Origin of the sequence: Vibrio sp. 10N.286.55.E10, assembly GCF_002872555.1 — a bacterium.
GTDB classification, from domain to species: Bacteria; Pseudomonadota; Gammaproteobacteria; order Enterobacterales; family Vibrionaceae; genus Vibrio; species Vibrio crassostreae.
In genome coordinates, this window is sequence record NZ_MCSD01000003.1 from 57672 (window position 1) to 115342 (window position 57671).

Below are 57671 nucleotides of genomic sequence, written 5' to 3' on the forward strand. Positions count from 1 at the left end.
TCGGACCCTCTTCGCTAAGGTGTGGAATGAACTCATCCGAGAAATAAAACTCGCTATCACTGGCTTGTCTTGCCGTTCGAGTAATTTCTTTTTGCTTGGGATTTCTTTTTGGCTGCTGGACTATGGTATCCTGTTGCAACTTTTTAACGCCCTTTACTGCATCGTTGAACAGGGCGAAATCGTCATCGAAGTCGGTGTCTTTTTTGCTCATCAGGTTATGAATTCTAATTAGAAACGTAATTAGCAGTATTGTAGCGCTTTTCGGAGACAATTTTGGATAAGATTTTTGTAGAAGAAGCGGTATCAGAACTACACACGCTTCAAGATGTGATTCGTTGGACTGTTAGCCGCTTTAACGCAGCGGGCCTATTTTATGGTCACGGCACTGATAACGCGTGGGATGAGGCAGTACAACTTATCTTACCTACTCTTTATCTGCCGATTGATGTTCCTTCGCATGTGATGAACTCTCGTCTAACGAGTAGCGAGCGTCTGCGTATTGTTGAGCGCGTAATCAAGCGTATTAATGATCGTACACCAACAGCTTACCTAACCAACAAAGCTTGGTTCTGTGGTCTTGAGTTCTTCGTTGATGAGCGCGTTCTTGTGCCTCGTTCTCCAATTGGTGAGCTGATTGAAGCTCAGTTCCAACCTTGGTTAACTGAAGAGCCAACTCGCATCATGGATATGTGTACGGGCAGTGGTTGTATTGCTATTGCATGTGCTCACGCATTCCCTGACGCTGAAGTAGATGCGATTGATATCTCTACAGACGCACTGCAAGTTGCAGAACAGAACGTTCAAGATCACGGCATGGAGCAGCAAGTGTTCCCAATCCGTTCAGATCTTTTCCGTGATCTGCCAAAAGAGAAATACAACCTGATCGTATCGAACCCGCCTTATGTGGATGAAGAAGATATGAACAGCCTGCCAGATGAGTTTACTCATGAGCCAGAACTTGGCCTAGCTGCGGGTACAGATGGTCTGAAATTGGTTCGTCGCATCTTAGCTAACGCACCAGATTACCTAACTGATGACGGTATTCTTATCTGTGAAGTGGGTAACTCAATGGTTCACATGATGGATCAGTACCCAGAGATTCCATTCACTTGGATTGAATTCTCTAACGGTGGCCACGGCGTATTCATGATCACTCGTGAGCAGCTTGTTGCTTGCGCCGATGAGTTCTCTATCTACAAAGACTAGGTTGTGTCGGCTATTGAGTTTTTGACCCGATCATCGGGTTGTAAGCTTAGAGACTGAAATCTAGTAAGACGTTCGATTTGAAACGTTTTTATTTAAACGCCGTGCAGCAATGCATGGCGTTTTTTATTGCCTAGATTAAGGATGTTTGTATTTATATCGAAGACGTTCAGCTCAATATTTAGTTGATTAATATGATAGGTTATTAGATATTGATGCTTAATGTTTGGTCGTTTTAGTGAGTTAAGGAGAATTCACGATGAGCTTAGATACATGGATTTATTACTTATTAGCGGTGCTGATCTTAACGGCATCACCAGGCCCAAGCTCTTTGTTGTGCATGACTAAAGGCGTGCAATCAGGCTTTAAATTATCGATATTTACCGCGCTGGGCAGCTTAACTGCGATTACTGGCATTCTAACCCTATCGTTTACCGGCTTAGGGGTGATCATTGCGTCGTCTGAAGTGGTGTTTAACGTTATTAAATGGACCGGTGCCGCTTACCTAATCTACCTTGGTTGGAAGTCTCTGCGTTCCAGTCAGCAAGATTATGACAAGCTATCTAGTCAACAAGCCGATTCTAAATCTGTTAAAGAAAGCGCTGCGCAACATTACCTAAGTGGCTTTATTGTTGGCGCGAGTAACCCCAAAGCTATCCTGTTTTTTACCGCACTTTTCCCTCAATTTATTGACCCGTCGATCGCTCTGCTTCCCCAGTTTACCGTGTTTGCTTTAACCTTTGCTGTGATGGAGTTGTCTTGGCTATTGGTGTACGCGTATTTAGGTGCGAAGTCGTCAAACTGGCTATTTGCGAAGGGCAGAGCTAAGGTCTTCAATCGTGTTACAGGGGGCGTGTTTATTGGTGCAGGCGCGCTGCTTTCGACGACAAGCCGAGCATAACTTTTTTATTTATCAAAGGGCTGAATAGTTACAGAAAATTCTTAATGCTGTCATAAAAGGTTAATATTAATGTGCTTGCCGCTTTTGGTGAAAAGCCGATATATTGTAGTTACACCATCACGTTCTCAAGGAGAGACATATGCAGCATCAAGAAATGATTCAACACAGTAATTTTGGCGTAATCAGTCGTACTTGGATTTTCTCTACCCTTTCTCTTCTGGGTATTCTTGCTCTAATGTAGCCTATTTTTCGGCTCTATATTTTCAGTTTTTATTATGAATACACTTTTCAAAAAGTCTTCAAAGTCAGAACTCTTACTCTCGTAAATGTGGCTCTTCTCATCAGTCTAGCCACTTAGCTTTTTCCCTTCGTAAAACAGCTAAGCAATCTTCTCTAACAAGTTCATCACGTAACCTCATCTGAAGTTGTTATCAAACTGTGATAATCTTAAATCATCTTTTATCTACAGTGTACCGCTCATGTCTCTCTGGGATTCTATTTCATTTAACAATCGATTTACGGCATTACCTCGACTGTTCTATACCCCAATTCAACCTACACCGCTAAACAATGTTCAATGGCTTGCATGGAATCATAACCTTGCGGATGAACTCGGTTTTCCGTCATTTGATGACGCCTCCGAAGAGCTGCTTGAGACGTTATCTGGCAATGTTGAACCTGAGCCGTTTTCGCCTGTAGCAATGAAATACGCAGGCCACCAGTTTGGCTCTTATAATCCCGACTTAGGTGATGGAAGAGGGCTACTTTTGGCACAAGTTGTCGCTAAAAGCGGTGAAACGTTCGACTTACACCTTAAAGGTGCAGGCAAAACGCCATATTCACGTATGGGCGATGGCCGTGCGGTTATTCGTTCAACGGTTCGTGAGTATCTGTGTAGCGAAGCAATGGCAGGGCTTAATATCCAAACCACACGTGCATTAGCCATGATGACCAGTGACACGCCGGTTTACCGAGAGAAACAAGAATGGGGCGCATTACTGGTGCGTGCTGCAGAATCTCACATTCGATTTGGCCACTTTGAACATCTTTTTTATACCAATCAGTTAGCTGAGCATAAGTTGTTGGCTGATAAAGTCATCGAATGGCACTTCCCAGAGTGTCTTGAAGAAGAAAAGCCATACGCAGCCATGTTTAATCAAATTGTCGATCGTACCGCGGAGATGATTGCGTTGTGGCAAGCAAATGGTTTTGCTCACGGCGTGATGAATACGGATAACATGTCAATCATCGGACAAACCTTCGATTACGGCCCGTTCGCTTTCCTTGATGAATATGACCCTCGTTTGATCTGTAACCATTCGGATTACCAAGGTCGTTACGCGTTCAATCAACAACCTAGAATTGGTATGTGGAATTTATCTGCATTGGCACACTCGTTGTCACCGTTGATAGAGAGGGCTGACTTAGAAGCGGCACTTGAACAATACGAACCGCAAATGAATGGTTACTTTAGTCAGCTGATGCGTCGTAAGTTGGGGCTACTTTCGAAACAAGAAGGTGACAGCCGCTTGTTTGAATCTATGTTCGAGTTAATGTCGCAAAACAAAGTTGATTATCCAAGGTTCTTTAGAACGTTGTCGAACTTGGACACCTTGCCACCACAGGAGGTGATTGATTTAGTTATCGATCGTGATGCTGCGAAGCTGTGGGTGGATAACTACTTGCAACGTTGTGAACTTGAGGAGTGTTCAGTTGTAGAGCGCTGCGAAAAGATGAGGCAGGTAAACCCGAAATACATCCTCAGAAACTACCTAGCTCAGCTTGCAATAGATAAAGCAGAGCGTGGTGATAGCAGTGATATTGACGCATTAATGGTGGTGTTGGCCGATCCTTATGCGGAACACCCTGACTACGAACATCTTGCCGCGTTACCACCAGAGTGGGGTAAAGCGATGGAGATCAGCTGCTCGTCTTAAATCGGCTTATCAATGCAATACCAACAGATAGCGGTCGCTTAGTTGTGATCTCTATCTGTTTGTTCTTCTAATTTTATCAACATATCAATAATCAAATACTCGACCTGCCTATACACTATGTGAATAAGTTGTAAATTTAATAGGTTTGGGCGATGCCAACAAATACTCGAATTCTCGTGGTGGATGATGATCAAGAAATCCGCGAGCTGCTGGAAGAGTACCTGACAAAATCGGGTTTCGATGTCTCTTCTGTAGGAGACGGTGTTGAACTAGAAACTCACCTGCAAAACCAAGGTTACCCGGATCTGATTCTGCTTGATGTGATGCTGCCCGGTGACGATGGCTTTACCTTGTGTCAACGTGTCCGTAAGCAATCGAATGTGCCTATTATCATGCTGACTGCGGTGTCGGATGAAACCGACCAGATTATCGGGTTGGAAATTGGTGCCGATGATTATATTGCCAAGCCGTTTAGTCCACGTCAGTTAATGGCGCGTATCAAAGCGTTATTGCGCCGTGTTCAAGTGGTGGATGACAAGCCGAGTGATGCACTGCCAAAGCAGATTATTTTTGGTGATTGGACGCTTGATACGCTCGCACATCGAATTTCCCACAATGAACACTCAGAAGAGATGGACTTGTCGGGCAGTGACTTTTCTCTGTTGATGCTGTTCTTAACTCGTCCTAACGAAGTTCTCGACCGTGACACCATCTCTTTCGCTACCAGAGGCCGCGAAGCGTTGCCTTTTGAACGAGGCATTGATGTGCAGCTTAGTCGTCTGAGAAGCCGATTGGGCGACAGCGGCAAATACCCTCACTACATCAAAACCATGCGTGGCAATGGCTATATTCTCGCTGTGCCTGTTCAGTATGAGCACTGAGCATGATCTAATGTTTATTAAGTAATGCTAATGAAGTATCTCGTATGAAATGGTTAAGTCGATTAAAACCAAATTCCTTGGTCGCAAGAACCTTGTTGTTGACTCTGTTAGCGGTGGTGATTGCTCAAGGTATCGCAACCTCTATTTGGTATAGCGAATCTAAACATAAAGAACTGGAAGGGATTCGCTCAGCCTCATCTAGCATGGCGAACATGTTTGCTTCAACGGTGACTTTCTTTCAGTCTTTACCCGTCAAATATCGCCACATCGTGTTAGACCAAATTCGAAATATGGGTGGCACGCGATTTTTTGTCTCTTTCAATAAAGAGGCTTTGATTGTTGAATCGATCCCCGATACTCGCTTAAAAACCGCCTCGATTGAAGCGATAGAAAGTGTTTTGAGTAGCAAGCTCAATAAAGTGGAATCAGTCCGTGTTGATTTCTCTCGCCCTGAACATCTCCGTTTGCTTAAAAATGACATATATTTAAGCGATCTCCCGCGATCGTGGGCACATCATACTTTAACGTTGGAACCTCTTAATCCACCTATTTTGGTCGTTCAGATAGAGCTAGCCAGTCACGAATGGGTGTATATTGCCGCACTGTTACCAGCTCCCTATGTAAAACTTGATGACACCATTCTTGGTCGTGAACAGGTGATCTTCTTGCTCTCTTCAACGCTGATTCTATTGGTGTTGACCTACTTAATGATTCGCCGCCAAGTGCGCCCGCTTAAAAAGCTAGCAAGGGCAGCCAACGAAATGAGCATGGATATTCAGCAGCCTCCACTTAACGAAGAAGGTGCGACAGAACTGGTTACCGCAACCCGAGCCTTCAACCGCATGCAGCAGCGGATTCGCCGTTATGTTGCCGACCGTGAGCACCTTTTCTCTGCTATTTCTCATGATTTAAAGACACCAATAACACGTCTTAGATTGCGGGCTGAATTGTTGGAGAGTGAAGTAAAGAAAGACAAATTCAATAAAGACTTGGATGAGCTGGAGATGATGGTCAAAGGTGCATTACAAGCGGTTAGAGATACTGACCTTCACGAAAACAACGCTATTATCGACCTCAATGAGATGATGCTCTCTGTGATTGAATTGCACAACCAACATCAAACCTTGGTTGAGTTTGAGCCCACTGTGGTTGAACCGCTAGTCGCCAAACCTTTAGCGATTAAACGCGTGCTCACCAATCTTATCGACAATGCTGTGAAATATGGACAATCCGCCGAAGTCGATATCAGCAGTGATTCAGTGTGGGTCATTGTGACGATTCAGGATCACGGTAAAGGTATCCCTGAAGACAAGTTAGAGTTGGTTTTTGAACCCTACTTTAGGCTGGCAACCGACGACCAAGGACACGGTTTAGGACTCGGGATCTGCCGAAATATCCTGCACGGACACGGCGGAGATCTCATTATTCGCAACTCCTCTCAAGGTGGCTTAGAAGCCAAAGTCTATATACCAAGAGGCTTAGAAGTATAATGTAACAATTGTGTTACATAGGGCTTACCTTTTGTTTCAATCTTATAAATCAGAATAAGTAGACTCTTTATTGAACCGGACGTCGAGTCCCCTAAACATGGAAGATTATAATGAAAATCAATAAAACCCTACTTACTCTATCTCTTCTTGCTGCCTCAACATTTTCTCAAGCTGGTGAAGTGGAAGTGCTTCACTGGTGGACTGCCGGTGGCGAAGCGAAATCCGCGGCGGTACTGAAAGAGATGATTGAAGAACAAGGCCATACGTGGAAAGACTTTGCTGTTGCTGGTGGCGGCGGTGAAAGTGCGATGACTGTTTTGAAAACTCGAGCAGTATCGGGCAATCCACCTTCTGCAGCGCAGATTAAAGGTCATGATATTCAGGAGTGGGGGGGTTTAGGTTTTCTAACGTCTCTCGATGCGACTGCTAAACAAGAACAATGGGATGAACTACTACCTGAAGTAGTGACTAAAGTGATGAAGTGGGATGGCGAATATGTGGCAGTTCCTGTCAACGTTCACCGTGTTAACTGGCTTTGGGCTAACCCTGTTGTTTTAGAAAAATCAGGTGTTACGGTTCCAACTACGTTAGATGAGTTCTTTGTTGCTGCAGACAAGATTAAAGCGGCTGGTTTCATTCCATTGGCTCATGGTGGTCAGCCTTGGCAAGACGCGACGGTATTCGAAGCCGTGGCACTTGATGTACTAGGCAGTGAAGACTACAACAAAGCGTTCGTTGATCTTGATATGGACGTGTTATCTGGCGACAAAATGGTGGAAGTGTTTACCAAGTTCAAAAAGATGCGTGATTACATCGACAGCAACTCTCCAGGTCGTGATTGGAACGTCGCAACTTCAATGGTTATCAATGGCGAAGCCGCGATGCAAATCATGGGTGACTGGGCGAAAGGTGAATTTACTGCGGCAGGCAAAGTGCCGGGTAAAGATTACATCTGTGCACCAGCACCGGGCACTGATGGCCAGTTTACTTTCAATATCGATAGCTTTGCGTTCTTTGAGTTAAGCGACAAAGAAAACCAAAAGGCGCAGCAAGACCTAGCGAAAACCATTCTTACCAAAGATTTCCAAGAAGTCTTCAACCTTAACAAAGGTTCTATCCCCGTACGTCTAGATATGGACATGTCTAAATTCGACCAATGTGCGTTGGATTCAATGGCTACCTTCAAAGCGAGTGCTGAATCGGGCGATCTTGTTCCGAGTATGGCTCACGGCCTAGCGACAACAAGCTACGCTCAAGGCGCTATTTATGACGTGGTGACCAACTTCTTCAACGAGAAAGATGCCGATCCGAAACAAGCGGCAGCTAAGTTAGCAAAAGCAGTGAAAGCGGCTATCTAATCTAACTTGGTCTAACACCAAACCCCCAGGGTGGGTAGGCTCGTAGGGAGCCTATCTACTCTTCACTCCCAATTCTGATATGCGTGATGCTGATGTGGTGCCGAGAGGCAAGCCATTGGCTCGATTGTGCAACAAGGATAAGTTATGGAGCATGTTTTGACTGAGTCGACTCCAAAACCCACAAGGAGCCAGCCTGCACCGAAACCGAGTTTTGCTGACAGGTTGCAACATTGGTTACCTAAAATAGTACTGGCGCCGACCGCGTTAGTGACCGTGGTGTGTATCTACGGCTACATTTTTTGGACGGCAGCGTTGTCGTTCACCAACTCTCGATTTTTGCCGAGCTTTAACTTCGTTGGTTTAACCCAATATGAAAAGCTGATGGATAACGATCGCTGGATCACCTCAATCACCAACCTCGGTGTGTTTGGTTTTCTATTTATGGCGATTGCAATCTTACTTGGTGTTGGTTTAGCGGTATTGCTTGACCAGAATATCCGTCAAGAAGGGGCGATTCGTACCATCTATCTCTACCCAATGGCGTTGTCATTCATTGTGACTGGTACTGCGTGGAAATGGATTCTTAATCCGGGTCTTGGCATTGAAAAGCTAATGCAAGACTGGGGATTTACTGACTTCAAATTTGATTGGCTAGTCGACTCTGAAATGTCGGTCTATACCTTGGTTATCGCGGCACTTTGGCAGTCTTCAGGGTTTGTGATGGCGATGTTCTTAGCGGGTTTGCGCGGTATCGATTCTTCAATCATCAAAGCGGCGCAAATCGATGGGGCAAGCTTACCTACCATCTATATCAAAATCATTCTGCCTTGCTTGCGCCCTGTGGTTTTCAGTGCGGTGATCATTACGTCGCACATTGCGATTAAGAGCTTCGACCTTGTGACCGCAATGACGGCTGGTGGCCCCGGTTATTCATCGGATCTTCCTGCACTATTCATGTATGCACACTCCTTTACTCGCGGTCAAATCGGCCTTGGTGCTGCCAGCGCCATGATGATGCTTGCTGGTATCTTAGCGATTCTCGTGCCTTATCTTTACTCTGAACTTAGGGAGAAAAAGTCATGATGAATAACATCAATTTTGCTCGAATCTTTATTTATTCAGCACTGCTTTTCTTCTGCTTGGTGTATCTAATGCCATTGTTTGTCATGGCGCTGACCTCATTCAAAACTCTGCCAGACATCAAGGCAGGTAACTTGATGAGCTTACCGAAAGAGTGGGTGTTTGATGCTTGGTATAAAGCGTGGGACACCGCCTGTACGGGCGTGAAATGTGAAGGCATCAAAGGCTACTTCTGGAACTCGTTCCAAATGGTGATTCCTGCGGTTGCGATTTCAACATTGCTCGGTGCATTCAATGGTTATGTAGTGACGAAATGGCAATTTAGAGGTTCAAACCTGTTCTTTAGCTTGTTGTTGTTTGGTTGCTTCATCCCATTTCAAGTGGTGTTGTTACCAATGGCAACCATGCTCGGCAAGATGGGGCTAGCGAACACAACTATCGGCTTGGTGATTGTGCACGTTATCTATGGCATGGCGTTTACCACACTGTTTTTCCGTAACTTCTACATCTCGATTCCTGATGAATTGATCAAAGCGGCAAAACTTGATGGTGCAGGTTTCTTTACGATTTTCTTCAAGATCTTATTACCGATCTCAACGCCAATCATCATGGTGACGGTGATCTGGCAATTCACCGCAATTTGGAACGATTTTTTGTTCGGGGTGGTGTATTCGGGCTCAGAGACTCAGCCTATCACCGTGGCATTAAACAACCTAGTCAACACCAGTACGGGTGTTAAAGAATATAACGTCGACATGGCTGCCGCGATCATCGCCGCACTGCCAACGTTGTTGGTGTATGTCTTCGCAGGAAAATATTTTGTTCGTGGCCTAACGGCAGGATCAGTAAAAGGATAATTACCCATGGCAACATTAGATTTAAAACAGATCCGTAAAACTTATCGCAACGCGGACAACGAAACGTTAAAGGGCATCGACATTAGTATCGATTCGGGGGAATTTTTGATACTTGTCGGCCCTTCGGGGTGTGGAAAATCCACCCTAATGAACACCATTGCTGGGCTAGAAAATATTAGCTCGGGTGAGATTGTAATTGATGGTGTAGACGTGGCGCAGGTTGAACCTAAAGACCGCGATATTGCGATGGTGTTTCAGTCGTACGCGCTTTACCCAAACATGACGGTACGCGGTAATATCGCCTTCGGTTTGAAGATTCGCAAGATGCCACAAGACGAGATTGATGCAGAGGTAAACCGAGTGGCGGAAATGCTGCAAATCGAACAGTTGCTGGATCGTAAACCGTCGCAGCTTTCTGGTGGTCAGCGTCAACGTGTCGCGATGGGACGTGCTCTAGCTCGTCGTCCTAAGCTGTATCTGTTTGATGAGCCGCTTTCTAACTTGGATGCCAAGCTGCGTGTTGAAATGCGCCATCAGATTAAACGTCTGCACCAGAAGCTGAATACCACGATTGTTTATGTAACCCATGATCAGATCGAAGCTATGACTCTTGCGGATCGCATCGCAGTAATGAAAGACGGTGAGCTACAGCAACTCGGTACGCCACAAGAGATCTACACCAAGCCAAACAACATGTTTGTGGCGGGCTTTATGGGTTCACCATCAATGAACTTCATTAAAACTATGGTGGACTTGGATGAGGAACAGAATCCGATAATTAAAGTGGTTGGTACCGCAGATCAAGAACACCACATTCGTTTGCCACAAAGTATGCGCGACCAAGATGGCAAAGAGTTGGTGATTGGGTTGCGTCCAGAACACATTACCGAACAAGAAAGCGATGATGTCTCTGCCTCAACAAAGCTAGACTTACAGCTAGAGGTATTGGAACCGACAGGGCCCGATACCATCGCGATGGTCAAAGTGAACGACCAAGAAGTGGCATGTCGTTTATCACCAGAGTTCGAGGTGTCGGTAGGGCAGATGGCACCACTGCATTTCGACCTTTCGAAAGCGGTATTCTTTGATGCACAGACTGAAGCGAGAATTGATTTTTAAGTGTTGCTAGCAAGTTAGTTTTACCAAACACCTCATCGTTGGATGGGGTGTTTTTGTATCAGGACAGACTAATTGTCATGTTGATGATAAAAAGCTCAGTAACGACTATGCTTTATGAGGTATTAATTTTTGGAAGAAGGATATCTGTAATGAGAGTCCAAATGTTTGCAGGAGCAATGTTACTTGCTCTTCTTTCCTTTCCTGTATCTGCTGTTGTTAATCATGATTTGAGAGACAGTTATATTGTTGTTCTTAAAGAGAGTACATCGGAGTCTCGGGCGAGTGATATCGCGCGTGAAGTTGCCAAAGGACACGGTGTGGTGGGGCATCAATATAGCCACGCCTTGAAAGGATTTTCTCTTAAGGTCCCAGAGCAAGCTCTCAAAGGTCTTAAAAATAAGTTCCCCGAGATTGATTATATTGAGCCTGATATCGTCATGCACGCTTTACCTCGAGGAGGCAAACCTAATCGAGGTGGAGATAGTGTTGAGCGAGATCCACAACAGATCCCTTGGGGGATCACCAGAGTTAACGGTGGTACTGGTGATATGAGTGGTGCCTCCGTCGTTGCTTGGGTTATAGACTCGGGTATTGACAGCGACCACCCAGATTTAAATGTAAATAAATCCCGAGGGGCAAATTTTACTCGCGGTAAGAAAAATAATACTAATGATGGTAATGGGCACGGTACGCATGTAGCAGGCACTATTGGGGCTTATAATGACGGTTTTGATGTCGTTGGCGTTGCTCCCGGTGTACAGGTCATTCCCGTACGAGTGTTAGATAACAGTGGTAGTGGTTCAATGTCGGGCGTGATTGCAGGTGTTGATCATGTTGCACGCTATGGCGCCTCTGGTGACTGTGCCAATATGAGTTTGGGAGGCTCGGGATATTCGGCGGCCTTGGATAGTGCAATTAAAACAGCGGCAGCAAAAGGGATATTTTTCTCAATTGCAGCGGGTAATTCAGGCCAGGATGTCAGTGGTTTTACGCCAGCTAGCACCAACGGCACGAATATATTTACTATCTCCGCATTTGGTGAAACTAGCGATAACTTCGCTTACTTTTCCAATTATGGTTCTGATGTAGATTACGCTCAACCGGGAGTTGATGTGTTATCGACCAAAGCGGGGGGAGGAACAGTTTCTTACAATGGTACCTCAATGGCGGCTCCTCACTTTTGTGGAGTACTATTAGCCACCGGAGGCTCATTCTCTTTGGATGGAGCCGTGAATAATGATCCCGACGGATCTCCTGACCCTATTGCAGTGAGTAATTAATTCGTTTGACAGTGTTGATAGTTTAAGTGGTGTAACAAATGCCGTTGTAGGCAATAAAAAGCGACCTGATGGGTCGTTTTTTATTGTGAATAATCATCGAGTAGACAGTTAATTATCATCAAAGCTGATATTTAGTGTGATGTGGCTATATAAAGCTGACGTAGAAACGCGTAGGATCGACTCAACTTTAGATCAAATACTAGGTTGCACTTTGGTGCATAAACAGAAGAATACATGAAACTAACAGCAAAACCCTCAGCTAGTAACGCTTTACTTATTTCTATTACGACACCGGACTTCAAAGGTGACGAAGCAAAAGAGTCTCTTGCCGAACTTGCTCGCTTAGTAACAACCCTAGGGTTTAAAGTGGTCGGTACTCAATCGCAGCACCACAGTTCAACTCAACGACAAAACGTGTTGGGTGCCGGTAAGCTTGCGGAAATTGCACACCTAACTGGTTACCAAGGTTCGATTGAAGAAGCTGAAGATGAAGACTTCCTTGATGAATCTGGTCTGTTTGATTCAGAAATCGACGAGCTAGATTTTGATGATCTTCCAACGGGCGACTTTCAATACGGCGCTGCCGATGTTGTGGTCTTTGACTGTGATTTAAGCCCATCTCAACTGCGCACTGTTGAGGCTAGTTTGGGTGTGGAAGTATTTGACCGTACTGGCATCATCATCGAAATTTTCAGCCGTCACGCTCGTACTCGTACTGCTCGCCTGCAAGTTGATATCGCTCGTCTAAACTACTTAGTGCCACGACTTCGTGAAACGGCTGAGGGTGATAAAGAGCGTCAAATGGGTCAGGGCGCAGGTGAAACTTCACTAGAGCTAGACCGTCGTAACGTACGTGACCAAATTGCTGCGCTTAAGCGTGAGCTAGTAAGCGTACAAGATGAAATGAAGACCCGACGCACAAGGCGCGCGGAGCTTTTCACTGTTGCTTTAGTTGGCTACACCAATGCCGGTAAATCTTCGATGATGCGTGCCATGACCGCAACCGAAGTGGTGGGTGAAGATAAACTGTTCGCAACGCTAGACACCACGGTTCGTGCGCTTCAACCAATTACTCAGCCGCGTATTCTGGTTTCGGATACAGTGGGTTTCATCAAGAAATTGCCACACGATCTGGTTGCTTCGTTCCACTCTACGCTCGCAGAAGCGCATGATGCTTCATTGCTGCTATATGTCGTTGATGCTTCTGATGTTTCATTCCGCGCACAACTTGATGTGGTACACGACGTATTAGCTCAAGTGGGTGTAGAAGGCAGCGAAAAACTATTAGTGCTGAATAAGTGCGATAGATTGACTGAAGAGCAGCAATTAGAGCTTATCGAAGAATTCCCAGATGCGATGCTAACGTCAACTCGTGATCCTCTGGATATCACGAAACTGCACAAGTACATCGTTGGTGTTGCTGAAGAAGGCATGATCGAAGAAGAGATCACGATTCCTTATTCTGGCCAAGGCATCATTGGTGAGATTCGCTCAAACATGAGTGTGGTAAAAGAAGAGTACGACTACGAGTGTATTAAGTTGACCGTTCGCTCAAGCGCGATTGATTTGGCACGCTTGAAAAAGCGTATGCAGAAATCTTAATCTTTTAGCTAGCTTAAGAAGAATGACCAAAAGAAAAGCGACCCGATAAGGTCGCTTTTTTTATTCGTTGAGTTTAATTAACTCTGTATTGAAATGCCTATGCCATTCTTTGTGTCGGCTTCCAACGTGCTAGCTCTGGATCAAGCTTGATACCTTGTGAGGTAAGAAGATTAACACGAGCCAAGTACGCCGCACCGTGCATCAGGTGCTTAGCAAGGTCGACCGCATTACGCTGTTGGTAATCGTCTAGGTAGCTGTCTTTCGCCCATGCGTTGAATGCGCCAAGTGCCGGGCCTGCCCATACTTGGTAATCCATCTCACGACCTTGTTCGCCAGTGTTTGACCAACGGCTAGAAAGACCCAAGTACCAACGGAAGATCAACGCCATTTTGCGTTTTGGATTGCCTTCAGCACGTTCGATCTGTTTAGGGTCGCGCTCGTTAAAGTGCGCCACAGTACCAGCCCAAATATCATCCAGTGTTGAACGGAATACTTGCTTCTCTAGCTTTTGACGCTCTTCAACTGGAATCGCTTCAATCGAGTCGTAACGTGTGTAGATCTCGTACAGCTTGTTCGCACGCATTGGGAATAAAGTACCGCGCTTAACCACTTGCAGTTTTACGCCCATTTCGAACATGTCTGCTGCCGGAGCCATAGTTACGTCTGCCATTTCAGTTGTCGAAAGCAGCTTACGTGTGTGTTCGCTCGCGCCAGCCTCAACACACGCTTGGTTGATTGAACCAGTAACAATGTAAGCCGCGCCCATGTTAAACGTAGCTAGAGCAGCGTCAGGCGTACCTACGCCACCACCACAACCAACACGCAGCGGTGTTTTGAATTGGTACTGAGCTTGAATTTGTTCTTTCAACGCAAGAATCGTTGGTAACAGGGTTACTAGCGGACGGTTATCAGTGTGACCACCTGAATCGGCCTCTGCAGTAATGTCATCAGCCATAGGAACAAGCTGTGCCAGTTCCATCTGTTCTGCTGTGATTCGACCTTCGTCAACCAAAGCTTGCAGCATTTTTACAGGAGCAGGCTGCATAAACTTACTTGCGACTTCAGTACGGCTCACCTTAGCAATAACCTTGTTACCAATCTGTATCTCGCCTTGTGCATCGCGGCTAAGACCTGCAGCACGGTAGTGAACGATTTGTGGTGTTAAACCTAAGAAGGCAGAAGCCTCAACCGTTTTTACCTTGTGCTTCAAAAACAACTCAACACTGCCGCGCTCTAGCGCAGGTTCACTTGGGCTGTGAATCAGGTTAAACGCGTAAGGACCGTTTGGTAGTGCAGCTTGAATGCGATTGATCGCTTGCTCAACACGAGACGGGATTAACCCCGCCGCGCCAAATGAACAAAGAATGCCAGCTTGACCAAGCGCAATCACCAACTCTTCAGATGAAATGCCGTTTGCCATTGCACCTGCGTAGTAAGCGTATTTTACGCCGTGGCAACGACGAAAATCTTCGTCGCCTAGGCTTTGTGTACCAAGAGCGGGAGCAAAGGCGCTAACAGGCTGGCTGTTCGCCGAGCTTGCTGAATCGCCCGACGCAATTTCTGCTTGTTGGCTAACGCCTAAGCCTTTTTCTGGGTGGTTCACTACGTAACAAGCAACGCTTAAATCTTTCAAGATTGTCGACATTGCTGCGTTATCGAAACGCGTTGTGTTCTCTTCGATCTGCCAAGGCCACGGAGATAGCTTTTCGTTATTAATAGTAGTTTGAGTTGTCATACTAAATTCTTTCCTAATTCTCTGTCTCTAATGGCGGCTTATGCTTTCTTGATACCAGGAGCTTTATCGGTAGCAGGGGCTTCTTCGATACAAATCGCGATGTCTTTCACTTCGTAAATACGCAGACCATCTTTGCTCAGGTTTGCGTCGCCAACGATGATACGTTTGCCGTCTTCGTCTTTAATCGCAGTGATGTGTACATCCAGAGACATTTGCTTGTTCAGAGGGTTAATCTGACCACGGTATTTCCATTTCACTTCAGATTGGATTTGACCAAACTTCGGATTGCGGAAGCCTGCACCAAGATCTTTGTTTAGCGCGTAGGTTTGCATCAGTTCGATGATCGCTTCGACACCTAGAGAACCAGGCATTACCGGATCTTGATGGAAGTGGAACTGGAAGAACCAATCACTAGGGTCGATCGTACGCTCAGCGTATAGGTAACCAAGACCATCTTTACCACCATCACTGGTGATCTGCACGGTATCGATGAAGTTCAAACGACCGCCAGCCAATTGGTAATGCTCTTGCACTTCACCAGTAGCAGAAACAGGTGCATTGAAGTAACGCGTCGTTTTATCTAGTAGGTTGATGTTTACATCCGGAGTGCGGTTGTTATCAACGTGCCAAGGGTGAGTCACTTTACCGTTGTCCAAACCCAGTTGGTCTTTCAGTGCAGCACCTTTGAAGTAACCAAATACCGCTGTACCTTGGTAGAAAGGCACTCCGTCAGTGCTCAGTTCGAAGCTGAAGCTCTGTACGATGTTGGTGCCCATCATTACGGTTGAAAGCAGACGAGAATCGTTGGTAATCGTTTTGCCACGCAAGTCGACGTTACGCAGCATTTTGCCGCTGCCGTCTAGGTTACGGAAAAACAGCTCTTCGCCTGGGAAGCCCAGAGTGGTGCCCATGTAGCCAGAGATGAAGCCGTTTGGCTGCAGTGAAATCTCCATCAAAACCGAATAAGGCATCAAGGTATGGTGGCTGTTTTCATCAAAGTACCATGCATTTTCTGGCACTTCGTATTCAGCGATACACGATGAAGGTTTCTTGAAGTCGCCACGCTTGCCGTCGATTTCAACGACACGAGTGGTTAACTGCAGATCGCCACACGGAGTACGTGGTGGAATCATCCCACGGTAGATAGAGAAATCAGGACCGAAACATTTCTCGATATCGCCAGTCGCGAACTCGAACATGTGGTATGGCGTGAACGGAACCGTATCTGGTGTGCGGTTCGGGTAATCAGGCGTTACCGGCGCTTCAACGTGTTGAAGAGGAATCACGCCTTTATTTGGCGCTGTTTCTAGGTCTTCAATTTGCGCCATAAGTGGCGAATTTGCTGAAGCTTGTTGGTTCACTGCTGGCGTATGGCCCAAGCTTTTATGGTCCAAGCTTTCGATAACAGGGGGTGCGACAGCTGTTTCTAAAGAAGGCAGGTAACGAGTACATTCGTCGTCTTCTTTGATCATTACACCTAAGTTTTGGAAATCAACAATCACTTTGCCGTTCAGCAAGATATCGATGTTAGCTTTTGCGTATGGGCGAGGGCTTAAACCAATCTCGGTCACTTCCATGCGGTAAGTCAGTTCTGCCGATTGTGGTAGAACTTGACCACGACAGCGTACTTGTTGAGGCGCATTTTCAAGCGGCTGGAAACGACCATTTTGAACAAGCGTGTGCATGCCAAGGTGCATCATGAAGAATTGCAGCAGTTGACCACAACCTTCTGCCATCAAAGAGCCGGCCATTACTGAGTCATCTTTGAAATGACAAGGGAAGTACCAATGCTCAGGCTCTAGCTGTTTGTGACCTTCAATCAGACCAAGTCCCCATGTGCCGCCTTGCGGTTCAACACGGCTGACCTTTTCGATCATCATGAACTTCTCAGAGCTGAAGCATAGAGAAGGCTGATGGCGATCAGATTGGTGAGTTGGGCCAAAACACTCTGCGATGTTTGCAGTCAGTAGGTGACGCAGTTCTTGGTGGTTAAACTGGGTTTTAGGGCAGTGCAACATTGGGTCGAAGCGTTGCTTAGTTGCAAGCTTACGAGCTTTGATTTCGTCTTCAGTGTGAATCACACCTTTGCCGTCTGCTAGCTCTTCATCAGTGAAGAAGCCTGCACAACCGTTGTCCATTTTCAGGATCATCTTGTCGCCAACGAAACATTCGTACGAGAAGAAGAACAGCAGCGTGTCGCCATTGCGAGCGAAGCTGTTGATGGAGATATCGTAACGCAGCGTATCGCCACCACGAGGCAAGTCGCCAAGGAAAGTTAATGTGCAATCAAGCAGACGATAAACACGTTCGCCCTTGTTTTCGAAATCAATACCTAAGTAACTGATAAGCATTAGGTCGCACTGACCTGATTCAACTGCAACAGCCCAAGGGATCTGACCATCAACAAGGTACGGCGCATCAACAGGGATGTCGTACTCTGTGGTCATGGTGCTTGGCTTGTACTCGTTCACTGTCGCGTTGAGCTTGGTTACACGAGATACCAATAGGTAGTCAGTGGTTGGTAAGCGAACGCGGCGCGAGTAGCTATCGATGATCGCGTAGTCAGGGCCAAATACGTTGGCAATATCACCTTCCGCGTATTCAACCAGATCATCGTAATCCCAGATACATGGTTTACGGATAGGTTTTACTGGTGTTGGTGTCGCAAGTGCGTTTACTGGCACTGACTGAACCTGAGTCGATTGAGCTTGTACAGGCTGAGTTGACGTTTGTTGACCAGTTATTTGTTGACCACTCGTTTGTTGAATCAGGGCATTGCTATCTAAACCAGACGTAATTGCGTTTAACTGTGCCTTTAATAGCGCATCAGCCATCTGCATGCCTTGGGCACGAGTGTGCAGGAATGCTTTGTGTACTTGCTGGGCCGCTTGCTGGTTTTGAGCAAAAGCTTGGTTATGTGGTGTTACAGACGGTTGTAATGCTGCATCCGTCTTAGCGTCGATTTGAGACGCGCCATTTTTAGCGGATAGGACATGAGTCATATTGCTGTGGTTACCTGTTAGCTGACTGTGGCGAGTTGGCGCCAGAGTAGGGGATACTGATGTAGGAGTTTCGATGACTGGCTCTACCGCGTTCTGCGCTAATGCTTTTTTCTCTAACTCTTTTTGCGCAAGGGCTGCTTGAATGCTTGCTGTCGTTGGAATCGACGCCACTCTTACAGCTTGTTTACCAGAAGCTTTCTGTTGAATCGTTGCCAAGTTGGTCACTGGGGTTTGGGCAATATGTTGATAGATATCGCGACCACCAAGAGTCACTTGCTTAACCAATTGACGTTTAGCATCGCTCGCCAGTTCACTGCTTAAACGAACGGAAAGTGATTGAGATTCAACACTCGATTGAGTTAGTAACAGCTGTGAACATTGGCCTTCGCTGATGTTGGCAACAATCGCGTTTTTAGAGCTGACATTTGGATTCAGTGGCTCATGGTTCAGGTTGAGCAGACCGTGTAACAGGCTTGCCATCCCAGAAGCTGCAGAGCAGTGACCCACACGTTGACTCGCTTGAGTCGTCTTTGTGCTCGCTAAACTTAGAGACGAAGACTGATATGACGAAGACTCTGGTGCATGGTTAAGCTCAAGCAGAGAAACATCGTTCGAGCTCATACCGACTTGAGTCAGTAACTCATCAGCAACGGCGTTGTTACGCTCGCTTGAACCAAAGGCTAAGGCGTTGATACTGCCGTAAGCTGTCTCTTGGTTGCTCGCTACTCGACTCTCTTCAACAAGAACAATCGCACCTGCGCCTTCGCCCACATTCCAACTGCCGTCTTGCGGTTGTCCGAATTTTGGAGCAAGTGACGCTGGGCTCATGCTGTTCTTCAGAATCACATGTTCCGCACTGCCACTAAGGTCAACGGCTGCAATCACGACTGCGTCCATGGATTCTTGCGACATTAGGTTTTGCGCGACATCGATACAACGAGCAACTGATTGTTCAGCGGCTGAAATCGTAAAGGCAGGGCCGTTAAAGTCCCACAATGAAGAGATACGCGAAGCCATGATGTTGCCGATGAAACTGGTGTATTGGTTCAGCTTGGCTGCGTCCATCACACTGTCCATCGCGATGGTTTCTAGCGCTTGGTATTCGTCTTGAGTTAGTTCGATACCCATGTTGGCAAAGCTGTCAGCCAATTGGCTATGCAGGTTTACGCGTCCACGGAATTGGTGCATCTCAAGCTCTGTTTCCATCGCAACGAGTACTGCAACTTTTTGGCCTGCTACAAGCTTGGCATCTTTGATGGCTTCGTCTGCAACTTTCATCAGTAACAACTGCTGAGAGATCAAACGGTCATCTTCATTCGGCGGCACTTTAAAGCGTAGGAAATCGAGATCGAATTGATCGATGTACGCTCCGTTTGGAATGCCGTGTAAACCAAACTGATTCAGTAGTTCTGGATGTTGGTCTAAGCCTTTCCAGCGTTTCTTAGGCAAAGCAATGAAAGCATCGTTGTTGGTTTCAATTGCAGTGCTCAGCGCGTTGATACTTTGCAGAGAACCGAAGTGAGACGCTAGGCCAGTAATGCTTAAATTAGACGGTTGTAGGCTTGGAGATGCTGACTCTAGAGTCTGGGTTACATGACTGGTGTATGAATACGCTTCAAGCAGTAAGTGAGCGTTACAACCACCGAAACCAAATACAGAAACACCCGCGCAGCGCTCTGAGTTACCCGCTTTACTTGGCCAAGGTTGAACCTGCGTTGGCAGAGTCTGTAGGCCAAATAAACCTTCAGGCGACGATAGTGGCTTGTCCAAATTAATACTTGGAGGAAGCACTCCTTCTTTCATCGCAAAGATCATTTTCATGATCCCTGGCATACCTGCCGCAGTCAGCAAGTGACCGAGGTTTGACTTCGCAGAGCCAATCAATGGCGGGTTAGAACCATTCAATTTGTCAGCAAAGAATCGCTCCATTGAGGTTAACTCAACCTTGTCACCTAATGGCGTACCGGTTGCGTGACACTCAATCACTTCAATGCTGTCTGGTGTTAGGTTTGATGCCTCGTAAGCGCGTTCAAAGGCTTGTACTTGTCCTTTGCTATTTGGGCTTAATACGAACTGGCCACGGCCATCGTTCGACAAGCCAATACCGCTGACGATTGCGTAAATGTTATCGCCATCACGTTCTGCATCAGCTAAGCGTTTTAGGACTAAAACACCGGCACCTTCGCCAGCAAATAGACCTTTACTGTTGCTATCAAACGGAACCGAAACACCGTGGTCAGGGTAAGCGTGGAAGATGGAAAAACCCATGTTGATAAAGAATGGGTCAGCACCTGATACCGCGCCTGCCAACATCATGTCGGCCTTGCCCGTGTTCAAGTAATCACATGCTAACTTCAATGAATACACTGAGCTTGCACATGCCGCATCTAGGCTAAGTTGCACGTTGCCTAAACCTAGCGCATCAGCCACTAACTTAGAGGCGTTGTGTGCTGCAGCACCATTGATAGGGTTGAGATCTTGCGCGGTTTCATTGGTTGGTAGCAGTGAAAACTGGTCATTAGCCAATTTATCTTTAAGTGCTTTCTCTACCACCGAGTGATACATCGGCAGAAACAAGTCGTTTGAGCGTGTGGTTGGGAACGAAAGGGCACCCATGATCACGCCTGTGCGCTCTAAAACATCGGCATTCAGATCAATACCTGCGTCGGTTAAAGCCTTACGACTGGTATCCAAAGCCCACAGGAAACTCTGGTCAACACCGTTGAATGATTCTGCTGTTAAGCGGTAGCCATTGCTATCGAAATTGAAGTTTTCAATGTAGCCGCCTTTGTCACAGTAAAAGCGGTCTGATTCGCCTTGTACGCCCTGATAGCTTTTAGGTTTAGCACCTAACTTTTCAGCGCTTAATGTGGTTCGAGAATCTTTTTTATTCAGCAAGTTTTGCCAAAAGTCTTTTGGCGTATCAGCTTCTGGGTATTGGCTCGCAATACCGACAATCGCGATTTTATTGCACTTCACTTGCTGCTTATTCTTAGTTTGAGTTTGAGTTTGAGTTTGAGTTTGAGTTTGAGCTTGATATTGAGATGGCTTCGATTGAGAACTCATACTAGCTCTCCTTGATGATTCACTGCGCTGTCTTGAGACACACCACTTAATTGCTTAGCGGCGGTGATCTGTTGTTCTAGCCCTTGAATAAGTGGCTCGACAGACAGTGGAATTTGATGAGTAATGAGCTGACCAATGCATTTGATGAGCGTGACAACATCGTCACCGCCTTTGGCATTGGAAGCGATTGTGCAGTACTGGTCGGTTACGTCGTCGCTACGATTGATCTTGTCGATCAATGTGCTGGTTTGACGATCGGCACCTACTTCTACAAACAGACGCGCACCTTGTTGACGCGCACTTTGGATCAACGCGGTGAAATCTAACGTTGAACAGAAAGTATCAGCAATTGAAAGGGCGATGCTGTCGCTGTCTATATTGACTGGGGCGCCCGTCGGTAGACCTGCTGCGCTGATAAAGCGGATATGCTTTGGCAACTCGTCGAACAGTGGTTGCGTGTAAAACTCACGCACTTGGCTATGTTGGCTCAATGCTGGTGTAGTGTGCATTGCGGTAACACGATTCGCGGCAATGCCACGTTTACCTAGTTTTTTGAGTAGTGCACGACATGTGCTTTCACAACCAGCCAGTACGCAGGTGTCACCTTGGATGATAGCGAGATAAGCGCGTGGGAATTCTGGTAACAGAGCCTCAATCGCTTGTGCATCACTGCGAACCACAAAGCTATTCCATTGGATGCTTTCGTTGCCGTTCAGCTGCCAATCTTGACGCACTGCGGTGAGCTCGCCAGAAATAGCCGTGGTGAAGATAGGACTGGTTTGAGTCATCTCGATCAGCGCATGTGGGTTTTTCCAAACATTTAAGCTGGCCCACATGGAAGCTTCACCTTTGGAGTAGCCCAAGGCGAAATCTGGCTGCACTTTGAATTCATCACATAGCAGTTGTGTTAACAGATAACTGCTGCCCACACCTGCAATTGCCAGCTCGCTGAGCGACATTTCTTGCGAGTCCTCAGCGTAGGTTTTTTCAGCCTGTAGCATCTCTTTCAAGTTACCTTCGCGTTCTAAGCGAGCAAATAACTGTGGGAAATGGTGGTGAAACTCGCGCAACATGCCGGGATAAACCGTGCCAACACCAGGGTAAACAAATGCAACGCCACCTTTGCTTTGAGGCTTTGGAGAGAAACAACTGCCTGCCGGAGTTTTGTATTGGCTATTGTCAGCCATTACTTTTGGCAGCGCATTTTCTAGCGCTGTGATTTCTTGCAATGCAGCATCAATTGAAGCCGCTTGAATCACTATGTTCGCGCTAAGGCCAGCATTGTGTTGAATGCTTTGGAAGTGACTTAGGTTTGAATGCATCAGGGTGGCGATAGCAAGTTCGCTGTCCGTTGAATCACTAACGCATTTTAGCTCTTCTCTTAACGAGGTTAGCTGAGAAACCAATTCGGCTTGGTCACTGCCAGAAACCACAAACATCAAACGCTCGCTTGATAGCAAGGGTTTTGGTTCTTGCAAACCGGTCGCTTGAGTCAATATCAGGCTGGTGGCTTTTTGGTTATCGTCACTGAAAGTTAACGCAGCAATACGTGCTTTGTTCGGCTCAGTGAACCAATAGTGGCTCGGTAATGAATAGCTCGGTAATGAATAGCTCGGTAATGAACGGCTCGATATCGCATTAACCATATTCAACAATTCATTAAACTGCCGCGAAGCAGATAGGGCTGAGTATTGCTGTTGATGGCTTAAGTCTGAAGCGGGGCGGCGTGACATATCCAGAGCAAGCTGAACGCTATCTCCATTATCTAGATCGAGAGCTTCGACAAAACCCGCTAAATTCGCGTGTGGGTGAATCTTATTCTGAGCAGCATTCAGCGCACTTAACATCAACAATGATGGTGAGTGAGAATCTAAACAAAGTTTAATAACACTACCTTGAATGACAGCCTCAATCGCTTGAGCAAGTGCTTGATTAAAATTGCCATCAACCACAACAGTCATCATGTCTGGGAACGAGGGGAATAAGTCGGCAGAAAGCTCAGCCGCGTTTGCTGGCTGAGCTAAAAGAGCGATGCGCAATGGCATCGCTTTATTAGTAGGAACAGTCACTATGACAATTGCTCCTTTTCTGCGTTCTTAGTCGCCTCTTTCTTTGATACGGCAGAGCTAGACTTCGGCAAAAATGCGTCGTTTAAGCTCTTGCTGATGGTGACTTTGGCACCTTTCATTACCGCACTTAAACGACCATCCTGGTGGTAAAGCGAGATATCAGCCTGCAGTGAACGAGCCGTGCCTTTTATCACGCACAGCTCTAGCCAACCTTGGTCACCATTGTGCATCGGTGCGTAACAAACAAACTCACCGATTGCAGACGGTAGGCTTGCCGCGCCGTATTTCAATCGAGCCCATACCAGCATGGTTTGCAACAGATAATCTTCAGCAAATGGTTGGCTATCGCCAAAGCCTTGCTTAGGAATAAATGATCCACAGTCGCTGTTTTCAATCTGGGGCACTTGGCACTGAGCCAGTAAGCCTAAGTCGTCAAAGCGTTCGACTGAGGTAATACCTTGCAATCTTGGTCCGTGAAACAGAGTGCCATCACTGTATAGAGCTTGCGCCGTTGTTACAGGTGCTGAAGTGTTGGTTTTAAAGCGCTTTTCTGACGCTTGTTGAACATCTTCAGACACTTGCACAGAGGCAACTTGCAACTGAGCTTGATACTGTGGTCGCCCTTGGCAACTGATTACTGCTTTTAGCTGACCTTTTGATTTAGCCTCTGTAGACAAGACAAGCGTTAGCTCTTGCACTTCATCAGTATCAAAAATCACACCTTTCAGCAGTTTGTAGTTGTGAACGCTAACGTTCACCCCTAACAGTTGCTCAGCGACTTCACGCATCCATTGGATGGCACACACTGTCGGTAACACTGGGTTACCGGCAATGCAGTGATCTTGAATGAAAGGCAATGCCTTCGGATCAAGATGACGTGTCACAGTGATGCTTGTATTCAGCGGACTCTTTGCAAGATGCACAGACTCCGCATTAAGCTTTTTTACAGCAGCTTCCTTGTTGTCAGAACCTTGCATGCTCGTGCCAACCAGCAATTGAATGCCAGTTTCGTTCAGTAGCTGAGAACTAAACAGCTCTGCACCCGCCTGAAGAGGAATCACGTACACACCACGCTCTGTGAACATACGTTTCAGTGCTGCGTTTACCATGCCACCGTCCCACGGTCCCCAGTTGAAGCTCATCACTTTCGCTTGAGGGTTACGCGCAGACAATTGCAGAGCCGCTTTGTTTAGGATCTCGTTAGACATCGAGTAATCGCTTTGGCCTGTGTTTCCGTAGAAACCCGCCGCCGAAGAGAACATCGCAATCAGTTTTAGCTTGCTGCTATCAAGACCGCCAAGAACCGCTTCTAGTCCGCCCACTTTCGTGCCGTAAACCATGTTCAGTTCATCAAGTGTTTTGTCTTGAATGTGTTTGTCAGCCAGTACGCCTGCGCCGTGGATAAGACCCGTGATGCCGTAGAAATTCGCCAGTGTTTTCGCTACCGACTCATGGTTCGACACATCTAGGCTTAGGTACTCAGCGCTTGCGCCAATCTCGTTGAAAGCGGCAAGTGCTGCGTTGATTTCAAGGCTGCTCAATACAGGTTTTAGCAAGGCATCAACTTTCTTTGGCGTTGGTTTGTCACCTGTTGCTTGTAGGTGAGCAATAGCCGCTGGTTTTAGCTCTTTCTCTTGCTTGCCTTGAGCCCACTGAGGTAGCTCAGCTGAAGTAATATGCTTACTACGACCTGCAAGAATGAAGTGAGACTTACATTGCTTAGCAAGCGTCAGTGCACATTCAAACGTCACGCCTTTAGCGCCACCCGTTACGAGAACTTTGTCGCTCTTGGCGAGCTGAGCGCCTGCGTTTTTGGTTTGTGCAGCGCCTGGTGTTGCAGCAATCAATGTTGCACGACCAGATTCACCGTTTTCCGCATGGCTAAGGCCGATTTCAACGGTGTTGGTATCGATATCGAACAGTTCGCCTATGATAGCTTCAGCTAGGTGACGAGCATCAATCGAAGCGTCAGCATCCAATGCACGGCAGAACACGTTTGACCATTCATGGCTCAGTGTCTTAGTTAGACCAGATAGAGCCGCTTGGTTAAGTTCTGCATTCGCTAATTGCTTAGTATCTAGGTAACCAAAGCCACCATCGATACGGCTTAGTGTGAAGAACACGCTACGACCAGAAACGGCATTCAGTTGGCCATTTAGGTGCTTGGCGAATAAGAACGCTGTCGTCAGTGAAGCTCTTGAGTCTGCATTCAAGTTAACCGCTTGCTCGTTGCTTTGTTTAGCATCAACGATAGCTTGTAGGTGAATGAAGCCCGCAATCACTTTGTTCGACGTTTTAAGGTCTGCTTCGATGTCGTTAATAACTGCAGTCACACCAGCATCATCGACGCTGTTGAGTGTGTAGCTTGCGATTTCACTGTTTAAAGGTGACGCGGCAGAAAGAGCACTACGCACTACAGCAACTTGAATGCCGTTAGCGGTCAACTTTTCTGCTAGAACACCGGCGTTGTGACCATCATCTGTGATCACGACACAAGCGTCTTTTGAGAAACAATCGACGAGTTTATCTGCCGCTGGTAGCTTTTTTAGCGCTACCTCATTGTGTGGAGGAAGTTCCGCTGTCGCTGTTTCTGCGATAGGCGTTACTGATTCAGCTTTAGGAGTCGCTACGGGTGCAGCAGCGGATAGCTTGCTTTGCATGTAGGTAACGATTTCACCAAGCGTACGACACTCAGCTAAGTCTTCAGGATTCAGTTCTAGCAGCGTTGGTAGCTGGTCTTGAACCGTACCTAGGATCTCAACGCGTTTGATTGAGTCGATACCAAGGTCTGCTTCCATGTCCATCGCTAGGTCGAGCATTTCTGCTGGGTAGCCTGTTTTGTCGGCAACCACTTCCATCATTGTTGATTGAACGTGAGCAGGATTTAGGTCGTTGCTTGCGCTTTCTACTGAGGCTGTAGCTGCTTCTGGAGCAGGCGCTGCGTTAGGAGCTTCATTAGCGCCTAGCTTGCTGTTCATGTAAGCAACGATTTCGCCTAGTGTACGACACTCAGCTAGATCTTCAGGGTTCAGCTCTGGCAATGTTGGTAGTTGGTCTTGAACTGTTCCAAGGATCTCTACACGTTTGATAGAGTCGATGCCAAGGTCTGCTTCCATATCCATTGCTAGGTCTAGCATTGCTGTTGGGTAGCCCGTTTTATCAGCCACTACGCTCAACATTGTGCTTTGAACTTGCTCGGCGTTTAAACCGTTTGAGACTGCTTGCGCTGGTGCAGATACTTGAGCTGCTGCTGGAGCAGAAGCCGGAAGCTTGCTGTTCATGTAGGCTACGATTTCGCCTAGAGTGCGACATTCAGCTAAGTCTTCAGGGTTTAGCTCTGGAAGAGTCGGTAGTTCGTCTTGAACCGTACCTAGGATTTCAACACGCTTGATTGAGTCGATACCAAGGTCAGCTTCCATGTCCATTGCTAGGTCTAGCATTTCAGTCGGGTAGCCCGTCTTCTCTGCCACTACTTCTAACATGGTTTTTTGAACGACAGCCGCATCTAGACCGCTGTTAGCTGCTGCTGGCGCACCTACTTCCGTTTGTACTGCAACTGGTGCAGAAGCTGGGAGCTTGCTGTTCATGTAAGCAACAATTTCGCCAAGAGTGCGACACTCAGCTAAATCTTCAGGGTTTAGCTCTGGAAGAGTAGGCAGTTCATCTTGAACCGTACCCAGAATCTCAACACGCTTGATTGAGTCGATACCAAGGTCTGCTTCCATATCCATTTCTAGATCAAGCATTTCCGTTGGGTAACCTGTCTTCTCAGCAACCACTTCTAGCATGGTTTGTTGAACGACTTTTGCATCAAGACCGTTAGCGGCTTGAACAGTAGCAGTTGCGCTTGGCTGTGCTGCCACAGGCGCTGATGCTGGCATCTTGCTGTTCATGTAGGTAACGATTTCACCAAGAGTACGACACTCAGCTAAATCTTCAGGGTTCAGCTCAGGTAGGTTTGGCATTTCGTCTTGAACGGTACCAAGGATCTCTACGCGCTTGATTGAGTCGATACCAAGGTCTGCTTCCATGTCCATTTCTAGATCAAGCATTTCCGTTGGGTAACCCGTTTTCTCAGCGACCACTTCTAGCATCACTTTTTCAGCATCTGCTGATTGTACTGCTACAGCTACAGGAGCTGGTTGTGCTTTAACTAGTACAGGTTGGGCTGCAACAGGCGTTGCCGCTTGAGCCGCTACTTGCGGTGCAGGAGCTGCTTTATGTACTGGAGCTTTCTGAGCTACCGCATTTTGAACAGGTGCTGCTTGTACAGAAGTCGATTGTACTTGAGCTACAGGCTGTTGAACGATAGTTGTTGGAGTCGCTTGAATCGCAGGCTGAGCATTTACAGAAGCAACGAAGGTTGGTTGTGCCGTTTGTACTGAACCTTGCGTCAGCATGTTAAGTGCTGAGTTGTTGCTGTGCGCTTGCATCTCTAGGTAATGAGCGTGAGCTTTTAGCGTCTCTGCTTGGTGCTGGTGGAACATCTCCATAGAACGTTGTAGGTTTTCAGGAATTGCTACGCCTGCTGTTGCCATTTTCGCTTGCTCAGACATTAGGGTGTTGAACGTGTCACCGTATTGCTGAGGAATCGCAAGGAACTGCTGATGTACTTCTGCTGCTTGTTGTTGAGCATTGAAGAACGACTGCAATGAAGACTCATCTACCGTTACTTTAGTTGTTGGCTGACTAGTCGCTGGGGCAGTTTGAACCACTTGTGATTGCGGAGCTGCTGTTGCCACTTGTGCACTTGGTGCAGGAGCAACTGACTGTTGTACATTTGAAGCTTGAGGAGCAGCCACAGGTACTTCAACGATTTCTGTTTTAATCACTTCTTTTTCCACGATTTTCTCGACTTCAACTTTCACTTCAACAATCTCAGTCTTTTCGGTGACGTTGCCCGAAGCCAATGATTGATCCATTTTCTTACGAGTAGCAGGGCTGATGTAGTTGGTTGCATTCAGCTTGATGTTCATTGGTGATGCCTTCGCAGGTTCAGCAATGTCAGCTTGGTAAGGGTCAATGTTGTCTAATGAAACACCTGCCACGCATAGTTGAACTGCAGCTAAACGAAGCTGTTGGTCACTGTCGCCTTTAGGGCTTGGGTTGATACTGATTGCGTAAAGCTCTTCGTTCTTATCAGCCAATGTTTTCTCAACCAGTTTTTGAAGAATGTTCTTAGGACCGAACTCAACGAATACGCGCGCGCCTGCTTCATACATCGCTTCAATTTGCTCGCTAAAACGAACCGATTGCAGCATGTGTTGCTTGAACGCTTTCTTGATCGCTTTCGCGTCTTTGCTGTGCAGTTTGCCCGTTGCGTTTGAGTAAAGCGGCAGCGTTGGAGCGCTGAATGAAGCTTTATCAATTGCAGAAGCAAATGGTTTTTGAGCGTGAGCAACAAGCGGTGTGTGGAAAGCACCAGACACTGGCAGAGCAATCGCTTTGAAGCCTTGTTCAGTTAGCGCTTGTGCTGCTTGTTGAACCGTCGCAGTTGGACCTGCAATAACCAGTTGAGTCGGAGCGTTGTAGTTGGCAATGCTCACGCCTTCGAATTGGCTGATGCAGCTTTCAACGGCTGGAAGTTTGTCTGCGTCTAAGATGACCGCAAACATAGTACCGCTGTCACCTTGTTCAGGTGTCGCCGCCATCGCATCGCCACGAGCGAAAGCTAGCTGGTAGTAATCGTCTTGCGAGATAACACCCGATGCACATAGTGCACTTAGTTCACCAAAGCTGTGGCCTGCAACCATGTCTGCTTTGAAGCCAGCTTGAGTCATGATGTCGAACTGACCCATAGACACAGTACCAATTGCACTTTGCGCATTGGCGGTGTTGGTTAGCACAGCTTCTTGAGCTTTGGTTGCTTCTGGTGTGAAGGTTGGAATTGGGAACAGAATTTGCGACAGAGCCGTTTTCTTGTGCTGACCAAATACCTGATCCGCTTGAGCAAGCTGTTGGCGCATTTCAGGGTAATGACACGCAAGTTCGCGACCCATGTTGAGGTATTGCGAACCTTGACCTGCAAATAGCGCTGCCACTTTACCTGCACCATTTTCTGCAATCAGTGCCGACTCACGGTAGCTAGTACCGTTTGGCATCTGCCAATGTGTTTTGGCTTGGCTCTCAAGCATAGAAACCGCTTGAGTCAGTTGCGCTTGAAGGTCTGCTTGGTCAGTGACGACTAAACCAAGACGAGCATGCTTAGCGTCAACTTCGCGTAGAGCGTGCTGCTCAGCAAGCGCTTCCAGTTTGAACACAGCGTCTGCAGCTTGAGTTGAAACCTGGTTGAGCTCATTGATCAGTGCTTGACGAGATTCCGCGCTGAATAACAGTGTTTGCGGTACTTGGCGCTGACGGTATTTGTCACCGCGAGCGTGCTCTGGCGTGTACTCTTCCAATACAACATGGAAGTTAGTGCCACCAAAACCGAATGAGCTGATACCTGCACGGCGTGGTGTGCCGTCGACACGTTTCATCCAAGGACGCGTTTGTGTGTTTAGGTAGAACGGTGAGTTCTCGATATCCAACTTAGGATTCGGAGCCGATACGTTGATCGTTGGCGGCAGTACTTTGTGGTGTAGTGCTAATGCAGCTTTGATTAAACCTGCAGTACCCGCAGTTGATTTAGTGTGACCAATTTGAGATTTCACAGAGCCTAACGCAATGTGTTGCTTCTCTTCATTGTTCTCACTGAATACCGAGTTTAGGCCACCAAATTCAGCAACATCACCTGCTGCTGTACCTGTGCCGTGCGCTTCTAAAAGGCCAAGCGTGTGTGGTGCGAAACCAGCATCATCGTAAGCGCGTTTTAGTGCTTTTGCTTGTCCTTCAGGGCGAGGCGCGTAGATACTCTTGAACTTACCGTCCGAAGAAGAACCGACACCTTTAATCACTGAGTAGATTCTGTCGCCATCGCGCTCAGCATCTTCAAGACGCTTAAGAGCAACCATGCCGATGCCTTCACCAATCATCATCCCTTTTGAATCGATGTCGAAAGGTTGAATGGTTTCATTGGTGGTAAATGCAGGTGTTTTAGAGAAACTCATGTACATGGTTGGCGAGTTATCAGTACACACGCCACCAGTGATCATCATTTCACTGCGGCCTTCAACCAGCTCACTCAGAGCCATACGCATTGCGGCTAGAGAACCTGCACACGCAGCATCTACGACACAGTTGATCCCACCAAGGTCAAAGCGGTTAGCAATACGACCTGAAATAACGTTACCCAATGAACCAGGGAACGAGTTCTCTTCCCAGTGGATGTATTGGTCTTGGAACTTTTTGATCAGCATTTCGCTGTCTTCGTCGTTGATGCCACTGCTCTTGAAGACTTTTTTCAAAACAGGGTATTGAAGACGAGCATTTAGGCTTTGAGCGATCTTCTGACCACCACCCACACCGAGCGTAATACCGATCTTATCGCGATCGTAACCTTCAGGAAGTTTCGCATCTTCAAGTACTTCTTTTGCCACGATCAGAGAAAGCAGCTGTGACGTATCAGTCAGTTCAAGGATATTTGGCGGAAGACCGAACTCCATAGGGTTGAAGTCAACTTCTGGGATGAAACCACCGCGCTTACAGTAAGATTTGTCTGGCGTTGTACGATCTGAATCGTAGTAATCTTCTGGACGCCAGTGCGTATCAGGCACTTCGGTAATTGCATCGATCTTTTCGCTGATCAAATCCCAGAACTTGTTTAAGTAACGAGAGTTCGCAAACATGCTTGCCATTCCAACGATAGCAATAGGCATGTCTTTAAGACGTTTATTAAGTCGAGTGTCGTCGACTGATTCCGGGGTATTTTTTTCGGGTTGGCTCATTATGAGTCTCCACTTGAAATCACTGAGGGCGATGTCGTGTTTTGAGGCTGCGCTTTTAATTGAATCGAAAATAAATCTGAAACAGATTTGGACAAACGCAGCTGAAGAGTAAGGCTACCGAAAGTCGGCCACCTGACTGAAATAGGGGGTGCGAAGTACAGTGACTTGCAGGGGTTGATTACGTTTTTCATGCTATAAGAGGGCATTCGAATGTGAGGTTGATGTCCATTTAAATCCTGTCCAAAGTACTGCTTTATGCAAAGCAGGTATCCGCAATAAAAACGTGTGATTTTGTTTAATGGTTGAGCAGGCTACCCGAGGTGAGTGGTCGATACAATGCTCCCAGAGACCACTATGATCTGTTCAGACCAGATGATTTTTCTGAACTTTTGTTTTTTGTATTTTTAATGGAATTAACTTGTTGATAATTAATGAGTATGGGTGGTTTTTTAGTGTTTATACTCTACATTTTGACTTAGTGAGATCTATGTCAGATTTTTGTAAGTAACATTTAATAGATGCATGTTCCATAAGGTGGAATGTGATCTGTGTTTTAATTTGTTATTATTTTAAAAGTTAGTTTTAAGTCCCTATATGAAGGGTGTTTCCTGCGCAGATTCTCTATGTTTATCTCAAATCATAGGTGAGTTAAATTTGTTCGTTTTGATGTTTTTTTGATAAGTGGTTTGAAGAAGTGAGCGTGAGTAAATTGGAAAACCCAGTGGTTGATTTGTGGCTATGTTCTCTGGGTAACTTGAATGACCAGCCAGACATTGTATCTCAGCTCAAAAAGAGACTGACGGCCGACGAGATAGCCAAAGTTGAGCGCTATCGAATGCCTTCATCTCAAATTCAGGCCCTGTATGTTCGCAACTACCTAAGAAAGGTGCTGTCTAGCTATTCTGATTTGATGCCTGAAGCGTGGTGCTTTGAATATGGTGAGAAAGGGAAGCCAAGATTAATTGAGAAACAACAAATAGAAACCGGCCTGAATTTCAATATCAGTCATAGCAAAGAACATTTGTTAGTCGCGGTTTGCCAGAGAGAAGGGAAGCGAGTTCAACTGGGTGTCGATATCGAACATGCAAGAAGCTCGACCAATATCGATTCGATCATGAAGCACTATTTTTCAGATAAGGAATTGGCGGATTTACTTAAACTTAGTAAAGAGCTGCAGAGAGAGCGCTTTTTCGATCTATGGGCGCTGAAGGAGTCGTATATCAAAGCGACGGGCAGGGGGCTAGCCACATCGTTGCGAAGCTTTTCGTTTGATTTCTCCAATCTGACGGAGCAAACATTGCCAATTCACCCTTCGAATTTTCAACCAAAGTTGCAGGATGAAATTAGATTTCATGGTGAAATCAGCATATACAGTGGAGTTGGGTTGGATGTTACTGAGCAAACCGATATTTCTACAGATTGGCAATGTTGCTTAGGGCGGTTGGATGAGCAGTATCGCTTTGCGGTTACGCTCGGCGGAAATTTGCTACCGATGCAGATAGAGATGAGAACCTTTCCATCATCTCATCTCTTTTAAGCTAGCTTGGTGAGGTGAAGTTAGCTCGTTTCGCCAAGCATCGCTTTTAATACTTCAGCGGGTACAGGCTGAAGTTGCTTGTCTTTATCAAGGCAGACCATTTCAATATCACCAATCACAGCAGGCTTAGTGGCATCTTTGCGCCACACTTCTTGTCGCCATAGCGTTTTGTATTTTCCATCGAGTTCAAAAGAGGTTCTGATATCGCAAATCTCAGCGAACTCAACCCCATCTTGGAAAGTCATGTTGGCTTTATACACCGCAAAACCTAATCCGTGCTCATTCCACAAGGTCGCCAGTTTATCGCTACCCAATACATGTTCGCGTGCACGCTCAAAGTACTTTAGAAAGTTAGGGTGATAAACCACACCTGAGTGATCGGTATCTTCATAGTAAATTTGTACTGGGTGATGGTAGATCTGGCTCATTGATATCAACTCTTATTAAGTAGCGTTGTAGTAAATCTGACTAAGTTGTGCAGCACTCTACAGGATAGGTAGAAATTACTTCAAGGCATCATCGACTATCGAGCTTTTGGTCAGACCTCATTCGGCCTTATTCATTACTAATACGTTGGTCAACTCCCACCCATTTACAAATATTCTATGTGTCATTTCCCACCCATTGATTTTCGCAGCGAGTTGGTGATTGCAGCAGGCAGATATCATGAAGCCTTATGGTTAAAGGGTTGTTAATGATTTGTGTTAATGTGGCGCGCTAATTGCCTTAGTGAAAGCACGCAGTTCCCATTGAAGGGCTGCTTTGTTTACTAAGGAGAATAATAATGTTTAAGCCTCTTACCCTGCTGTCTGTATCTGCTCTGGCGCTCACAAGTTTTAATGCTGCTGCAAACTGTGACCCTGGTGAAATCGTGATTAAATTCAGTCACGTAACCAATACCGATAAGCACCCGAAAGGCATTGCCGCTTCTCTACTAGAAGAGCGAGTAAACACTGAAATGAATGGTAAAGCTTGTATGCAAGTTTTCCCTAACTCGACACTTTACGATGATAATAAGGTACTGGAAGCCCTGTTAAATGGTGATGTTCAAATGGCGGCACCTTCGCTGTCTAAATTTGAGAAATTCACTAAGAAATACCGCATTTTTGACCTTCCTTTCCTATTTGAAGACGTAGAAGCCGTCGACCGTTTCCAAAACTCAGAATCTGGTGAAAAACTGAAGAATGCGATGAAGCGTCGTGGTCTTCAAGGCTTAGCATTCTGGCACAACGGCATGAAACAAATGTCGGCGAACAAACCTCTTATCAGCCCTGAAGATGCAAAAGGTTTGAAATTCCGTGTTCAAGCATCAGACGTATTGGTAGCTCAGTTTGAACAACTAGGCGCTAACCCACAGAAGATGTCTTTCAAAGAAGTGTACGGTGGCCTGCAAACCAAGGTTATCGATGGCCAAGAGAACACATGGTCAAACATCTACGGTAAGAAGTTCTTTGAAGTACAAGACGGCGTGACTGAAACCAATCACGGTATCTTGGATTACCTAGTGGTAACGTCAAACGACTTCTGGAAAGACCTACCTGAAGATGTACGCACACAGCTTGGTACTATCGTTCAGGAAGTGTCTGAGACGCGTAACGCAGAATCTTCAAAAGTTAACCTAGCGAACAAAAACAACATCATCGAAGCTGGTGGTGAGGTTCGTACACTTACGCCTGAACAGCGTGAAGCATGGGTAGTTGCGCTTCAACCTGTATGGAAGAAGTTTGAAAAAGACATCGGTTCAGATCTTATCGATGCAGCGTTAGCTTCAAATCAATAATACCGCTAAGGGAGTGGCGAGTATTCGTCACTCCTTATTAAAACAATTATAAGCGGAGTCAATTATGGAAAAGCCTCAAATGGAACAACCAAATTCTAGCGAATCAGCACTGGAAACCTCTCTTTTTTCCAAAGTCGGAAGAGTTACGGATGTGATTGAAGAGTCATTAATCGCATTTTTCCTTGGCGCAATGACGCTACTTACTTTTGCCAATGTGGTATTTCGATACGCATTCAATGGCAATATCTTGTGGGCACTGGAATTGACGGTGTTCATGTTTGCTTGGATGGTGTTGGTCGGCGCATCTTATGGTGTTAAAAAACATTTCCACATTGGTGTTGATGTGATCATCAACCTTGCCCCAGAAAAGCTACGCAAAGTGTACGCGCTAATCGCCGTGACAAGCTGCCTAGCATTTTCAATCTTACTTCTTATCGGCTCTTGGAATTATTGGTACCCATTCGCGACCGATCGCGCATGGTACGAGACCGACGATATTCCAATGCCAGAGATGCTTCAGTTTCTTGCTGACTGGCTGAATGAAGGAGAGCGATACGAGAAACTGCCACGTTTTATTCCTTATATGGCGTTGCCGATTGGTATGGCAATGTTGACGTTCCGTTTTGCTCAAGTTGCTTACCAAGTCGTAACAGGCAAGCTTGACCGTATGATTGCAGGACACGAAGCCGAAGAAGAGCTGGATGCCTTGAAAGCTGATGTGTTAGCGGGTTCTGATGAAGACGCGACAGCAGTATTGGATTCGACTAAGCAGAACAAAGCGAACGAGTCGGGTACAAAATCTAACGGTAAGGAAGACTAATCATGGCAATGTTATTTCTATTTTTAATGGTAATTGCTTTCATGTTGGTCGGTGTACCAATTGCAATTTCCCTCGGTTTATCGAGCGTAATATTCTTATTGATGCATTCAGATGCGTCATTAGCTTCAGTCGCACAAACGCTGTTTAATGCATTTGCAGGCCACTACACACTCTTAGCGATTCCTTTCTTTATCTTGGCCTCTAGCTTCATGTCTACGGGTGGTGTGGCGAAGCGGATTATTCGTTTTGCTATCGCGATGGTGGGCTGGTTCCGCGGCGGTTTGGCTATGGCATCGGTTGTGGCATGTATGATGTTCGCAGCCCTTTCTGGTTCATCTCCTGCAACGGTAGTGGCGATCGGTAGTATTGTTATCGCAGGTATGATCAAAAACGGCTACACAAAAGAATTCGCTGCAGGGGTTATCTGTAACGCAGGTACCTTGGGTATTTTGATTCCACCGTCAATCGTGATGGTGGTTTATGCTGCAGCGACCGATGTATCGGTAGGTCGTATGTTCCTAGGCGGTGTGATTCCTGGCCTGTTGGCGGGCGTGATGTTGATGATAGCTATCTACATTGCGGCACGTATTAAGAAGATTCCGGCACAGCCGTTTGTGGGTTGGGGCGAGATGTTCGCAGCAGCGAAAGATGCGAGTTGGGGCTTGCTACTGATTGTCATCATTCTGGGTGGTATCTACGGCGGAATCTTTACACCAACAGAAGCGGCGGCTGTTGCAGCGGTTTATGCCTTCTTTATAGCCAACTTTATCTATAAAGATATGGGACCTTTCGCTGACAAGAGTAATACCAAGCCTGCGCTGGTGAAAGTGTTCCAAACCTTTTGTCACAGAGACACCAAAGACACGCTCTATGATGCGGGTAAGCTGACTATCATGCTGCTGTTTATCATTGCCAACGCATTGATTCTTAAGCATGTTCTAACAGAAGAGCGTATTCCTCAAATGATCACTGAGTCTATGCTTTCTGCTGGCTTAGGACCGATCACCTTCTTGATTGTGGTGAATGTTCTACTCTTGATTGGTGGGCAGTTCATGGAGCCATCAGGTTTGCTGATCATCGTAGCGCCGTTGGTATTCCCAATTGCCATTGCACTCGGTATCGACCCAATTCACTTAGGTATCATGATGGTGGTGAACATGGAGATAGGGATGATAACGCCGCCTGTCGGGCTCAATTTGTTTGTGACCGCAGGTGTCGCGAAGATGTCGATGATGAACGTGGTAAAAGCCGCACTGCCTTGGGTAGGCGTAATGTTCTTGTTCTTGATTATCGTCACTTACGTGCCTTGGGTGTCAACATGGTTACCAACCACCTTGATGGGGCCGGAGATCATTACCAAGTAGTTGGCGGTTTAGATACACGGCTAGTCTAACGAACGGTTTCATTCTCAATGTAAATAACAGCGATAGATGAAGAGTTATACTTTTTCATCTATCGCTTTCTTTTTCCCGCGCCGTAAAGTACCGCTTATGCGTCTGTCATAGCCTTTCCAGCGCAGTTTTTTCTTTCTTCGATCGCGCCCAGATCTTCTTTCTACTTCATAATGGTCATCAATAAGCACTGTATCTACAATGACAGGAATGGTCGTTTTTTCGTTCATATGCAACTTATCCTTAAAGTCGACATATGAATTATGGAAGATGAATCTTATCTCTGCCAGTTTCGATAGACATTCAGATCAAGTTGCGCTTTGCGTTTTGTTTCGTTGTTGATTCTTTTATTTCGTAGCTTAATTTTCACTTCAAAATCTATTGTTTACTTAAAATTATCTTTGTCGATTTGATAGCGTTGCATTTTGTCGTAAAGCGTTTTTCTTGGGACATTTAATTGAGACATGGTTAATTTTATACTCCCTTCATTCTCAATCAACGCGCGCTCGATCACTGCTTTTTCGAACTCTGACACTTGGTCCGATAGGCTAATACTGGCGTCTGAATGGATCTCTGAGTTCGCACCATCCCCCAATTGAGCTAGTTTTCCGAGTAAGATGAAGCGTTCAGCGCTGTTACGTAGCTCACGTACATTCCCTGGCCAATCATGAGCCAAAAGTGCGTGCAGTTCCTTTTGTGGAAGGGCTGGGGCTGTCTTGCCATAACGCGCCGCAGCAACCAGTAAGAAGTGATGGAACAGGGCTGGGATGTCTTCTTGTCTGCTTCTTAACGGCGGCAAGTCTAAGGTCACAACGTTAAGTCGATAATAGAGATCTTGGCGGAAAGTGCCTTCTTCAGCGGCTTTCTTTAAGTCGACTTTAGTGGCCGCAATCACTCGAATGTCCAGAGGGACTAAACCATTAGATCCAACCCTTTCGATGACTCGCTCTTGCAAGACGCGCAACAGGCGAATTTGTGCTTGCATCGGCATGGACTCAATTTCATCCAAGAATAGAGTTCCGCCTTGAGCAAATTCAAATTTACCCACTCGCTTGCTTTCTGCGCCAGTGAATGCGCCTTTTTCATGGCCGTACAGTTCACTCTCAATCAGGTTTTCAGGGACCGCGCCGCAGTTGACCGCGACGAAGTTTTGTTCTCGTCTGCTGCTTTGTTCATGTAGAGAACGTGCAACTAATTCTTTGCCTGTGCCAGTTTCGCCAAATAACAAAATATCGGCGTTGGTGTCGGCAACGTGAGTGATGATAGACCGCAGTTCTGTCATTGATTGTGTGTCACCAATGATCCTTGGGCCAAGCGCTTGGCTGGCCTTGAGTGAACGTTTTAACTCAAGGTTCTCGAGGGTTAGTTGACGTTTTTCTATCGCTCGCTTGGTGGTTTCGATTAGGCGCTCATTGGCGAACGGCTTTTCGATGAAGTCATAGGCGCCGTATTGGATTGCTTGAACGGCCATCGAAATATCGCCGTGACCAGTAATCATAATTACGGGGATCTCTTTGTCTTTGTGCATCACGGTGTTGAGCAGATCATGCCCAGACAGACCCGGTAAACAGATATCAGTGATGATCACGTGAGGTAAGCCGTTTTCTTGAATCGCGAGCAGAGCTGACTCCGCATCGGGAAAGAATTCGGCATCAATATCGGCGAGCTCGAAGCTCTGTTCAATAGCCATTCTCAGATCGGATTCATCATCAATGAAATAGACGTGACACATAGTTATTCCTTTACTTCTTTGTATTCTGGTTATTGCTGCGTTTTTGCTTGCTGTTCTTGTTCAACAAGGGGTAACTCTATGCTGAATCGAGCACCACCTTGAGGGCTGCTTCCTGTAACGAGCTTGCCATTTATTCCGCTGATTATTTGTTGAGAAATCGATAGCCCAAGTCCAAGTCCGTTTTTCTTGGTGGTATGGAAGGGTTCAAAAAAGTTTCCGTTCGAAGGGGAGGTGAAGCCGGGACCATTATCATCGACATGAATCAGCAAGGTCTGGGCTTGTTGATGGTCGGACTCCCTAATCTCTAACAGAATAGCTAATTGTTTATCATCTTGTTGTTCCATCGCCTGAATCGCATTAGTCAGCAGGTTAATGATCACCTGTTCCAGTTGAATAGCGTTGGCGAGCACGCAAGCATCAAAGATTTCAGGGAGTTCGTTGACCTTAACTCGTTCACTCTTGAGCTGTGGCTTCATCAGCTCTTTCGATGAATGTAAGATAGGGAGTATTTGCAAGGTGTGCAGTTCTTCCGCGGTGGATTTCTTTGCAAAGGAGCGAAGCTGGTGGCTGATTTTCGCCATGCGATCAGTGAGTGCCGAGATTCGCGATAGATTGTCATCGACACGATCGGTTTTTTCTTTGGCAAGAAACAGTCGGCCATTGTCGGCATAACTGCGAATCGCAGCGAGCGGGTTATTTAGTTCGTGACTGATGCTCGCCGACATTTGACCTAGCACCGCCAGTTTGGCGGCTTGGATGAGTTCGTCTTGGGTTTGCCTCAATACATGTTCGGTTTCGATACGATGTTTAATTTCGACATGCAGCTCTGATGTGCGTTCGAGTACTTGAAATTCGAGCTTTTGCTTGGCTTCGGATTGCAGCCTATCTATCTGAGCGCGTCTTTGTTGTCGATGGTGGTTGAGCTGCATTGTGAGGTAAATAATCGCAAAGATAAGGCTGAGAACCACAAGGTAAGCAACCAAGTCCCACCAAACTAAGTGGGTCGGAGAAAATACCCGTATGGTGAGTTTTGGCTCGGCTAAGAAGCGAGAGGAGCTAAAGAACTGTTCTTGGACGAGCTTGTGCTGAGACTCAATATTGCTAGTAGCGCTCTCGAAATCACCGGAGAAGTGTAGGCTTTCTATTTTTGTATCGAGATACTGTCTGCTTTCTTGAATTTGAGAGTGCTGTTCTTCGCTTAGTGGTTGAAGGCTTTTGAACAGCCATTCAGGGTTACTCGACATAAATACGATTTGGTCTTTATCGTCAGCAACGAAAAAACTCTGTTTGCCTTTCCAACTTGCTTCAATCAGCGATAAATCCATCTTTACAACAATGACGCCAATAATCTCGGCGGCATAGGAGACGGGGTAAGAATAATAATAGCCTCGCTTCCCAGAAGTTGATCCTAGCGCAAAATATTGATTTTCATTGCCAAGAATCGCTTCTTGAAAGTAAGGGCGGAAAGCAAAATTACGACGAATAAAAGAACGCGGTTGATTCCAATTACTGGCTGCGATGGTGGTACCGATACTGTCTAGTAGGTAGGTGTCGGATGCTTGAATCACCGAGTTTACGTGCTCTAGATAACGATTAGTGAGTTCGATTTGCGCAGAGTTACTTGGAGAGTGCAGGGCATCGACCAGCTCTTTGTCTTTTGAAAGCAGTTCTGGAATGTGCGCGAACTTGTCCAATTGACTTGAAATATGAACTGAAAAACGGTCTAGCTTAGATTGATGATCATTTAACAAACTTTCATGGCTTGTGCTCCACACCCAATGACCGCCAAACACCATCAGTAAACTGTATGTGACCATTAATAGTATTGGGATTCTAAAAGCTTGAAACATGAAGGCTCTCCGCTAATTTCTTTGGTAAACAATCAAGCCTGTCTTCTCTCGTTTATGGTAGCAAATAGCGGTAGTTTTTGCTGAAAGCAGAGAGTGAACAGATGGGTGTAGGTTAAGGGTTTGTAACGGGGATTGTTGAAAAAGTTATCGACTCTGAGGGGTAAAACAAGAGCAAGATCTCTTTTTAAGGTTTTTAGCAAAAAAAGCCCTCGATTCCCTTGAAAAAGTCGCTATTGTCCCCATTTCTGTTGTGCTAAGTGATGATTTGATCGTTTTTGTATCACTTAGTTGGACGAATTTAGAGCATTCATCATCATGCAGAGGTGAACGGCTCGACAGAGATTAAACAGATCGCTAGAATGTCGCGTCTAAAATTTCTGTCCTGAGGCTAATCGGAGATACCTTTCTTGTTTCTGAAAACAAGCTTTATTGCGTTTTAATCGACGTGTGAAGAACGAAGATATCGCTGATTAGTCTGGTGTTTGGTTGAATAATCAATTCAGACATCAATGCTCGATTTTAAATTAGGTGTTCGGATAGAGCACTACACAAGGATGCAGCCAACAACGTCGGCTTTTGAATTAAAGCTAAGTTACGGCTCATATGCTCAGATTACTGAGCCAGTTTTGAGGTTTATATAATGCAAGTTACTGTTGAAACGCTAGAAGGCCTAGAGCGCCGTCTTAATATTACTGTTCCTGCTGCTAACATCGAAGATGCAGTTACAGCTGAACTACGCAACATCGCGAAAAACCGTCGTTTCGATGGTTTCCGTAAAGGCAAAGTGCCAATGAAGATGGTTGCTAAAATGTACGGCAAAGCAGTACGTCAAGACGTGATGGGCGAAGTAATGCAACGTCACTTCATCGAAGCGATCGTTAAAGAGAAAATCAACCCAGCTGGCGCTCCAACTTTCGCACCAGTTGAAAACAACGAAGGCGCTGACCTAGTATTCAACGCAACTTTTGAAGTTTACCCAGAAGTTGAGCTGAAAGGTCTAGAAAACATCACTGTTGAGAAACCAGCAGTAGAAGTTAAAGAAGCTGACGTTGAAGAGATGATCGAAACTCTACGTAAGCAACAAGCGACTTGGACTGAAGTTGAAGCTGCTGCTGACGCTGGTTCTCGTGCAACTATCGACTTCGTTGGTTCTATCGACGGTGAAGAGTTTGAAGGCGGCAAAGCTGAGAACTTCCCACTAGAGATGGGCGCTGGTCGCATGATCCCTGGCTTCGAAGACGGTATCGTTGGTAAAACAGCAGGTATGGAATTCGAAATCGACGTAAACTTCCCAGAAGATTACCACGCTGAAAACCTAAAAGGTAAAGCAGCTAAGTTCTCTATCAAGCTGAACAAAGTTGAAGCTCGTGAACTTCCAGAACTAAACGAAGAATTCGTTTCTAAGTTCGGTGCTGCTGACGGCGTTGAAGGTCTTAAAGCTGAAGTTCGTAAGAACATGGAGCGTGAGCTTAAGCAAGCTGTTAAGAACCGCATCAAAGAGCAAGCTATCGACGGTCTAGTTAACGAAAACAACATCGACGTACCTTCTGCTCTTATCGATCAAGAGATCGGTGTTCTACGTCAACAAGCTGCTCAACGTTTTGGTGGCAACACTGAAGCTGCTGACCAACTTCCACGTGAGCTGTTCGAAGAGCAAGCTAAACGTCGCGTAGTTGTAGGTCTTCTTCTTGGTGAAGTAATCAAGACTGAAGAGCTAAAAGCTGACGACGAGAAAGTTAAAGCTATCATCGAAGAGATGGCTACAGCATACGAAGATCCAACAGAAGTTATTGCTTACTACGAGCAAAACGAGCAAATGATGAACAACATGCGCAATGTTGCTCTAGAAGAGCAAGCTATTGATGCAATCATCGCTAAAGCTCAAGTTTCTGATAAAGAAGTTAGCTTCAACGAGCTAATGAATCAGCAACCTGCTTAATATAGTAATATCTGACGTAGAAGGTTGACGTACGGTCAACAATTCTGCTAACAATGGTCCGTATGATTTAATCATTCGGGCCATTTATTTTAGGGACATAAGAATATGAGCTACCAAGAAAAAAATACAATGCCATCGATTATGGACGCACTAGTTCCTATGGTGGTTGAACAGACTTCCCGTGGTGAACGTTCTTACGATATTTATTCTCGTCTATTAAAAGAACGTATCATTTTCTTAACAGGTCAAGTGGAAGACCACATGGCAAATCTTGTCGTGGCTCAACTGCTTTTCTTGGAATCAGAAAACCCAGACAAAGATATCTATCTTTACATCAACTCACCTGGCGGTAGCGTAACAGCAGGCATGTCTATCTACGACACAATGCAGTTCATCAAGCCAAACGTGAGCACAGTATGTATGGGTCAAGCTTGCTCTATGGGTGCATTCTTACTAGCGGGTGGTACTCCTGGTAAGCGTCACGTGCTTCCAAACTCACGTGTAATGATTCACCAGCCACTTGGCGGCTTCCAAGGCCAAGCGTCTGATATTCAAATTCACGCGCAAGAGATCCTAACGATCAAACAAAAGCTAAACAAACTATTGGCAGAGCACACGGGTCAGCCTCTAGAAGTTGTTGAGCGCGATACAGATCGTGATAACTTCATGTCTGCTGATCAAGCAGTAGAATACGGCTTAGTGGATTCAGTTCTTAATCACCGCGGTCAATAATTGCAGGGCAATTGTTTAACGCAAAGTGATTCAAATTGATATACACTCAAGCATAGAGAGTTAAGGCTAAGAGGTTAGCGAATGACAGATAAAAGCAAAGAGGGTGGTAGCGGTAAACTGCTTTACTGCTCTTTCTGTGGCAAAAGCCAACACGAAGTTCGCAAGTTAATCGCAGGTCCTTCTGTTTACATTTGTGATGAATGTGTCGATCTTTGTAACGACATTATTCGTGAAGAAATTAAAGATGTTCTTCCTAAGAAAGAATCGGAATCGCTGCCAACGCCGCGTGAGATTCGTGAGCATCTTGACGACTATGTAATCGGTCAAGAATACGCGAAGAAAGTGCTAGCAGTTGCAGTTTATAACCACTACAAGCGTTTACGTAATGGTGACACGACAGCTGAAGGCGTAGAGCTAGGTAAGAGTAACATTCTTCTTATCGGTCCTACTGGTAGTGGTAAAACACTACTTGCTGAAACATTGGCTCGTTTCCTAGACGTTCCTTTCACTATGGCTGATGCAACAACACTAACCGAAGCGGGTTACGTGGGCGAAGATGTTGAAAACATCATCCAGAAGTTGCTTCAGAAATGTGATTACGACGTAGCGAAAGCGGAACGCGGCATTGTTTACATCGATGAAATCGACAAGATTTCTCGTAAAGCTGAAAACCCATCAATCACGCGTGACGTGTCTGGTGAAGGTGTACAGCAAGCTCTACTAAAACTTGTTGAAGGTACAGTTGCTTCAGTTCCACCTCAAGGTGGTCGTAAGCATCCACAGCAAGAGTTCTTGCAAGTGGACACGTCTAAGATCCTATTTATCTGTGGTGGTGCGTTTGCAGGCTTAGATAAAGTGATTGAACAACGTGTAGAAACAGGTTCAGGTATCGGCTTTGGCGCAGAAGTGCGTTCAAAAGACGAAACCAAAACTATCGGTGAATTGTTCACTCAAGTAGAACCTGAAGATCTAGTGAAGTATGGTCTGATTCCAGAATTCATTGGTCGTCTACCTGTGACAACAACACTGACAGAGCTTGATGAAGAAGCGCTAATCCAAATCCTATGTGAGCCAAAGAATGCACTGACAAAACAGTACGCAGCATTATTTGAGCTTGAGGATACAGAATTAGAATTCCGTGAAGACGCCCTACGTGCAATTGCTAAGAAAGCAATGAACCGTAAAACAGGCGCTCGTGGTCTACGTTCTATCTTGGAGGGTGTTCTACTAGAAACTATGTACGAACTGCCATCTTCAACTGATGTAAGCAAGGTTGTGATTGATGAGTCGGTAATTAATGGTGAGTCAGAACCACTATTGATTTACAGCAACTCAGATAACCAAGCAGCTGTTGCAGAGTAGGTCTTTTTTAGACAAGTCACTCAAATTGAAAAAGGAGGTAAGCAATTACCTCCTTTTTTTTATTCTTCCATTGAATCCAGTCGTTTAAGCCCCATATACTGCTTTATAAGTTAAAGCGGAAGAGAGAAATATATGAACTTGGAACGTTCCGAGCGTATCGAAATCCCCGTGCTACCTCTACGTGATGTAGTGGTTTACCCACACATGGTTATTCCATTGTTTGTTGGTCGTGAAAAATCGATTACATGCCTTGAATCGGCAATGGAAGCTAACAAACAAGTACTACTTGTAGCGCAGAAAGAAGCGGACACTGATGAGCCTTCAATCGACGACCTATTTAACGTAGGTACAGTCGCTACCATTCTTCAGTTACTCAAGCTCCCTGATGGTACGGTTAAAGTACTTGTTGAAGGTCAGCAGCGTGCAAAGATTCACCAATTCAAAGAAAGTGAATTCTTCTTAGCGGACGCCGAATACGTTGTTACCTCAGAACTTGACGAAAAAGAACAAGAAGTGGTTGTTCGTAGTGCGATCAATCAATTCGAAGGCTTTATTAAGCTAAACAAAAAGATTCCACCAGAGGTTCTAACATCTCTGAACGGTATTGATGAGGCAGCTCGCCTTGCTGATACGATTGCTGCGCACATGCCACTTAAGTTGGTAGACAAGCAGCACGTTCTAGAAATCTTAGATGTGACAGAACGTCTGGAATTCTTGATGGGCCAAATGGAGTCAGAAATTGACATCCTGCAAGTTGAAAAACGTATCCGTGGCCGCGTTAAGAAGCAGATGGAAAAATCTCAGCGTGAGTACTACCTGAATGAGCAAATGAAAGCGATTCAGAAAGAACTTGGCGAGATGGACGACGCACCTGATGAATTCGAGACTCTGAAGAAGAAGATCGAAGATTCTAAGATGCCTCAAGAAGCTCGTGAGAAAACTGAGCAAGAACTTCAAAAACTGAAAATGATGTCGCCAATGTCTGCTGAAGCAACAGTAGTACGTAGCTACATTGATTGGATGGTTGGTGTTCCTTGGGCTAAGCGTTCAAAAGTTAAAAAGAATTTAGCTAAAGCGGAAGAGATCTTAAATGAAGATCACTACGGCTTAGAGCGTGTTAAAGAACGTATTCTTGAGTACTTGGCAGTACAAAACCGTATCAACAAGCTAAAAGGTCCAATCCTTTGTCTTGTAGGTCCTCCTGGTGTTGGTAAAACCTCACTAGGTCGTTCGATTGCTGCGGCAACGGGTCGTAAGTACACACGTATGGCGCTAGGCGGCGTTCGTGATGAAGCTGAGATTCGTGGTCACCGTCGTACGTACATCGGTTCACTTCCGGGTAAATTAATCCAGAAGATGTCTAAAGTTGGCGTTAAGAACCCACTGTTCCTATTAGATGAAATCGATAAGATGTCTTCTGATATGCGTGGCGACCCATCTTCAGCGCTTCTAGAAGTACTAGACCCAGAACAAAACAACGCATTTAACGATCACTACCTAGAAGTCGATTACGATCTATCTGATGTGATGTTTGTTGCAACGTCTAACTCGATGGACATCCCTGGCCCACTATTGGACCGTATGGAAGTGATTCGCCTGTCTGGTTACACAGAAGATGAAAAGCTGAACATCGCTAAGAGCCACCTATTGGACAAGCAAGTTCAACGCAACGGTCTTAAGCCTCATGAAATTGAGATTGAAGACTCTGCAATCATCGGCATTATCCGTTACTATACGCGTGAAGCGGGTGTACGTAGCCTAGAGCGTGAAATCTCTAAGATCTGTCGTAAAGCTGTGAAGAACATCTTGCTAGACAGCGACCTTAAGTCTGTAACGGTTAATATTGATAACCTGAAAGAGTACTTAGGCGTTCAACGTCATGACTTCGGTAAAGCGGATGAAAGTAACCGTATTGGTCAAGTGACTGGTTTAGCTTGGACTCAAGTTGGTGGTGATCTACTGACTATCGAAACTGAAGCAATGCCGGGTAAGGGTAAGCTAACGCAAACCGGTTCACTTGGTGATGTGATGAAAGAATCGATTCAAGCGGCAATGACCGTGGTTCGTTCTCGTGCAGAAAAACTGGGTATTAACTCAGATTTCTATGAGAAACGTGATATTCACGTTCACGTACCAGAAGGTGCTACACCGAAAGATGGCCCGAGTGCGGGTATCGCAATGTGTACTGCATTAGTGTCTAGCTTGACGGGTAACCCTGTTAAAGCTGAGGTCGGTATGACAGGTGAAATTACCCTTCGTGGTGAAGTTTTACCTATCGGTGGCTTGAAAGAAAAACTGCTTGCAGCACACCGTGGCGGCATCAAAACTGTACTGATTCCTAAAGACAATGAGCGTGATTTGGAAGAGATTCCAGACAACGTAATCGCTGACTTGAAGGTGATCCCGGTTCAGTGGATTGATGAAGTACTCAAAGTAGCGCTAGAACGAGATCCGTCTGGGGTCGAGTTTGACGTGAAAAAATAGTGATGCATAGCAAAAATAAGTAAAGAATTACGCTGATAGGCCCGAAAAGGCTTGTCAGCGTTTTTTTTGGACGCTAAGTTATTGATCAAAGCGGCAGCCCTTTTGCAATAAGGCTTGCGGCTAAATTAAAACCAAAATGGAACGTACAGTCATCAAGAAGTAGTCACAGATGACACATAGGGGAAAAACAGTGAATAAAACACAACTAGTAGAATCAATCGCAGAAAACGCAGACATCTCTAAAGCTTCAGCTGGCCGCGCTCTAGACGCATTCATCGAAGCAGTTGGCACAACGCTACAATCAGGCGACCAAGTTGCACTTGTTGGCTTTGGTACTTTCAGTGTTCGTACTCGTGCTGCTCGTACAGGTCGTAACCCAAAAACTGGTGAAGAGATCCAAATCGCAGAAGCTAAAGTACCTGGCTTCAAAGCGGGTAAAGCACTTAAAGACGCATGTAACTAATTTCTACGGCTGAAACCTCGGTTTTGCGAGGGGAAGGCTGTAAAATGCGTTTACTGTTTGAAAAATGATGTTTCATTTTTAAACAGTATGTGTACAAAGCACATTGAACTTATTTAAATTATGCGCATCCTACTGATGCGCATTTCTTTTTCTGATAATATCGCGTGAATAGATTTTTATTTTGAAGCCAATGCTTCATATCCGGAGAGCACTTAAATTATGATGGATCGATTACGCGAAGGCGTGAATAGCATCGCGGTAAAAATTATCCTTGGGTTGATTATCCTGTCATTCGTATTCGCAGGTGTAGGCAGCTACATCACCGGTGGCGGTAACAACGCAGCAGCTAAAGTTGGCAACACAGAAATTGCTCGTGGTGAGTTCGAACAGGCTTACCAAAACGAACGTAATCGCATGCAGTCTCAACTTGGCGATTACTTCGCTCAAATGCTTGCAGACCCTGCATACGTAGAGTCTTTCCGTAAATCAGTACTTGATCGCATGATCAACGATGTACTGCTTGAGCAGCAAGCTGAGTCTTTAGGCCTACGAATCAGTGATTCTCAAATCCGTACCATGATTCTAGAAATGCCTCAGTTCCAAACAGCTGGTCAATTCGACCAAGAAGTTTACCAATCGGCACTACGTCGTGCAGGTTTCAGCGCAGAGAGCTTCGCTGAATACATGCGTCGTGACCTAATGCGCAACCAGCTTGTGACTGCACTTCAAGGCAGTGAATTCGTTCTTCAAGGTGAAATCGATACTCAGAGCAAGCTTATCGCACAAACTCGTGACATTCGCACAGTGACACTGTCTGTTGCTGACCTTGCGAAAGGCATCGAGCTAACTGACGAACAGATCGAACAGTACTACCAAGAGAACCCTGCAGCTTACACTCGTCCAGAGCAAGCGAAGGTATCTTACATTGAGCTTTCTGCTGAAGCACTTAAGTCTCAGCTTGAAGTAAGCGATGAAGAAGCGCAGAAGTACTACCAAGAGCACCTAGACAAGTACTCAACTGAAGAGCAACGTAAAGTTAGCCACATCTTAGTTCAAGGCGATGACGAAGCGAAAGCTCAGTCTATCCTAGACGAACTAAATGCAGGCGCTGATTTTGCTACGCTAGCGGAAGAGAAATCTGACGACTTTGGCAGTGCTGACGTTGGCGGTGACCTAGGTTGGATCGAACGTGATGTGATGGACCCAGCATTCGAAGACGCGGCTTTCGCTCTTGAGAATATTGGTGACACGACTGGTCTAGTTAAATCTGATTTCGGCTACCACATCATCAAGCTCGACGAACTAAAAGCGTCTCAAGCTCAGCCTTACACTGAAGTAGCGGCACAGATTAAGCAAGAGCTTCTAGACCAGCACGCTGTAGACCAGTTCTACGAGCAACAAACTGAGCTAGAAAAAGTAGCGTTTGAATTCCCAGATTCTCTTGATGATTCTGCAGAAGCTATCAATGCGAAGATCACAACAACAGATTTCATCTCTCAAATTGACGCTCCAGAAGTTCTGATGACGCCTGTAGTTATGCAAGCTATCTTGAGCCCTGAAGTGAAAGAAGACGGTCTAAACTCTGAAGTTATCGAAGTGGCTCCTGAGCACGTGATCGTTGTTCGTGTAGAAGAGACTCGCGACGAGACAGTTCTTCCTCTAGCTGAAGTGAAAGATCAAGTTGTCGCTGCATTGTCTGCTGTACAAGCTGAGCAACAAGCGGTTGAACTAGGTGTTTCTCTAGTGAACGAACTAAAGCAAGGCAATGAAGCAGTGCTAGCGGACAACAATCTTGAGTTCACTGAACTTGAAACGATTGACCGTAACTCTCCGTTAGCAGCATCTGTATTCGCTCTAGCGAAACCAGAAGCAGGCCAAGCTGTGTTCGGTCAATCTAAAGACCAAGACGGTAACATCGTTGTTGTTGAGCTTTCTAAAGTAACGGCTGAAATCAACCCAGCTTACAGCACTCAAATTGGTGCACAGTTGGAACGAGTTGGTAACCAACAAGATCTGACGAACGTACTAAACGTACTTCGTAAAAACGCAGACGTTGAATACTACGTAGTAGGCCAAGGTCAGTAAGCATCGATTAGCTCGGTAGTTAAGCCTATTTGGTTACTGACTACCGAGAGTCAACATGCGATGGTTGTTGTTTTGCAAATTAGGTTTATTCGATAAATCAGATTTGTGAGCCAACAAACAAACTGATGAAAACAAGATGTATAACGAAGCGGGTCACTTAGGAGACCCGCTTTATTTTTGTCTGGTGATTGTGTTATCTAGTGCTGCAAATGCATAAGTTACCTTTTTTGTACAAAGGAACGATTTATGCGCACGATATATTCAACACTACTTCTTTCATTTCTGATGCTCTTAAGCCCTGCAGTGTTTGCAGACAGCCCAACTAAAGCTGAGCTTTACGATGGCATTGAGATTACGGTTAACATCAATACCGCGACAGCAGAAGAGCTATCAGCACTACTGGTTGGTGTTGGTGACAAAAAAGCCCAAGAGATTGTCGACTACAGAGAGCAGAACGGGGCATTTACTACTGCTGATGATTTGGCGAGTGTGAAAGGGATAGGTGAAGCGACGGTTGAAAAGAACCGTGAAAGAATTCAGCTTTGATCCATTTTTTTGTTGATTAGAAATGAAATGATAGCCATGAAGCCCCCGACCAGAGCACCTGCTAGGTGGGCTTCAATTGCGACACGAGCGTTAATCAGTTCGCCAGTCGTGCTAGAGGGGCCAACAAGCTGCTCCCAAGCGATTTTAGCTACTAACCCCAACACTAATAGCCAACTAGATTTCCTGCCGTTTAAAGCCTCTCTGAGCGCGAATAAGCCAAACAACCCATGCAAAGTGCCAGATAGGCCAACATAGATCTGAATACTCGAAAACAACAGAGCGATCCCAGTCACTAGACTAATCACAAGCAGAGCAAGAACAAGCTGTTTTTTACTCGGTTGAAACAGATAGCTGATGATCCATAAGCCTGCTAGATTCATCAGAAGGTGCGAGTAGTTGGTATGTGAAAAGTTTCCTGTTAGGATCCGCCACCATTGCCCCTCGGCAATCGCATTGCTATCCCATACGACCCAAGCTTGTATTGGCTCAAATTGGAATAAGACGCATAAAAGTGAAGTGAAAATTAAAACAGGGTACACATTAAATCCATGTCTCGTTATTGCCCCCAATGCAGCAAGGCTTTGAAAGCTTGTATTTGTCAGTGGGTTACACCACTCGAATCGAATGTTGAGCTTATCATTCTTCAGCACCCATCAGAAGAGCACCGTCCGATGGGAACCGCGCGTATTCTCTCGTTATCTCTAAAAAACAGCGTGACGCTTGTTGGTGAAGACTTTTCAGACAACGAACAACTGAACGCATTGCTGGCCGATGAACAGTACCAACATGTGATTTTATACCCAAGTGAAAATTCTGTGCCTGTTGAGTCGGCAACATACCCAAGCAAGAAGCTACGTGTGATTTTATTGGATGGGACGTGGAAGAAAGCATTCAAGATGTGGCAAGTGTCGAATAACTTGCATGCGTTGAACACGGTCCACTTACCCAAAGATCTCAAGAGTAATTACCGAATTCGCAAAGCACCCAGTGAAAACAGCCTTTCAACCGTTGAAGCTGGCTATCATTTGCTTAGCTTGTTAGAGAGTGATGGCGAATTTAGCCCTTTGCTAACGGCATTTGATCAAATGATTCAGTTTCAAATCAATCAAATGCCGCCGGGTGTGTTTGAGAAAAACTACTTAGATTAAGCCGTTTCAGTAAAATGAGTCAGGAATTAAAACTCGGTATGAGCCGAGAATAGTTGCTGATGCATTTTCTGCGCAAGATCATCAGTCATTGATGAAATGTAATCCGCAATCACGCGCATTTTTCGAGACTCATCTTGATGCTGTAGCCATTGCTTCTTGATGGGCAGTGGCAGCAAGCGTTCAGGATCAGCGCTGAATGTTTCAAACATATCCATGATGATCTGTTGGCCTTTGTATTCGATGACTTGAACCTGAGGCACTTGAATCACAAACTCGCTGACAAAGTGTTTCAGTTTATCAAGCGTGCCGTCCATGCTTGGTTCAAGCACCGCATTGTAAGCCAAAAGCACATTCTCAAAGCTAGCATCCACTCGCTTAATTGAAATACTGGTCAACAATGCGTTGACGATTCCACCAATCGCATCCTTTCGACGATACTGTTCACCAGAGAAAAGCATCTCTGTAATTGAATCTAGGTGTTCACAAATCCAAGGGTCGGCCATCTCTTTCAGCTGAGGGTAAGCCGATTCGATCCACTGAGCTTTGGTCACAGAACCAAGCACAATCGCATCTTCTAAATCGTGCACGCCATACGCGATGTCATCAGCCAGCTCCATGATCGAACAGTCCAGTGACTTATATTTGGTCTTATTGTGCTCAAGTGGCTCGGTATGCGTTTTTCTTTTCTGTTTTAGGAGCTGTTGGTCGCTGCTTGAAAGCGGTTCAAGCACCCAGTTAAACAACTCTTCATCATGATCGTAGATGCCTTTTGCCGGCATCCAATCTTTGGCTCGGAGCTGTCGTTGATGCTTTACCGGTTCAGACTGTAATCTCGCTTGGACTTGACTGAGCAGCGAAGGGTACTTAATTAACCCCAGTAGCGTGCGTCGAGACAGGTTCATCCCGTGATTCTCAGTGTAAGGTTCTAGCTGAGTGACAATGCGAAACGTTTGAGCGTTGCCTTCAAAGCCGCCGTGGTCGCGCATCATATAGTTGAGTGCGACTTCGCCGCCATGTCCGTATGGTGGATGACCGATGTCGTGAGCCAAACACAGTGAATCAATTAAACTGTCTGAGGGTAATAGGTCTCGAAACTCGGGTTGCTTTTTCTTCAGTTGAGCAACGATACCTGTGCCAAGCTGGGCGGCCTCAAGAGAGTGAGTAAGGCGTGTTCGATGAAAGTCATTCACCATGGTGCCATGAATCTGGGTTTTCGCTTGTAAGCGACGAAAAGCAGCAGAGTGAAGCACGCGCGCTCGGTCACGTTGATATGGGCTACGGTGATCATCTCGTCTTATTTTATGTTCATCGTCATTTCGATGCTGCCATTCTTGTTCGAGTACAAAGGGTGGTTCGAGTAGAGAATTCAAAATAGCACCTATCAAATTGATTTTATTTAGCTAATTAAAAACAACTTATACCCAGCTAGCTTATCTCGTCTAGTGATAATTCAAAGCTTGGCGCAAATGTGGTGAGAAAGTAGTCCATTTCTGGGCTTTTGCGTTGTTCGAGTGTCTCTTCCAGTCGGCGCTTGGCTTGCTCGTATTCATGATTGCCCGCACTGAGCTCTTCCAAGCATTTCAGGTAAGCACAGATGGTGTCGGCCTGCTTGACGATGCTTTGCTCTTCTTTACTCGCTGTTCCAGATATTAAAAATGGGGCGAAGTCGTCTCGGAACTCCTCTGGCAACATAGAAAGCAGTCTTTGCTCTGCTGCGGCTTCTATCTTCTTATATTCTTGGGCGATATCCGGGTTGTAGTATTTAACTGGCGTTGGCAAATCGCCTGTCAGTACCTCACTGGTGTCGTGGTACATGCCAAGCAGAGCAATATGCTCAGGATTAAGTTGACCATCAAACTTCTTGTTTTTGATCAGCGCCAAAGCGTGGGCAACGAAAGCGACCTGTAGGCTGTGTTCTGAAATGTTCTCGCTTGAAACAGATCGCATCAGGGGCCAACGTTGAATCAGCTTCATGCGTGCGAGATGGGCGAAGAAATGGCTCTGTTTCATAAGTGTCCTATCTAGAGAGTGCTCCACTCGTACCTTGTGTTTGCCACAAACTGTACGAGACAGCGGATACAAAAAAGGCTCCTAAACAGGAGCCTTTTAAGCATAGAAGTGATTGAATACAAGTTAAAGTCTTTTAAAACAGCAAATTGTAGCCACCTTTCATTGTGTTTATTTAACGTCGACGAGATCGTCTTGGCTGTAAGTTTGCAAGAAGCGCTCTAGGCGACCAATCGCGATTTCTAGATCCTCAATGTGCGGCAGAGTCACGATGCGGAAGTGATCCGGTTTCGGCCAGTTGAAGCCCGTACCTTGAACCAATAGCACCTTCTCTTGCTTAAGGAAGTCTAGTACGAATTTCTGATCGTCTTTGATGTTGTACATCTTGGTGTCGATCTTAGGGAACAAGTACATCGCGCCTTTTGGTTTCACACAAGAAACGCCAGGAATCTTGTTAATCAGTTCCCATGCTCGGTCACGTTGCTCAAGTAGACGGCCGCCAGGAAGAATCAACTCATTGATACTCTGATAGCCACCTAATGCCGTTTGGATGGCGTGCTGCATTGGTACGTTGGCACATAAACGCATCGAGGCAAGCATCTCTAGCCCTTCGACATAACCTTTTGCTAGGTGTTTAGGGCCCGTTAAGAACATCCAACCACCACGGAAACCACATACACGATAAGCCTTAGACAGACCGTTGAACGTGACCATTAATACGTCTTCAGCAAGCGTTGCGACAGAGGTATGTACTGCGCCGTCGTAAAGTACTTTATCGTAAATCTCATCAGCGAAGATGATTAGACCGTGCTCACGGGCAATTTCGACAACTTGTAGTAGGAAATCACGGCTGTAAACCGCACCTGTTGGGTTGTTCGGGTTGATAAGAACGATGCCGCGAGTCTTTGGAGAGATCTTCGCGCGCATGTCGTCTAAATCTGGATACCAATCAGCATCTTCATCACACATGTAGTGAACCGGTGTACCACCAGAAAGCGCAACAGACGCTGTCCATAGTGGGTAGTCCGGAGCGGGAACTAAGATTTCATCACCATTATCCAGTAGCGCCTGCATAGACATAACGATAAGCTCTGATGCGCCGTTACCAATGTAAACGTCTTCTACGTCAAGATTGCGTAGGCCTTTTTTCTGATAGTGCTGAACAACCGCTTTGCGGGCTGAATAGATGCCTTTTGAGTCGCAGTAACCTTGAGATGTCGGTAGATTACGGATTACGTCAACAAGGATTTCATCAGGGGCGTCAAAACCAAATGGGGCGGGGTTACCAATATTAAGCTTTAGTATTTTATGCCCTTCTTCTTCCATGCGCTTAGCATGTTTGAGTACAGGCCCCCTGATTTCGTAGCATACGCTGTTGAGTTTTGACGACATCCCGATATTTTGCATTGCCGATTTCCTGAAATTAATTTAAATACTTTATTAAAGTACCGCAAAATGGCGTTTGATAGAATAAAAATCTGATGAATGTCGCATTTCAGTGTCACGTTTAGCCTTTTTGTTGTCACTCTTTTCTAAATTTTAATTAATCGCTTTCTTGGTTATTGGCTAAGATGAATAAAGGGGCGGGATCGCTTAAAATCACAGGAATGTTGAAAAGATATAGTACATTCTTGATCTAAGTGGGTACTGCCCATAAAGTATCAAACTAATATAATAATAATTTAGATGTGAACGAGGTTGATTTGTCACATTTCCAGCAAACTATCTCCGCTTTGATTGAGCGAGTACAAAATGCCCAAGCAAGCGAAGTTCGTTGTGTTGAAGTTCTAACGCAAAAACCATCGTTTGCATTTATAGAATGGCTTCATGCTCAACCGCTCTTTCCTAAGTTCTACTGGCAGTCACGCGACACTCGTGAAGAGGTTGTTGCGCTCGGACAGTTACATACGTTTTCAGATCCTGCACCTGCGTACGCGATTCTTGGCGAAGACCAACGAATCTGGGGTGGACGCTCGTTTGACGGGCACACCGCAAAGAACCGTCGCTGCATGGAATCGTTTTTCTTCCTTCCTCAGGTTGAATTAATTCGCTTTGACAACACTTGGTCGCTGGCGGTTAACTTGTCTCCTGATCGCGTTGCTTCTATCAATGCCTTAAATAAGTTATCCGTTGAAGCGGCGATATTGGCGCCGTTATCTGCTCATATTGAACAGATTAACCACGTTCCAGAAAGAGAACAGTGGGGCGGATTGGTTGAGAAAGTTCTAAAAGGCATTAGCGACGAAGAGTATAAGAAAGTTGTTTTAGCGCGTAAAACCACGCTACAACTCGATGCGCCTATTTGTGCGGCTCAATTACTTAAAGCCAGCTATCTGCAAAATCACCACAGTTTCCACTTTATGTTGGTGCTGGACTCTAAACACAGCTTTATTGGCTCGACGCCAGAGCGCTTATATAGCCGACATGGTACTGAGCTCGATACCGAAGCGCTTGCTGGAACCATTGGTCGTGGAGAGAACGCTACTGAGGATATGGAACTGGCCAACTGGCTTTCTCAAGACAGCAAAAACCTCAATGAGAACCAGTATGTGGTTGACGACATCATTGAGCGTCTCACTCCTCATTCTCAAACGGTCCATGTTGAAAAGGATGCCCGCTTAGTGCGCTTGCGTAAGGTGCAGCATTTGAAGCGCAATATCCATGCTCAACTTAATAATGGTGTTAATGGTGTGCAGTTGCTTGCTGCCTTACAGCCAACTGCAGCGGTAGCGGGTTTGCCACGTAAAGAAGCGATGGATTTCATTCTTGAACACGAACCGTTTGCTCGAGGCTGGTATGCAGGCTCTGTAGGCTATATCAGCCATCAGAGAGCGGAATTCTGCGTGGCGATTCGAAGCGCCTTGATTGTAAACGATCAAGTACAGCTGTTCGCTGGAGCAGGGATCGTGCCGGGATCGGTTGCTGAACATGAGTGGCAAGAGCTGAACAAGAAGATGTCGACTCTGCTCAGCCTAATTTCCGATCATCCACCACTGGGTGTGGCGTCATGAATCACGACCAAGCCGTATTAAATAGAGTTTGGTGTCACACATTACTTGAAGAGCTAGCACGCAACGGTGTTGAACATGTTTGTGTTGCACCGGGTTCTCGCTCAACACCGTTAACTCTCGAAGCTGAAGCTAATCCCAAGTTAACCTTACACACGCACTTTGATGAGCGCGGGCTTGGATTTTTAGCTTTAGGTTTAGCTAAGGCGAGTAACAAGCCCGTTGCGGTGATTGTGACATCGGGAACAGCTGTCGCGAACCTTCTTCCTGCGACCGCTGAGTCTGGGTTAACACGAGAGAAGCTGATTTTACTGACCTCAGATCGACCTATCGATTTAGTGGATTGCGGCGCTAACCAAGCGATCCAGCAACAGGGTATCTTTTCGTCTCACGTTGAAACGGCGCTTAACCTTCCAAGCCCTACGATACAAGTTTCTTTGAATTGGCTGCTAACATCGGTTGATAGTGCGCTTGCGAAACAATGCAATGTTGGCGGCGCGATTCATATCAATTGTCCGTTCCCAGAGCCGCTCTATTCTAAGAACAGTGCTGAAATGTATGCGGATTACACTAAAAGTATCGCAGGGTGGAGCTCGTCAGCCAACCCGTATTCTAACACTTGTTTACCCAATCATTTGACTGTACAGCCAGTAGCGCCGGGCGATTACCTAGAGCGTAAAGGTGCCGTGATTATTGGTTCGATTGATAAAGAAGCGGCAACAAAAGCGCAGCAGTTTGCTTCTGCTTTGGGCTGGCCAATCTTCTGTGACCCTCAATCGGGCATGAACAGTGATTGGAAGCATTATGATCTGTGGTTACAGAGTGACTCAGTTAAAGAGCAACTCAACCAGTGTGATTTTATTCTTCAGTTTGGTGAGCGTATCGTTTCTAAACGACTAAACCAATGGATTAAGTCACAAGCGGCTTCGTTCGATTCCACGCAATATGTAGTGGTTTCACCTGATGCGCACCGTATAAATCAAGACCATCTGCCTCAAACTCATATTGTTGCCAATATTGAGTCATGGATAACCGATCAACATCTGCCAACATTGTTAGGCAAACACTCTGGTTGGGCGACGCCTTTAATCGAGGTCGCAAATACCGTTCAGCAACTCGCACTCGCACAAATATCCAATAATGACCAACTGACAGAGTTGAGTGTTGCGGTTGACTTGTCGTCTAGACTTAAAGACAGAGAGTTGTTTGTGGGAAACAGCTTGATGGTAAGGCTGGTGGATATGTTGTCGTCAATATCTGCGAATCGAGTTTACAGCAATCGTGGTGCATCGGGCATTGATGGCTTGGTGGCGACGGCTGCGGGCGTGGTGAAAGCCAACCAGAATCCCTTATTGATGTTGATTGGCGATACTTCTTTGCT

38 protein-coding genes and 1 pseudogene (2 of these 39 cut by a window edge) are annotated in these 57671 nt (G+C 45.8%); 26 read left to right on the forward strand and 13 right to left on the reverse strand.

The window, feature by feature from the left end:
- On the reverse strand, positions 1-211 hold the beginning of the coding sequence (gene smrB, locus BCV39_RS02165; RefSeq protein ID WP_102432845.1) for an endonuclease SmrB. Its footprint begins 320 nt before the window's first position; the window shows 211 of its 531 coding nt (coding positions 1-211); the start codon lies at positions 209-211; its stop codon lies beyond the left edge, outside the window.
- Between the two features lie 62 nt (positions 212-273).
- On the opposite strand from smrB, the gene prmB reads away from it, so the two are divergent.
- The 11 genes from prmB to hflX all read left to right on the forward strand — a co-directional run bounded on the left by prmB (position 274) and on the right by hflX (position 13708).
- Positions 274-1206: a 50S ribosomal protein L3 N(5)-glutamine methyltransferase gene (gene prmB, locus BCV39_RS02170; RefSeq protein ID WP_017060640.1), complete on the forward strand. Its 933-nt coding sequence runs from the start codon at positions 274-276 to the stop codon at positions 1204-1206.
- 256 nt (positions 1207-1462) lie between these two features.
- Positions 1463-2104: a LysE family translocator gene (locus BCV39_RS02175; protein WP_102432844.1), complete on the forward strand. Its 642-nt coding sequence runs from the start codon at positions 1463-1465 to the stop codon at positions 2102-2104.
- Between the two features lie 479 nt (positions 2105-2583).
- A complete protein-coding gene (locus BCV39_RS02180) occupies positions 2584-4041 on the forward strand; it encodes a protein adenylyltransferase SelO (RefSeq protein ID WP_102432843.1) in 1458 nt (485 codons plus the stop codon).
- 152 nt (positions 4042-4193) lie between these two features.
- Positions 4194-4922 (forward strand): response regulator transcription factor, encoded by a 729-nt coding sequence (locus tag BCV39_RS02185; RefSeq protein ID WP_048661490.1) that lies wholly within the window; start codon positions 4194-4196, stop codon positions 4920-4922.
- Positions 4923-4966: 44 nt separating this feature from the next.
- Positions 4967-6412 carry an ATP-binding protein gene (locus tag BCV39_RS02190; protein WP_102432842.1) on the forward strand — a complete coding sequence of 482 codons (1446 nt, stop codon included), beginning with the start codon at positions 4967-4969 and terminating at the stop codon, positions 6410-6412.
- A 110-nt stretch (positions 6413-6522) separates the two neighbouring features.
- Positions 6523-7770, forward strand: a complete 1248-nt coding sequence (locus tag BCV39_RS02195) for an ABC transporter substrate-binding protein (RefSeq protein ID WP_004736057.1) — start codon at positions 6523-6525, stop codon at positions 7768-7770.
- A gap of 144 nt (positions 7771-7914) precedes the next feature.
- Positions 7915-8853, forward strand: a complete 939-nt coding sequence (locus tag BCV39_RS02200; RefSeq protein ID WP_102432841.1) for a sugar ABC transporter permease — start codon at positions 7915-7917, stop codon at positions 8851-8853.
- On the forward strand, positions 8850-9707 hold the full coding sequence (locus BCV39_RS02205; RefSeq protein WP_009848502.1) for a carbohydrate ABC transporter permease: 858 nt from the start codon (positions 8850-8852) through the stop codon (positions 9705-9707). Before BCV39_RS02200 ends, BCV39_RS02205 begins: the two co-directional genes overlap by 4 nt.
- A gap of 6 nt (positions 9708-9713) precedes the next feature.
- The gene (gene ugpC, locus BCV39_RS02210; RefSeq protein ID WP_019824809.1) at positions 9714-10826 is read left to right on the forward strand and encodes a sn-glycerol-3-phosphate ABC transporter ATP-binding protein UgpC; all 1113 of its coding nucleotides are present in this window, start codon (positions 9714-9716) and stop codon (positions 10824-10826) included.
- A 140-nt stretch (positions 10827-10966) separates the two neighbouring features.
- Entirely contained in the window at positions 10967-12106 is a 1140-nt protein-coding gene (locus tag BCV39_RS02215; RefSeq protein WP_102432858.1) for a S8 family serine peptidase, read from the forward strand.
- A 234-nt stretch (positions 12107-12340) separates the two neighbouring features.
- Positions 12341-13708: a GTPase HflX gene (gene hflX, locus BCV39_RS02220; RefSeq protein ID WP_048661485.1), complete on the forward strand. Its 1368-nt coding sequence runs from the start codon at positions 12341-12343 to the stop codon at positions 13706-13708.
- A gap of 97 nt (positions 13709-13805) precedes the next feature.
- On the opposite strand, the gene pfaD is transcribed toward hflX, so the two are convergent.
- The 4 genes from pfaD to BCV39_RS02240 are packed head-to-tail and all read right to left on the reverse strand — an operon-like array spanning position 13806 to position 31406.
- The gene (gene pfaD / locus BCV39_RS02225; protein ID WP_102432840.1) at positions 13806-15443 is read right to left on the reverse strand and encodes an eicosapentaenoate synthase subunit PfaD; all 1638 of its coding nucleotides are present in this window, start codon (positions 15441-15443) and stop codon (positions 13806-13808) included.
- A 38-nt stretch (positions 15444-15481) separates the two neighbouring features.
- Entirely contained in the window at positions 15482-21511 is a 6030-nt protein-coding gene (locus BCV39_RS02230; protein WP_102432839.1) for a beta-ketoacyl synthase N-terminal-like domain-containing protein, read from the reverse strand.
- Positions 21508-23580 (reverse strand): PfaB family protein, encoded by a 2073-nt coding sequence (locus tag BCV39_RS02235; protein ID WP_102432838.1) that lies wholly within the window; start codon positions 23578-23580, stop codon positions 21508-21510. The genes BCV39_RS02230 and BCV39_RS02235 overlap by 4 nt, the downstream gene beginning before the upstream one ends.
- Complete coding sequence (locus BCV39_RS02240; protein WP_102432837.1) at positions 23580-31406, reverse strand: type I polyketide synthase; 7827 nt, start codon at positions 31404-31406, stop codon at positions 23580-23582. The genes BCV39_RS02235 and BCV39_RS02240 overlap by 1 nt, the downstream gene beginning before the upstream one ends.
- A gap of 709 nt (positions 31407-32115) precedes the next feature.
- Here BCV39_RS02240 and BCV39_RS02250 point away from each other — a divergent pair.
- Positions 32116-32943, forward strand: coding sequence for a 4'-phosphopantetheinyl transferase superfamily protein (locus BCV39_RS02250; RefSeq protein WP_102432857.1), 828 nt, complete (start codon positions 32116-32118; stop codon positions 32941-32943).
- Between the two features lie 20 nt (positions 32944-32963).
- Here the strand turns inward: BCV39_RS02250 and BCV39_RS02255 are convergent, their stop codons facing one another.
- The gene (locus BCV39_RS02255) at positions 32964-33371 is read right to left on the reverse strand and encodes a thioesterase family protein (RefSeq protein ID WP_009847292.1); all 408 of its coding nucleotides are present in this window, start codon (positions 33369-33371) and stop codon (positions 32964-32966) included.
- A gap of 356 nt (positions 33372-33727) precedes the next feature.
- Between BCV39_RS02255 and BCV39_RS02260 the strand changes: the two genes are divergently transcribed.
- The 3 genes from BCV39_RS02260 (at position 33728) to BCV39_RS02270 (ending at position 36907) form a co-directional block, all read left to right on the forward strand.
- Complete coding sequence (locus tag BCV39_RS02260) at positions 33728-34723, forward strand: TRAP transporter substrate-binding protein (RefSeq protein ID WP_048661479.1); 996 nt, start codon at positions 33728-33730, stop codon at positions 34721-34723.
- A 64-nt stretch (positions 34724-34787) separates the two neighbouring features.
- On the forward strand, positions 34788-35543 hold the full coding sequence (locus BCV39_RS02265; protein WP_102432836.1) for a TRAP transporter small permease: 756 nt from the start codon (positions 34788-34790) through the stop codon (positions 35541-35543).
- Between the two features lie 2 nt (positions 35544-35545).
- Entirely contained in the window at positions 35546-36907 is a 1362-nt protein-coding gene (locus BCV39_RS02270; RefSeq protein WP_102432835.1) for a TRAP transporter large permease, read from the forward strand.
- A 74-nt stretch (positions 36908-36981) separates the two neighbouring features.
- On the opposite strand, the gene BCV39_RS02275 is transcribed toward BCV39_RS02270, so the two are convergent.
- From BCV39_RS02275 to BCV39_RS02285, 3 genes are all read right to left on the reverse strand, one after another.
- Positions 36982-37164 (reverse strand): hypothetical protein, encoded by a 183-nt coding sequence (locus BCV39_RS02275; RefSeq protein ID WP_017106218.1) that lies wholly within the window; start codon positions 37162-37164, stop codon positions 36982-36984.
- Positions 37165-37319: 155 nt separating this feature from the next.
- A complete protein-coding gene (locus BCV39_RS02280) occupies positions 37320-38666 on the reverse strand; it encodes a sigma-54 dependent transcriptional regulator (protein WP_048664260.1) in 1347 nt (448 codons plus the stop codon).
- Positions 38667-38695: 29 nt separating this feature from the next.
- Positions 38696-40516 (reverse strand): ATP-binding protein, encoded by a 1821-nt coding sequence (locus BCV39_RS02285; protein ID WP_102432834.1) that lies wholly within the window; start codon positions 40514-40516, stop codon positions 38696-38698.
- A gap of 163 nt (positions 40517-40679) precedes the next feature.
- On the opposite strand from BCV39_RS02285, the pseudogene BCV39_RS23475 reads away from it, so the two are divergent.
- The 8 genes and pseudogenes from BCV39_RS23475 to BCV39_RS02320 all read left to right on the forward strand — a co-directional run.
- A pseudogene (locus BCV39_RS23475) lies at positions 40680-40862 on the forward strand (hypothetical protein); the annotation flags it as partial.
- 294 nt (positions 40863-41156) lie between these two features.
- On the forward strand, positions 41157-42455 hold the full coding sequence (gene tig / locus BCV39_RS02290; protein ID WP_017106221.1) for a trigger factor: 1299 nt from the start codon (positions 41157-41159) through the stop codon (positions 42453-42455).
- 105 nt (positions 42456-42560) lie between these two features.
- Positions 42561-43187: an ATP-dependent Clp endopeptidase proteolytic subunit ClpP gene (clpP, locus tag BCV39_RS02295; RefSeq protein WP_004736080.1), complete on the forward strand. Its 627-nt coding sequence runs from the start codon at positions 42561-42563 to the stop codon at positions 43185-43187.
- Between the two features lie 81 nt (positions 43188-43268).
- Positions 43269-44549, forward strand: a complete 1281-nt coding sequence (clpX, locus tag BCV39_RS02300) for an ATP-dependent protease ATP-binding subunit ClpX (protein ID WP_009847283.1) — start codon at positions 43269-43271, stop codon at positions 44547-44549.
- Between the two features lie 132 nt (positions 44550-44681).
- Positions 44682-47033 carry an endopeptidase La gene (gene lon / locus BCV39_RS02305; RefSeq protein WP_019824784.1) on the forward strand — a complete coding sequence of 784 codons (2352 nt, stop codon included), beginning with the start codon at positions 44682-44684 and terminating at the stop codon, positions 47031-47033.
- A gap of 169 nt (positions 47034-47202) precedes the next feature.
- Positions 47203-47496 carry an HU family DNA-binding protein gene (locus BCV39_RS02310; protein ID WP_012604504.1) on the forward strand — a complete coding sequence of 98 codons (294 nt, stop codon included), beginning with the start codon at positions 47203-47205 and terminating at the stop codon, positions 47494-47496.
- Between the two features lie 219 nt (positions 47497-47715).
- Positions 47716-49581 (forward strand): peptidylprolyl isomerase, encoded by a 1866-nt coding sequence (ppiD, locus tag BCV39_RS02315; protein WP_102432833.1) that lies wholly within the window; start codon positions 47716-47718, stop codon positions 49579-49581.
- Positions 49582-49827: 246 nt separating this feature from the next.
- A complete protein-coding gene (locus BCV39_RS02320; protein WP_102432832.1) occupies positions 49828-50127 on the forward strand; it encodes a ComEA family DNA-binding protein in 300 nt (99 codons plus the stop codon).
- On the opposite strand, the gene rrtA is transcribed toward BCV39_RS02320, so the two are convergent.
- Positions 50118-50666 (reverse strand): rhombosortase, encoded by a 549-nt coding sequence (gene rrtA, locus BCV39_RS02325; RefSeq protein WP_102432831.1) that lies wholly within the window; start codon positions 50664-50666, stop codon positions 50118-50120. The two genes, BCV39_RS02320 and rrtA, sit on opposite strands and share 10 nt — an antisense overlap.
- A gap of 9 nt (positions 50667-50675) precedes the next feature.
- Between rrtA and BCV39_RS02330 the strand changes: the two genes are divergently transcribed.
- Positions 50676-51275: a tRNA-uridine aminocarboxypropyltransferase gene (locus BCV39_RS02330; protein WP_102432830.1), complete on the forward strand. Its 600-nt coding sequence runs from the start codon at positions 50676-50678 to the stop codon at positions 51273-51275.
- Positions 51276-51301: 26 nt separating this feature from the next.
- On the opposite strand, the gene BCV39_RS02335 is transcribed toward BCV39_RS02330, so the two are convergent.
- From BCV39_RS02335 to BCV39_RS02345, 3 genes are all read right to left on the reverse strand, one after another.
- Positions 51302-52645, reverse strand: a complete 1344-nt coding sequence (locus BCV39_RS02335; RefSeq protein WP_048661470.1) for an anti-phage deoxyguanosine triphosphatase — start codon at positions 52643-52645, stop codon at positions 51302-51304.
- 55 nt (positions 52646-52700) lie between these two features.
- Positions 52701-53285 (reverse strand): 5'-deoxynucleotidase, encoded by a 585-nt coding sequence (gene yfbR, locus BCV39_RS02340; protein ID WP_017060613.1) that lies wholly within the window; start codon positions 53283-53285, stop codon positions 52701-52703.
- A 168-nt stretch (positions 53286-53453) separates the two neighbouring features.
- On the reverse strand, positions 53454-54689 hold the full coding sequence (locus tag BCV39_RS02345) for a pyridoxal phosphate-dependent aminotransferase (RefSeq protein WP_048661469.1): 1236 nt from the start codon (positions 54687-54689) through the stop codon (positions 53454-53456).
- A gap of 296 nt (positions 54690-54985) precedes the next feature.
- Here BCV39_RS02345 and BCV39_RS02350 point away from each other — a divergent pair, with 296 nt between their 5' ends.
- Both BCV39_RS02350 and menD read left to right on the forward strand, forming a co-directional pair.
- A complete protein-coding gene (locus BCV39_RS02350) occupies positions 54986-56293 on the forward strand; it encodes an isochorismate synthase MenF (protein WP_080967738.1) in 1308 nt (435 codons plus the stop codon).
- Positions 56290-57671 carry the 5' portion of a 2-succinyl-5-enolpyruvyl-6-hydroxy-3-cyclohexene-1-carboxylic-acid synthase gene (gene menD, locus BCV39_RS02355; protein WP_102432829.1) on the forward strand. Its footprint extends 343 nt past the window's final position, so 1382 of the gene's 1725 nt are visible here — the first part of the coding sequence; it begins with the start codon at positions 56290-56292; the stop codon falls past the right edge of the window. The genes BCV39_RS02350 and menD overlap by 4 nt, the downstream gene beginning before the upstream one ends.

Bases quoted from the DNA above. Each gene is read 5' to 3' on its own strand.
- BCV39_RS02175 (WP_102432844.1), top strand. From the start codon at position 1,463: ATGAGCTTAGATACATGGATTTATTACTTATTAGCGGTGCTGATCTTA.
- BCV39_RS02180 (WP_102432843.1), top strand. From the start codon at position 2,584: ATGTCTCTCTGGGATTCTATTTCATTTAACAATCGATTTACGGCATTA.
- BCV39_RS02185 (WP_048661490.1), top strand. From the start codon at position 4,194: ATGCCAACAAATACTCGAATTCTCGTGGTGGATGATGATCAAGAAATC.
- BCV39_RS02190 (WP_102432842.1), top strand. From the start codon at position 4,967: ATGAAATGGTTAAGTCGATTAAAACCAAATTCCTTGGTCGCAAGAACC.
- BCV39_RS02195 (WP_004736057.1), top strand. From the start codon at position 6,523: ATGAAAATCAATAAAACCCTACTTACTCTATCTCTTCTTGCTGCCTCA.
- BCV39_RS02200 (WP_102432841.1), top strand. From the start codon at position 7,915: ATGGAGCATGTTTTGACTGAGTCGACTCCAAAACCCACAAGGAGCCAG.
- BCV39_RS02205 (WP_009848502.1), top strand. From the start codon at position 8,850: ATGATGAATAACATCAATTTTGCTCGAATCTTTATTTATTCAGCACTG.
- ugpC (WP_019824809.1), top strand. From the start codon at position 9,714: ATGGCAACATTAGATTTAAAACAGATCCGTAAAACTTATCGCAACGCG.
- hflX (WP_048661485.1), top strand. From the start codon at position 12,341: ATGAAACTAACAGCAAAACCCTCAGCTAGTAACGCTTTACTTATTTCT.
- pfaD (WP_102432840.1), bottom strand. From the start codon at position 15,443: ATGACAACTCAAACTACTATTAATAACGAAAAGCTATCTCCGTGGCCT.
- BCV39_RS02230 (WP_102432839.1), bottom strand. From the start codon at position 21,511: ATGAGTTCTCAATCGAAGCCATCTCAATATCAAGCTCAAACTCAAACT.
- BCV39_RS02240 (WP_102432837.1), bottom strand. From the start codon at position 31,406: ATGAGCCAACCCGAAAAAAATACCCCGGAATCAGTCGACGACACTCGA.
- BCV39_RS02255 (WP_009847292.1), bottom strand. From the start codon at position 33,371: ATGAGCCAGATCTACCATCACCCAGTACAAATTTACTATGAAGATACC.
- BCV39_RS02260 (WP_048661479.1), top strand. From the start codon at position 33,728: ATGTTTAAGCCTCTTACCCTGCTGTCTGTATCTGCTCTGGCGCTCACA.
- BCV39_RS02265 (WP_102432836.1), top strand. From the start codon at position 34,788: ATGGAAAAGCCTCAAATGGAACAACCAAATTCTAGCGAATCAGCACTG.
- BCV39_RS02270 (WP_102432835.1), top strand. From the start codon at position 35,546: ATGGCAATGTTATTTCTATTTTTAATGGTAATTGCTTTCATGTTGGTC.
- BCV39_RS02275 (WP_017106218.1), bottom strand. From the start codon at position 37,164: ATGAACGAAAAAACGACCATTCCTGTCATTGTAGATACAGTGCTTATT.
- BCV39_RS02280 (WP_048664260.1), bottom strand. From the start codon at position 38,666: ATGTGTCACGTCTATTTCATTGATGATGAATCCGATCTGAGAATGGCT.
- BCV39_RS02285 (WP_102432834.1), bottom strand. From the start codon at position 40,516: ATGTTTCAAGCTTTTAGAATCCCAATACTATTAATGGTCACATACAGT.
- tig (WP_017106221.1), top strand. From the start codon at position 41,157: ATGCAAGTTACTGTTGAAACGCTAGAAGGCCTAGAGCGCCGTCTTAAT.
- clpP (WP_004736080.1), top strand. From the start codon at position 42,561: ATGAGCTACCAAGAAAAAAATACAATGCCATCGATTATGGACGCACTA.
- clpX (WP_009847283.1), top strand. From the start codon at position 43,269: ATGACAGATAAAAGCAAAGAGGGTGGTAGCGGTAAACTGCTTTACTGC.
- lon (WP_019824784.1), top strand. From the start codon at position 44,682: ATGAACTTGGAACGTTCCGAGCGTATCGAAATCCCCGTGCTACCTCTA.
- BCV39_RS02310 (WP_012604504.1), top strand. From the start codon at position 47,203: ATGACACATAGGGGAAAAACAGTGAATAAAACACAACTAGTAGAATCA.
- ppiD (WP_102432833.1), top strand. From the start codon at position 47,716: ATGATGGATCGATTACGCGAAGGCGTGAATAGCATCGCGGTAAAAATT.
- BCV39_RS02320 (WP_102432832.1), top strand. From the start codon at position 49,828: ATGCGCACGATATATTCAACACTACTTCTTTCATTTCTGATGCTCTTA.
- BCV39_RS02330 (WP_102432830.1), top strand. From the start codon at position 50,676: ATGTCTCGTTATTGCCCCCAATGCAGCAAGGCTTTGAAAGCTTGTATT.
- yfbR (WP_017060613.1), bottom strand. From the start codon at position 53,285: ATGAAACAGAGCCATTTCTTCGCCCATCTCGCACGCATGAAGCTGATT.
- BCV39_RS02345 (WP_048661469.1), bottom strand. From the start codon at position 54,689: ATGCAAAATATCGGGATGTCGTCAAAACTCAACAGCGTATGCTACGAA.